Source organism: Dechloromonas sp. ZY10 (assembly GCF_041378895.1).
Lineage (GTDB): Bacteria > Pseudomonadota > Gammaproteobacteria > Burkholderiales > Rhodocyclaceae > Azonexus > Azonexus aquae.
The window spans coordinates 3438654-3494287 of the sequence record NZ_CP144212.1; the positions used below are offsets into that span (position 1 = coordinate 3438654).

Here is a 55634-nt window from a genome sequence, read left to right on the forward strand (position 1 = left end):
ATGTGCGGCCGCGCCTACAGCCCGCGCTTCCTGTGGATGTGGCCGAACTCCCGGATCTCGGTGATGGGTGGTGAACAAGCCGCCGGCGTGCTGGCCACGGTCAAGCGCGACGGGCTGGAAGCCGCCGGCAAGACCTGGAGCGCCGACGAAGAAGCCGCCTTCAAGGCGCCGATCCGGGAACAATACGAACAACAGGGCCACCCCTACTACGCCAGCGCCCGCCTCTGGGACGATGGCATCATCGACCCCGCCGACACCCGGCGGGTACTCGGTCTGGGGCTGTCGGCGGCGATGAATGCGCCGGCGGAAGAAACCAAGTTCGGCGTGTTCCGGATGTAATGGTGCGCTACTTGCCTGCTGCCTTGCCGGCAGCCTCCGCTGTGCCTGAGACTGGTTTTGCTGCCTTGATGGTGGCAGAACCGGTGGGGCTGGCTTTGCCGATGGCAGATCGGGCCGAGTTCGGGTTTATCGCGGCGGGTCGATCAGGTTTCGCTTTGGCGGTGGCTGACCGGCCTGTTTCCACCTTGACGGCGGTTGCTCGGCCGGATTTCGCCTTGACGGCAGCTGGTCGGGCAAGTTTCGCCTTGACGGCGCCTCACTTTCTTTTGCTTCGCCAAAAGAAAGTGAGCAAAGAAAAGGCGACCCCAGGCTACGCGGTCGGCTGCGCCGACTGCCCTGCGCTGCTCGGCAGTCCGGGCGGCTGGCTAAACTCGCCCCTGCGGGGCTCAAACACCGCCAGCCGAAATCCCCCGGCCCGCCTGCGCTGCTCGGCGCTCCACATGGGGCCGAAAGGCGTCGCGGCGGAAAAGTTGGAGCAAAAACCGACGCCGACTGATTTTTACGGTCGACCGGCAAAAACGTCATTTTCTACAGTCGACCGTGAATTCGAGACGTTTTTCCCCCTGCCCTCTGCGGCGTCGAGCAGCGCAGGACGGGCGGGGGATTTCGGTTCGCATTGTTTGAGCCGTAGGCGAGTTCATGCGAACCGCCCGCTCGTCCGAGCAGCGCAGAGCACCCGGCGTAGCCGGGCGCCGCAGCGGGCGCGCCTTTTCTTTGGCTACTTTCTTTTGGCAAGACAAAAGAAAGTATGCCCGCGCGTCAGGCGCGGAAACCAGCCCCTGCAAGGAAAAACAACCCGCCAGCAGGCAAAACCCACCCCCGAAACCCAGAATTTTCACGGTCGACCGTGAAAACCAAGATTTCCCCAAAAACACAACAGCAAGAATTACGGAGACACCATGACCACTACGTACCAAACACTGGAAATCGAAACCGCGAATCAGGTCGCGACGATCTGGATGAATCGTCCCGACGTGCATAACGCGTTCGACGAGGCCTTGATCGGCGAGCTGACTGCCGCCTGCCTCGAACTCGACAAGGATGCGAGCGTTCGCGTTGTCGTCCTCGCCGGGCGCGGCAAGAGCTTTTCCGCTGGCGCCGACCTCAACTGGATGAAGCGCGCCGCGAATAACGGCGTCGATGAAAACCTCAACGACGCCCGCGCGCTGGCACGCATGCTGCGCGTGCTGGCCGAGATGAAGAAGCCGACCATTGCCCGCGTGCAAGGCGCGGCCCTCGGCGGCGGCACCGGCCTGACCGCCGCCTGCGACATCGCGGTGGCGTCGACCAAGGCGGTGTTCGCGACCTCCGAGGTCAAGTTCGGGATCATCCCGTCGGCGATTTCGCCCTACGTCGTGCGCGCCATCGGCGCCCGTCAGGCTTACCGTTACTTCCAGTCGGCCGAGCGCATCGACGCCGCCCGCGCCCGTGAAATCGGGCTGGTGCACGAAGCGGTCGAGCCCGAACAGCTCGACGCCAAGGTCCAGGAAATCGTCGCCGCGCTGCTGCAGGGCGGCCCCTGCGCCCAAGCAGCGGCCAAGGATCTGATCCGCGCCGTCGATAACCAGCCGATCAACGACAACGTGGTTGAAGACACCGCCCACCGCATCGCCCACCTGCGCGCCACGCCGGAAGCCAGGGATGGCATCTCGGCCTTCCTCGACAAACGCAATCCGGGCTGGATCGCCTGAGCAGGAGAGAAAAAATGTTCACCAAGATTCTGATTGCCAACCGTGGCGAGATTGCTTGCCGCGTGATCAAGACGGCCCGCCGCATGGGCATCCGCACCGTCGCCGTTTATTCCGAAGCCGACGCCAACGCCCGCCACGTGCGCCTGGCCGATGAGGCGGTGCTGCTCGGGCCGGCTGCCGCGCGCGAGTCCTATCTGGTCGCCGACAAGATCATCGACGCCTGCAAGCGCACCGGCGCCCAGGCGGTGCATCCGGGCTACGGCTTCCTCTCCGAAAATGAGGAATTTGCCGAAGCGCTCGCCGCCAATGGCATCACCTTCATCGGCCCGCCGGCTTCGGCAATCCGCGCCATGGGCTCGAAGTCCGAAGCCAAGAAACTGATGGGCGCCGCCAGCGTGCCGCTGACTCCGGGCTACCACGGCGACGACCAGACCCCGACCTTGCTGCACCGGGAAGCCGACCAGATCGGCTACCCGGTGCTGATCAAGGCCGCTGCCGGCGGCGGCGGCAAGGGCATGCGCCTGGTTGAAAAATCCGAAGACTTCCTCGACGCGCTGGCTTCGTGCAAACGCGAGGCAATTTCCAGCTTCGGCGACGACCACGTGCTGATCGAGAAGTACATCACCAAGCCGCGCCACATCGAAATCCAGGTCTTTGCCGACACCCTCGGTAACTGTGTTTACCTGTTCGAGCGCGACTGCTCGGTGCAGCGCCGCCATCAGAAGGTGCTGGAAGAAGCCCCGGCCCCCGGCATGCCGGAAGAGCGCCGTCGCCAGATGGGCGAAGCCGCCGTTGCGGCGGCCAAGGCGGTCGGCTACGTCGGCGCCGGCACGGTCGAGTTCATCGCCATGCAGGACGGCACCTTCTACTTCATGGAGATGAACACCCGCCTGCAGGTCGAGCACCCGGTCACCGAAATGATCACCGGGCAGGATCTGGTCGAATGGCAATTGCGCGTCGCCTCCGGCCAGCCGCTGCCGCTCAAGCAGGAACAGCTGGAAATCCGTGGTCACGCGCTGGAAGCGCGGATTTACGCCGAAGACGCCAACAAGGGCTTCCTGCCCGCCACCGGCCGCCTGATCCGCCTGGCGCCGCCGGCCGAATCGCTGAACGTGCGGGTCGATACCGGGGTCGAGGAAGGCGACGAAATCACCCCCTTCTACGACCCGATGATCGCCAAGCTGATTGTCTGGGACGAAACCCGCGACGGTGCCTTGGCGCGCATGCGCAAGGCGCTGGCCGATTACCAGGTGGCCGGCCTGACCACCAATATCGACTTCCTGTCGCGGCTGGTCGCCTGCCCGGCTTTTGCCGGCGCCGACCTCGACACCGGCCTGATCGAACGCCAGAAGGACTTCCTGTTCCCGGAAATCCAGCCGGTGCCGCGCGATGCGCTGCTGGTCGCCACCGTCGGCGAACTGCTGTGGGAACAGCACGCCGCCAAGGCCGCCGCCAAGCAGAGCGGCGACCCGCACTCCCCCTGGCACGCCCGCGACGGCTGGCGGATGAACCTGTCGGCCGCGCGCACCATCAGCTTCAAGGACGGCGAGACGCTGGTTGAAGCGCAGGTCGGCTATCGCCGTGACAGCTGGAAAATTACCCTCAACGGCGAGTCGACCGTGGCGCGCGGCAAAAAGCTCGAAGGCGACCGTTTTGCCGTCGAACTCGACGACCGCCGGCTGATCGCCTCGGTGGTCGCGGTCGACGACAAGCGCAACGTCTTCCTGCACGGCGCCACCTGGACCCTGCTGCGCGACGATCCGCTGCACCGCGTCGATGCCGGCGACAGCCACGGCGGCGGCCTGACCGCGCCGATGCCGGGCAAGATCGTCACCCTGCTCGCACAGCCCGGCCAGAAGGTCGACAAGGGCACGCCGCTGCTGATTCTCGAAGCGATGAAGATGGAGCACACCATCACCGCCCCCGCCGCCGGCACCGTCAAGGCCTTCTGCTACGCCGCCGGCGAGCAGGTCAGCGACGGCGCACCGCTGGTCGAGTTCGAAGCGACTGCCTGAAACTGAACCCGGCGCCCGGCCGATCCGGGCGCCGATCACTACCGACTTCTGCTGCACCACACCACCCCGGAAGAGGGTGTGAGGAGACAAACCCATGCAAGCACAGTACAGCTACGTCCACGGGGCGAGCCAACAGCCGCTCATCGGCGCCACCATCGGCGACCATTTCGACGCCATCTGCCAGCAATACGCCAGCCGCGAGGCTCTGGTCGTCCGCCACCAGCAGGCCCGGCTGAGCTACGCCCAGCTCAAGGAAGCCGTTGATAACCTGGCCTGCGGCCTGCGCCGCCTCGGCCTGCAGCCTGGCGACCGGATCGGCATCTGGTCGCAGAACAACCTCGAATGGGTGCTGACCCAGTTCGCCACCGCCAAGGCCGGCCTGGTCCAGGTCAATATCAACCCGGCCTACCGCCGCGCCGAACTCGAATACGCGCTGAACAAGGTCGGCTGCCGGGCACTGATCCTGGCCCCCAGCTTCAAGAGCAGCAATTACCTGGAAATGCTGCAGGATCTGGCCCCGGAACTGGCCTCTGCCGCCCCCGGCGCGGCGCGTTGCGCCCGCCTGCCGCAGCTCGAATGGGCAATCCGCCTGGGCAGCGAAAAGACCCCCGGCCTGCTCAATTTCGACGAACTGCGCCGCCCGGCCAGCCGCGCCGAACTCAACGACCTTGCCGAACTGGCGCTGCAACTGCAGTTCGACGACGCGATCAACATCCAGTTCACCTCCGGTACCACCGGCTCGCCCAAGGGCGCGACGCTGACCCACCACAACGTGCTCAACAACGGTTTCTTCGTCGGCGAGGCGATGCGCCTGACGCCGCAGGACCGCCTGTGCATCCCGGTGCCTTTCTACCACTGCTTCGGCATGGTCCTCGGCAACCTCGCCGCACTCACCCACGGCGCAGCGATGGTGATTCCGGCCGAAGGCTTCGACCCGCTGTCCACGCTGCAAACTGTCGCCGAAGAGAAGTGCACGGCACTGCACGGGGTGCCGACCATGTTCATCGCCATGCTCGACCACCCGGAATTCAAATCCTTCGCGCTCGACACGCTGCGCACCGGAATCATGGCCGGCAGCCCCTGCCCGATCGAGGTGATGAAGCGGGTGATTGGCGAAATGAACATGCATGAAGTAACCATCGCCTACGGCATGACCGAAACCTCACCGGTCTCGTTCCAGAGCTCGACCAGCGACCCGGTCGAGCGCCGGGTCTCGACGGTTGGCCGCGTCCAGCCGCACATTGAAGTCAAAATCGTCGATACCGACGGCCGCATCGTGCCGCGCGGCCAGCCCGGGGAACTGCTGACCCGGGGCTATTCGGTGATGCTCGGTTACTGGGGCGACGAAGCCAAGACCGCCGAAGCCATCGACCAGAACGGCTGGATGCACACCGGCGACCTGGCGACCATCGACGACGAGGGCTATTGCAACATCGTCGGCCGGCTCAAGGACATGGTGATTCGTGGCGGCGAGAACATCTACCCGCGCGAGATCGAGGAATTCCTCTACCGCCACCCGAAAATCCAGGACGTGCAGGTGGTCGGCATTCCCGACCACAAGTACGGCGAGGAACTCTGCGCCTGGATCATCCTGAAACCCGGCCAGAACTGCAGCGAACAGGACATCCGCGACTTCTGCCAGGGCCAGATCGCGCATTACAAGGTGCCGCGCCACCTGCGTTTCGTCGATAATTTCCCGATGACCATCACCGGCAAGATCCAGAAGTTCATGATCCGCCAGCAGATGAAATCCGAACTCAAACTTGAGGAAGAGGCCCACGCATGAGCTATCCGCAACGCGTCAAGATCGTCGAAGTCGGCCCACGCGACGGCCTGCAGAATGAAAAACAGGTAGTCCCGACCGAGATCAAGATCGAGCTGATCAACCGCCTCGCCGCCGCCGGCGTGCCGGTGATCGAGGCCACCTCCTTCGTCTCGCCGAAATGGGTGCCGCAGATGGGCGACAACATCGCCGTGCTCGCTGGCATCCGCCGCCAGCCAGGCGTCACCTACACCGCGCTGACCCCCAACCTGCAGGGCTTCGACGGCGCGGTCGTGGCCAAGGCCGACGAGGTGGCGATCTTCGGCGCCGCCTCCGAGGCCTTTTCGCAGAAGAACATCAATTGCTCGATTGCCGAAAGCCTCAAGCGCTTCGAACCGGTGGTGTCCGCCGCCTCGGCGCTGGAAATCCCGGTGCGCGGCTATGTTTCCTGTGTCGTCGGCTGCCCGTACGAAGGCGCGGTGGCGCCGGAAAAGGTCGCGCAGGTGGCCAAGACACTGTACGAAATGGGCTGCTACGAGGTTTCGCTCGGCGATACCGTCGGCGTCGGCAATCCCGACTCGATCCGCCGCATGCTCGACGCCTGCGCCCGCGTGGTGCCGCTGGAGAAACTCGCCGGCCACTACCACGACACCTACGGGATGGCGATAGCCAACGTCCATGCCTCGCTGGAAATGGGACTGGCGGTATTCGACGCCTCGGTCGCCGGGCTGGGTGGCTGCCCCTACGCCAAGGGTGCCTCCGGCAACGTCGCCACCGAGGACGTGGTGTACCTGCTGCACGGGCTGGGCATTGCAACCGGCATCGATCTGGCTAAACTGGCAGCAGTCGGCGACTGGATTTCCAGCGCCATCAACCGCCCCAACGGCGCCAAGGCCGGTCGGGCGATTTGCCTGAATAGCGCCTGACCCGAGCCGAGCCCGCACCCGCGTGAGTTTCTTTTCCGCCGTTTCCGAGTTGCTGCACCCGGCACCGCCGCCTTCGCCGCCGGTGCAGCAAGTGCTCGACCGGGTTGCCGAAGTGGTGGCGCCGATCCTCAAGGCCGACCCGGCCTTCGAGCGCCATCTCGCGGCGCCGGTCGAATACGCCCTCGGTTATTGCGACGGCTTGATCGCCGGCCTGCCCGGGCCGGTCGAGATCAGCCACCACGCCTTTGCCGCCGATCCGCTGGTGCATGCGCTGTTCGCCACCGCCGACGACATTTCGCAAATGCTCGGGCGCAGCCAGGCGGTGCGCGACTACCTCGCCGATCCGGCCTGCTACGCCAGTGACCACTTCTACGCGCTATTCGCCGCCCGCCGCCACGAAAAACGGCAACTGGGGATGAGCGTCCAGGGCGATCTGGTGCAAACCGAAGTCCCGCAACGGGTCCTCTACTTCGCCGACCAGACCCTGGTCGAACCCAGTTGCTCGTTGGAGCAGACCCTGCGCAAACTGCACCTGCGGGCCATCGACAGCCTGTTGCTGAGTTTTCACGACCACGTCGAAGCCTTACGTTCCGAACGCGAGGGACTGCGCTCCGATCTCTCGGTCGAACGCGCCCACCTGACCGTGCTCAAGGGCGCAACTGCCGGTCCGGCATACACGGTGCATACCCGCCATATCGACGAAATCGACACGCAACTACGCCGCGCCGCCGCCGCGCTGCAGCCGGAAAACCTGGTCAATGCGCTGGCCGAGTTCCTGCACACGCCGGAAGCCTCGCTCAACCTGACCCCGGTCAGTATCAGCATCGACCGGATGGGCGTGGTCAGCGATACCGGCAACGGCAGCGATGTGCACACGATCAATTTCCCGGAACTCAACGCCCGCGACCGGCGTCATTATCTGGTGATGCTCGCCCGTGTCGACCGCGAGGAAGCCCGTGCCGCCGTCGAACGGGTCCGCGACCAGCAGCATCGCTTCATGCTGATCTGAAGCACGGTTTTCACGGTCAACCCGGTTTTTTTGCCTTTTTCCCCCAATGAGTTCTCCCTTGAGTTCTGCCTCCATTCCCTCCCCCTGCATCAACGTCTGCCGGATGGACCCGCTCAGTCAGTTGTGCAGCGGCTGTTTCCGCAGCCTTGAAGAAATCGCCGGCTGGGCCGCCGCCAGCAACCCCGAGCGGGTCGCCATCCTCGCTCGCGTCACCAGCCGCCGTCTGGCCAGCGACCAGAACGAGGTGCCGCATGGCTGACGGACAGGACGATTACCTCTGCGTCGGTGTCTGCATGGCCGACCCCGACTCCGGCTACTGCCTCGGCTGCGGCCGGCCGCCGCTGGGCGAACCGGAAATCGTGGCCGAAGCCGTCGCCCGCCCGGTCGATCCGTTGCCGCCGGGCGGCGACCCCGACACGCCGCCATGAATCCACCACTGCCCGCCGACCTGATCGTCCTCGAACGCGGCTGGCTGTCGGCCAACAACGTCGTCTGCCTGGAAGGCGACACGGCCAGCGTGATTGACAGTGGTTATGTCAGCCACGCCGAACAGACGGTTGCCCTGGTCGGCCATGCGCTCGCCGGCCGCCGCCTGCGGCAAGTGGTCAATACCCACATCCATTCCGACCACATCGGTGGCAACGCGGCGCTGCAGGCCGTCTTTGATTGCGCGCTGGTGGTCCCGGACGGGGCGGCAGCGGCGGTTGCCGAATGGAACGAGGAAGCCCTGCTGCTCAGCCCTTTACGCCAGCAGGGGGCACGCTTCCAGCCCTCGGCGACGCTGGCCGCCGGCAGCACGCTGACGCTCGGCGAACGCGAGTGGCAGGTACTGGGCGTTCCTGGCCACGATAATGATGCGCTGGCTTTTTTCGACCCGGTAGGCGGGATCCTGATCGCCGGCGATGCGCTTTGGGAAAACGGCTTCGGCCTGATTTTCCCGACCCTGCTCGGCAGCGAAGATGGCCTCACCGCGACCCGTGAAACGCTGGAAATGCTCGGCCGGCTGCCGCTGCGTCTGGTCATTCCCGGCCACGGCCGGCCCTTTGCCGATGCCACCGGCGCGATTGAACGCGGCCTGCAGCGCCTGACGCGGATCGAGAACGACGGCGAAGGCCTGGCCTGGCACGGCATCCGCACCATCGCCTCGTTTGCGCTGCTGGAAAAACAGCGCTTGCCGGCAGACGAGTTTCACGCCCTGATCGCGACCCTGCCCTTCACCACGACGGTCAATCAGCGCTTTCTGCAACGGACTCCGGACGAAATCGCCCGCCGCTGCGTGGACGACCTGCTGCGCAGCGGCGCGATCCGCCTGACTCACGGCTGGATCGAGGCCGCCCACTGAGCGCGGGCGGCACAGCCGGTTTCGCAATTGGCCGCACGATGGACCCAACACGGGCCGCACGACCAATTGGCGCAGGCCGACTCAGCGCCCAGCCTGCGGCAAGGCCTTCTGTACCAGGCGTACCCAGTAGGCAACGCCGAGGCCGAGAATGTCGTCGTTGAAGTCGTAATGCGGGTTGTGCAGGGTGCAGCCACCGGTGCCCGGCCCGTTGCCGAGCCAGACGTAGCAGCCGGGTTTTTCGCGCAGCATGTAGGCGAAATCCTCGGCGCCCATCGACGGCAGCACGTCGGTCAGCACCTTGTCGCCACCAAACACCTCGGCCGCGACCTCGCGGCAGAAATTCGCCTCATTGAGGCTGTTGACCGTGGCGGGGTAACGGTGGTCGAAATGCACCGAAATCTGCGCCCCGTTGGCCGCCGCGATGCCGCTGCACAGGCGCTCGATGGCGCGTTCGACGGTTTCCTGCACTTCGCTCTTGAAGCTGCGGATGGTGCCGCGCAGCACCACTTCCTCGGGAATCACGTTCCAGGCCTCGCCGGCGTGGAACTGGGTGACGCTGACCACCGCCGACTCACAGGGATGCAGGTTGCGGCTGACCACGGTCTGCAATGCCTGCACCAGTTGGGCGCCGGCGACGATGGCATCGACGCCCTGGTGCGGCATCGCCGCGTGGCAGCCGTGGCCACGGACGACGATCTCGAAGCCGCAGGTACCAGCCATCACCGGCCCCGGCATCACCGCCATTTCTCCAACCGGGATGCCCGGCCAGTTGTGCAGGCCATAGACCGACTCGACCGGGAAGCGCTCGAACAAGCCGTCCTCGATCATCACCGCCGCCCCACCTTCCGACTCCTCGGCGGGCTGGAAGATGAATACTGCGACCCCATCGAAATCCGGGTGCGCGGCCAGATGACGGGCGGCACCGAGCAGCATCGCGGTATGCCCGTCGTGGCCGCAGCCGTGCATTTTTCCGGGGTGTTTCGAACGGTGCGGAAATTCGTTGAGTTCGGGCAGCGGCAAGGCATCCATGTCGGCGCGCAAGCCGATCATCCGCCCCGAGCTGCCGGCACGCAGCACGCCGACGACACCGGTGCGGGCGATGCCGCGATGCACCTCCAGACCATAACTCTCCAGTTCGCTGGCAACCAGGTCGGCGGTACGGTGTTCGTCAAAAGCCAGTTCCGGGTGCGCATGAATATCGCGGCGCAACGCAGTCAACTCGGCGAGAAAGGGAAAAATCGGGGCGTGGGGCATGAATCATCGTCTCCTGTGGCGTGGCCGTCGCGATCGGCAGAGCGCGGGCTGGTCGTTGCAGAGCATCTGCGGATTATGCCGCAGCTTGCCGCCTGCTGCCGCCTTGATTATCCTGCCGGGCATGGAACTCGTTCTCATTAGCGGCCTCTCCGGCTCCGGCAAGTCGGTTGCCCTGCACCTGCTCGAAGACGCCGGCTATTACTGCGTCGACAACTTGCCGGTGGTGCTCTTGCCGACCCTGGTGCGAATGCTGCGCAACGAAGGCGTAGTGCGGGTCGCAGTTGCCATCGACTCGCGCTCCGGCGGCCTCGGCATCGAACAGGTGCCGGAAAAGCTGCAACTGCTGGCCGACGAAGGCACCCGGCCGACTTTCCTCTTCCTTTATGCCGGCGACGAGATCCTGCTCAAACGCTATTCCGAGTCGCGGCGGCGCCACCCGCTCAGCGGCGAGGGCATCTCGCTGCTCGAAGCGATCCAGCAGGAACGCCGGCTGCTCGAACCGATTGCCAGCCTCGGCCATCGCATCGACACCAGCAACCTCAAGGCCAACGCACTGCGCGAGTGGGTCCGCCAGTTCATCGAATCCGAGCCCGGTCAAGGACTGACGCTGATGTTCGAATCCTTCGGCTTCAAGCACGGCCTGCCGCTCGACGCCGATCTGGTCTTCGACGTGCGCTGCCTGCCCAATCCGCATTACGAAGCCAGCCTGCGCCCGCTGACCGGCCGCGACCAGCCGGTGATCGACTTTCTCGAAGGCCAGAGCGAAGTCTGCCGGATGCGCGGCGACATCCGCCGTTTCGTCGCCGACTGGCTGCCTGCCTACGTCCGCGACAACCGCAACTACCTGACCGTGGCCATCGGCTGCACCGGCGGCCAGCATCGCTCGGTTTTCATCGCCGAATGGCTGGCCCGCGAATTTGCCGGCCAGGCCCGCGTGCTGGTCCGCCACCGTTCGCTGGCCGGGCACTAGGCCAGTGCGCTGGTCTGCCCTGTTTCGTCCCGGCGACTGGCTGGTGCTGCTTGCCACTGCCGCCGCCGTCGCCGTCAGCCTGCCGCGCTTGTGGCAGAGCGGGATCGGCGAGCACGCAGTAATCCGCCAGGAAGGCCGGATCTTTGCCACCCTTGACCTCGGCCAGCCCCGCCAGATTGAAGTCGGCGGGCCGCTCGGCAACACGCTGATCGCGGTCGAGCCCGGCCGCGCCCGCGTCGTGGCCGACCCGGGGCCGCGCCAGTATTGCGTGCGCCAGGGCTGGCTCAGCCGGCCGGGCGAAATCGCGATCTGCGCCCCCAACCGCGTCAGCCTGCAAATCACCGGCCGCACCCGCGTCTATGACTCGCTCAGTTATTGAACTCCGGGTCAGCGACGAGGACCGGCGGATCGCCGGTCTGGCCAGCGCGGCGGTCCTGCTGTCGCTGGTCGATGCCGCCGTGCCCTCACCCTTGCCCGGCATCAAGCCGGGCCTGGCCAATATCGTCACCCTGGTGGTGCTGCTGCGCCACGGCTGGGGTACGGCGATCTGGGTCAGTCTGCTGCGCGTGCTCGCCGCCAGCCTGCTGCTCGGCTACTTTCTCGCCCCCGGTTTTTTCCTGTCGCTGAGCGGCACCGTGTGCAGCCTGCTGACGCTCGGACTGGCCCGACATCTGCCGTCCCGCTGGTTCGGGCCGGTCAGCCTGTCGATCTTCGCCGCCCTCGCCCACATTGGGGGCCAACTGCTGCTGGCCCGGCTGTGGCTGATCCCGCACGACGGGGTTTTCCTGCTCGCGCCGCTGTTCGCCGCCGCCGCGCTGTTCTTTGGTACGCTCAACGGCCTGGTCGCCGCCCGCCTGCTGGCGGAACCGGCGCCTACCTCGCCTGTCCACGACTGACCATGATGCTCCCAAGCCAAGCCACCTCACCGACCATTTGCCTGGCCCTGACCGGCGCCTCCGGCATGCCCTACGGCCTGCGCCTGCTCGAATGCCTGCTCGCCGCCGGCTGCCGGGTGCAATTGCTGTATTCGCAGGCGGCGCAGATCGTCGCCCGCCAGGAACTCGCTTTCGAGCTGCCGTCGCGCCCGGCCGACGCAAAGGCCTGCCTGCTCGAACGCTTTCCCACGGTCGACGGCGAAAAACTACAGGTTTTCGGCCGCGAGGAATGGTTTGCTCCGGTTGCTTCCGGCTCCAACCCGCCCGACGCGATGGTCGTCTGCCCGTGCAGCATGGGAACGCTGGCGGCGATTGCCCAGGGCCTGTCCGACAACCTGATCGAACGCGCCGCCGATGTCGTACTTAAGGAAGGCCGCAAGCTGGTCCTGGTCCCGCGCGAGACCCCATTTTCGGTCATCCACCTGGAAAACATGCTGCGCCTGGCCCGCGCCGGCGCCGTGATCCTGCCGCCCAGCCCGGGCTTTTACCAGCACCCGCAAAGCATCGGCGAAATCGTTGATTTCGTCGTCGCCCGCATCCTCGACCAATTGCGCATCCCGCATGCGCTGCAACAGCGCTGGGGCGACTGACCGGAGTTTCCCCGGCCAAGCCACCGCTATTCGTGGCGATGCTCAAGCCAGCGCAGCAGGGTCGCATACAGCGCCTGCGGATCGACCGGCTTGCTGACAAAATCGTTCATCCCGGCATCGAGGCAGCGCGCCCGGTCTTCGGCAAAGGCATTCGCGGTCATCGCGATCACCGGCAGGGAGTCGAGCGCCGGCTGCTGGCGAATCCGGCGGCTGGCTTCAAGACCATCCATGTTCGGCATCTGCATATCCATCAGGACCAGATCGTAGGCAACCTCGTCAATCCGTTGCAACGCCTCGCCACCATCGACGGCGAGATCGACGCGGAGGCCGACATCTTCGAGCAGCATCTGGCCGACTTCACGATTGATCGGTTCATCCTCGACCAGCAGCACCCGGCGACCGACGTGGCGCTGCCGCAACTGGGCTTCGGGATGTTCCGCGTCCGCCGGACAATTCCGGATGGCTGCCGAATCGGCCTTGCTCAAGATCGCCGAGAACCAGAACAGGCTGCCTTCGCCGAGGCGGCTTTCAACCCCAACCTCGCCGCCCATCATCGCCGCCAGCTTGCGGGTGATGATCAGCCCGAGTCCGGTGCCGCCAAAGCGGCGGGTCGTGGAGTTGTCGCCTTGTTCGAAGGGAGCAAACAGGCGCGGCAGATGTTCTGCGGCAATGCCCACACCGCTGTCGCGGACCTCGAAGCGGATCGTCACCGTTGTTTCGGTTTCCTGCAGCAACACGGTACGCAAGCAGACTTCGCCCTGATCGGTGAATTTAAGTGCATTCCCGGCATAGTTGAGCAAGGCCTGCTGCAAGCGCAGCGGGTCACCGAGCAGCGGCAAGGCATAGGCAGCAGGCTCGACCCGCAAGCCCAGCCGCTTGTTGCGCGCAGTATCGCGCAACATCGATGCGACATTGCCGAGCACTGCTGCCAGGTGTAGCGGCAAAGACTCCAGACGGAATTTTCCGGCCTCGATTTTCGAAAAGTCGAGAATGTCGTTGATCACCCCGAGCAGATGGCGGGCCGCCATATCGATGCTGTCGAGCCGCTCGGCCTGCCGCTGCGAAACTCCCTCGCGCCGCATCACCCCGGCCATGCCGATGATCGCGTTCATCGGCGTACGGATTTCGTGGCTCATGTTGGCCAGGAACACACTCTTGGCCCGGCTGGCGGCTTCGGCCAGCTGGCGAGCCTGCTCGGCCTCGGCGGTCCGCTCGGCCACCCGCTCTTCCAGTGTTTCGTTAAGTTCGCGCAACGCGAATTCGACCTGCTTCAATTCCGATATGTCGGACTGGTGGGCGATCCACACCTCACCCAGCTCCGGATGCTGGAAAGCACCGATATTCACCGCGCACCAGAAACTGCTGCCGTCCCGGCGCCGGTTGAGCACCTCGCCACTCCAGTAGCCAGCAGCACGCAGGCTGGCGACGATCTGCGGGTCGCTACGCTCGGGCAACCCCGGCGGTGGCAGGGTTGGCTCCGGATCGCCGAAAATTTCCCGGAAGCGGCGATTACAGTAAAGCAACTGCCCATCGGCGGCACGCACCAGACTGACAGCCTCAGCCGCCTGTGCAGTGATTTCGCTTTGCAGGCGCAAGCTGGCCTCGGCATGCTTGCGTGCGCTGATGTCGCGGACAAACACATAAAACGAGCCCCCCTCGCGGGTGCTGTACACCACGCTGATCTCGACATCCCAAAGGCTGCCGTCCTTCTTCCGGTGACGGGTTTCGAACAGATCGCTGCCACAGGCCAGAACCCGCTCGATATGCGCAGTCACGGCACCGGCATCCTCATTGGCCTCAAGCAAAGCCAGCGGTGCGCCGAGCAGTTCGCCGACCGGATAGCCGGAAGCGTCGGCATAGGCACTATTCACTTCACGGATGCGGCCACTGCGGTCGATCCGCAGAAAACCGTCGAGCGAAGCGCGCAGGATGTCGTGCAGGGTTTCGTGGTTTTCCTGCAATTCACGATAGGGCGCATGGACGCCAGCTACATACAAGGCCCGATAGATCAGCAGGTAGGAGAGCGCCTTGTAGACGTGACCAAGCAGATTGAACAGGTCGGTCACGTCCTGATACAAGGTAAAGAACATTTCCGCCAGCCCCAGCCCCCAGGCCGCCGCCGCCAGCCAGCCGAGATTGCTGCGCCGCTCGCCATATTCGCGCCGGCCCCGCCGCCACAGCAGCCATGCCGCGAGCAGGTAGATCGCGGTCAGGGCATATTCGCTGCCGATCTTGAGGGCAGTCAGCCCTTGCCCGGGAATGAAGGTGCGCGGCAGCAAGTCGGCATGGAACAAGCCCACCCACCAGACCAGCAGCGCCAGCGACAATGCCGCCAGCAATCCGCCCCAGGCCCCCGCCGCCGGCCAGCGCCGATTGGCAAGCAAGGCGACCGCAAGCAGGGCCAGCGCCCCGATCAGACGCCCGGCCAGCCAGAAATTGATCGCTTTCTCGGGTCCGCTGGGAGTTACCAGCGCCGGCATCCCGGTATAGGACAAGGTGTGCGCCAGATCGATCAGTCCGATGCACAGGAAGGCACAGCCAAGCAGCAGAGCATGGCTGCTGGCCGGTTGCCGGCGCAGGTTCCAGGCCAGGGCGAAAACCATCGCCGAAACAGCCATGGCGATGAACTCAAGCGCAGTATGCAGGGGCAGATAGTGCGCCGGCGTCGAGAAAAAACGGCTGGCCGGCAGCCACTGGCCAAATAGCAGCACCAGAGTCAGCGCCGCCATCCAGACCCGCGGATCACTCCATGCCGAGAAACTATTTTCCTTGCCGATCTCCACACGCCTCCCAGCGAGTTATTTTTCCCACTTTGTCTGTGCGTGATGATACCCTGCCTGCCGGCCCAACTGTCCGTTTTGCATATCCGATGTCTGCCGTCCTTGCTGCCGTCGATTTAACCCCGTTCAACACGCTGGCCCTGCCGGGCCGTGCTGCCGCCTATCTGAAAATCACCGATCCGGGGCAGTTGACCGTGGAAGCGCTGCAGGACACCCGTCGCTTCGTTCTCGGCGGCGGCTCCAACCTCGTCCTGCGCGGCGACTTCGACGGCCTCTTGCTGCATATGGCAATTGGCGGCCGCCGCCTGCTGCGTGAAGATGCCGAGGCCTGGTACATCGAAGCCGGCGCCGGCGAAAACTGGCACGGCTTCGTGCAATGGACCCTGGAGCAAGGCTGGCCCGGCCTGGAAAACCTGGCCCTGATCCCTGGCAGCGTCGGTGCTGCGCCGATCCAGAACATCGGTGCTTACGGCCTCGAAGTCGGCGAGCGCATCCACTCGCTGCAGGTCTGGGATTTCAAGAAAAAGGCACTGATCACGGTCGACCGCAAAGGCTGCCATTTCGGCTACCGGGACAGTGTTTTCAAGCAACACGGATGGCATACCGACGGCCGGATGGTGATCGTCAGCGTCGTATTCCGCCTGCCCAAGGCCTGGCAAGCCAACTGCCGCTATCACGACGTGGCCGAGGAATTGGCGGCCCGCGGGATTGCTGACCCCGCCCCCCGGGACATCGCCGAGGCCATTGTTGCCATTCGCCAGCGCAAGCTGCCCGATCCAGCAAAGTTGCCGAATGTCGGCAGTTTTTTCCAGAACCCGGTAGTCTCGCGCGACAAGTGTGCGGCACTGCTGGCGATTCACCCGGACATGCCGCGCTACCCGCAAAACGACGGCCGCACCAAGCTGGCCGCCGGCTGGCTGATCGAGCAGGCGGGCTGGAAGGGACGCGACCTCGGACCGGTCGGGATGTACGAAGAGCAGGCACTGGTCCTGGTCAATCGCGGCGGCGCCACCGGCAGCGATGTCGAACGGACGATGCAGGCGGTACAAGAGGCCGTGCGCGACGGTTTCGGCGTCGAACTTATTCCCGAACCGGTGTTTCTGTAAGCAGGCAACCGGCCAGCGCCCGCGCCAGCGCCGCAGCCATCCGCTGCTGCCGAGCGGGATCGCGAAGTTCCAGTTCTTCCTCGCGGTGCTTGATCACGCCGGCCTCGAACAACAGCGCCGGCAAGCGGGTCCGGTAAAGCACGACCAGATTGTCGTAATACCAGACGCCATTTTCGGCATCGGCAGCACGATGCTTGCGCCCGTGCCAAGGCGTCGGAACAAAGCCGGCCTCGCGCAGGGCCCGGCCGGCCGCAACGGCACAGCGCAAACTGATGGCCGGCTCGGGGTTGGCGGCCGAGATGAAAATCCCGTAACCGCGCTTGTGCTCGGTATAACTTGCCGCCTCGCCATCCCAGTCCCATTCCTGCAGATACTCCTCGCTGATCGAATCATGATGGATGGAAATGAACAGATCGCTGTTGCCGGCCTGGCGCGGCCGTTCGACCAGACTGCCGATCTCGCCGGCAAAATTGACCGGCCGCACGGCCACTCCGTAGGCGGGCAGCGCGGTGGCCAGGACCTCGGCAAAATCGCGGTTGAAGGCGAATTCGCTGCGTCCGCGGGCGCTGGCTGCACCGCCATCGCGAATCCCATGGCCAACATCGACCGCTACCAGCGGAGGGGGCCGGCTACCTGCGGCCAAAGCCACGGTCGACAGGAAAAAAAGGCAAAAAACGACTAGGGGTCGGATTATCATCGCAGGCACTCCGGCAGGCGCCGCAGACTAGCACGCCACTGCCCCGACCGCAGCCCCGCAACCCTTTGTATTCCACCCACCACTGCTTTCCCGCCATGCCCGCACTGACCGTTTTCTCCCAGGCCCAGCCGACCCCGACCTTCGACCATCCCCGCCCCGACCGCCTGCTTGCCGGCAATCCCCTGCGCACCACCCGGCAGTACTTCGCCAGCGATGATGGCACGCGTACTGCAGGTATCTGGCACTGCGAGCCGGGGGCCTGGCAAATTGCCTTCGCTGCCGGCAAGGATGAATTTTTCTGCATCATCGAAGGCCGGATCCGGATCACCGACCACAACGGCATTGCCGCTGAATTCGGTCCCGGCGAGGCCGGAGTGATTCCGTCCGGGTTCACCGGCAGCTTCGAGGTGCTGGCACCGGTCCGTAAATATTATGTGGTGATGGAGCCCGTTGCCTGAATCAGTTATAGTTGCCCGGATACTTTCACGGTCATGCCCAATGAATGAAAACACCAGTCCGCCGATGCGTGGCACCTCGGCCCACATGCCTGACCTGAACTGGAGCCAGGTCCGCGAAACCGTGCTCCTGCTCGAACTGGCCGCACTGCAGATCGAGGCTGCAATGAAAGACAGCCACTCCTCGGTCGAGGTGTTGACCCAGTCGTTCACCACCATGGCCGGCTACATGCAGCAGATCGGCTCGACCCTGCATGCCTTGCCCGACGAAGGCGAGGCGGGACAGGCCAAAAGCGAATTGCTTGCCGTCAGCAGCAATGTTTCCGGCATGGTGCATCAGGCGATCATCGCCTTCCAGTTCTACGACAAGCTGGTCCAGCGCCTGGCCCACGTCGGCCACAGCCTGGGCGACCTCAGCGACCTGGTCGGCGATGGCCGCCGCCTGTTCAACCCCGGCGAATGGGTAGACCTGCAAAGTCGCATCCGCGCCAAGTACACCACCGTCGAAGAAGTGGCGATGTTCGATGCAGTCATGCACGGCGTCCCGGTCGAGGAAGCCGTTGAACGCTTCATGGCCGAGATGAAGGAAAAAGACGACGACATCGAACTGTTCTGACCCCGCTGAATGCAGAAGAGGCAGGAGTAAGCCCATGACCACCCCCGATTTTCCGCAGCTTCCCGGCATCAATACCGAAGATGGCCTGGCCCGGATGATGCACAAGCCCAGTCTGTACGAAAAAGTGCTGCGCGACTTTCACGCCCGCTTCATCGACGAACTGCCGCAATTGCAGGTTCTGCTGGCCGGAGCCGACTATGCAGCGGCGGCCCACCGGGTGCACAGCGCCAAAGGCCTGGCCGGAACCATCGGTGCCATCGCCCTGCAGGATCTCGCCCGCCAGCTAGAAGCCCCTCTGCGCGAAGGACAGGCGCCAGCCGGTGAGCAGCTCGCCGCCTTCGCTGCCGAACTGGAACGGGTGCTGCAAGGTATCCGCAGCGCCTTTCCCGGCTGAACCACGGTCAACCGCGGCCAGGCTCAAAAATCGCTGGCCGCTTCCCAGATGATGTTGGCTTCAGGCCCCGCTTTGGCCGTTCGCTCCAAGGCATCGAGCAGCGGCCAGGCGCGCTGACCGAAGCTCACCGGTAGCGGCTTTTTCTCGCGCCGGCATTCCGCTTCCTCAGCCTCGTCTGGTGCCGGCGGCGCCGCTCTCATCGCCTCGCGCAAGGCGGCAGCTGCCGCCAGCATCTCCGGCTGCAAGAACACTCCGCGCGCGGTGCATTCCTTGCCCATGGCCTGCAGCAAGGCCCTTGCCGTTTCGGCATACATCAGGATTTCTCCGGTTTCGGAGGATTCAAATCTGACCAGCAATCCATTTCTCCTCATGGTCTTGCCCCTGGCCGGCCAAGCTCTGGCATCGAACAAGAAGCAGCGACACGGTTGTAATCCTCCCGTCGCATCATGCAGAATGCAGGCAGAGTCGGAGGAATGCGATGAATATTAACGCCGTTCATCTCGAAACAGGTGCGGACGAACTGGAACGCTTGGCGCTCGAAGAATGTTTCAAGCGCATGCGTCACGATCATACGGTCAGCGTTTTTGTCACACCGGCAGGACGCTGCGAGTTGGCCGCCAAATTTGCCCGCATGGGTGCCCTGGTTGATGTTGCCGACCACGCCGAGTGCCGCCAGGATATCGAAGGCCGCATCCTGGCCGCCGGTTGCGGCGCGGAGATCCGCTTTCTCGGTGCTGCGCTGCCGGAAGCCGCAGGGCAGGCCGTTACCGAACCCTACGACATCATTTTCGTCCGTCGCGGGCTGTGCTCGGTGCCTTACCCGGAAGCCAAGCGCATCGTCCGCCAGTTGCTGCAAAAGCTCAAAATCGGCGGCCGCATCTATCTATCCATCCTCGGCCTGCACTCTGAACTGGGTGATGGCTACAGCGCCCTCGACCTGCCGGTCGGCAAACGCTTCGGCCCGCTGGCCCCGGCGATCGCCCAGAAATACGGCATCAGCAGCGATATCTGCCTGTACACCGAACGCGACCTGTTCATGCTGCTGCTTGAATCCGGCGCCAGCGTCCTGCGCACGATGACCACTTCCTACGGCAGCGTCAAGGCGGTGGGTGGCCGTACCTGAAATTCCCATGCGCGAGGCTGGCGACGACGAACTGGAAGTCCTGTTTGCGCGTGGTCTGGGGCGGCTACAGGGCGGCGACCCGACAGGTGCCGTGCAGGCATTCGCCGTTGCCCGCGAGATCGCTCCCGGCATTCCCGAAATTCACGCCAATCTCGCCCTCGCCCACGAAGCCTGCGGAAACATTGGCGCCGCCCAAGCCGCTTATCGCGAAGCCCTGTGGCTGGCCCCTGACGATGTCCAGATCCTGCTCAATTACGGCGCCCTGCTGACCCGCCAGCAGCAATTTGGTGAAGCCGAACTCAGCTACCGGCAAGCCCTGGAACTGCAGCCCGACCATCCCGCCATCTGGTCCAACCTGGGCGTGCTCTACGCCTGCCTGCAGCGCGAAATCCTGGCGGAGGACTGCTACCGGCAGGCGCTCGAACTCGACCCGGCGCATCGCAACAGCCAGTTCAACCTGGCTTATCTGCTGCTCCGCCAAGGTCGCCTCAACGAAGGCTGGCAACGCCTCGAAGCCCGTGACAGCCGCCACCACCTGTTGCAGACCCTAGCGCTACCGGAATGGCAGGGGCAGGACCTGCGGGGACGACGGATCGTGATTGCAGCCGAGGGCGGCCACGGCGACATGCTGCATTTTGGCCGCTACGGCGCCTGCCTCAAGGCCGCCGGTGCGGCCAGCGTCGGCATTGTCGCCTATCCCGGATTGCGCAGCCTGTTTTTGGCCCTGAGCGGCGTGGACCGGGTACTGGCGCACGACACACCGCTGACGGCCGCCGAATGGGACTACTGGGTCGCCCCGTTGAGCCTGCCCGGGCAACTGGGCGGTGACGCCGGAGAAGTGCCTGCGCAACTCCCCTACCTGCGCGTCGATACCACCAAATACGAGTACTGGCACAACCGCCTGCCACGCTCCGGCCAGCGGCGGATCGGACTGGTATGGCAGGGAAACCCGCAGTTCGCCAACGACCGCCAGCGTTCCTTGCCCACCCCGGAGTTGCTGGCGCCATTGCTCGCGCTGCCTGACTGCGAATTTTTCTCCTTGCACCGCGACGGTGCCGCTCCGCTCGCCGGCGTCTGCGAACTGGGCGCCGAACTGGCCGATTTCTCCGACAGCGCCGCCGCCTTGCAGCAACTCGACCTGCTGATCAGTGTCGACACCGCGCTGGTTCATCTTGCCGGTGCCCTCGCCCGCCCTTGCTGGATGATGTTGCCGGCCTATCAGACCGACTGGCGCTGGGGCAAGCAAGGTACCGAGAGCCTCTGGTACCCACAGGTGCTGCGCCTCTACCGCCAGCCTGCACCGGGTGACTGGCGCACGGTGATTGACCGGATCGCCGAGGACCTGCGGCAATTCACCGGAACCGCAAGATGAACCCACCGCTGCGACTCGGCGTAGACCTTGGCGGCAGCAAGATCGAAATCCTCGCTCTCGCTGCCGACGGGCAGGAACGGCTGCGCCGCCGGATCGCAACGCCGCAAGGCGACTATCAGGCGACCGTGATGGCCATCGCCGGGCTGGTCGAAGCCGTCGAAAACGAATTGCACCAGCGCGGCAGCGTCGGGATCGGAATTCCTGGCGCCGAATCGCTGAGCAGCGGCCTGATCAAGAATGCCAACTCGACCTGCCTGATCGGCAAACCACTGCGCCGCGACCTGCAAGCGCTGCTGCAACGCGAAGTGAGGCTGGCCAACGACGCCAACTGCTTCGCCTTGTCCGAAGCCCGCGACGGCAGCGGCTACGGTGCCGCCAGCGTCTTCGGGGTGATCCTCGGTACTGGCGTTGGCGGCGGCATCGTCATCGACGGCCACATTCTTGCCGGCCACAACGCGATCGCCGGTGAATGGGGGCACAACCCGCTACCACCCGGCAGCCCCGAGGAATGGCCGGGCCCCGCCTGCTACTGCGGCCGTCGCGGCTGCATCGAAAGCTGGCTCTCCGGGCCGGCGCTGGCAGCCGACCACCTGCGCCACAGCGGCGAAGCGCTCAGCGCCGAGCAGATCGGCGAGCGCGCTGCCGCCGGCGATGCCGCCTGCGCGGCCAGCCTGAGCCGTTACGAAAGCCGGCTGGGGCGAGCGCTGGCGACGGTGATCAACCTGCTCGACCCGGAGGTGATCGTGCTCGGCGGCGGGCTGTCGAAAATCTCGCAGTTCTACCGGAATCTGCCGGCCAGCTGCGCGCCGCACGTCTTTTCCGATACCTTCAGCACCCGCATCGTTGCCCCCCGGCATGGCGACTCGTCCGGAGTGCGCGGTGCGGCCTGGCTGTGGCCGGCGCCGGGTTAGCCAGCACACTGCTCGATGCACTGCGCAGCAGCGGACATCATGGCAGCTTTGATGGCACAATCAGACGATGCATCCCACCCAGCTATTCATCGGCGAACTCCGCCCCCTACCGCAATCCGGTCGCCCCAGCGGCATTTTCAAAACCCCGGTCTGCGCACCGGTGAGCATCGCCGAGACCGGCTTCGCCGGCGACCAGCAGGCTGACCTGCGCGTACACGGCGGTCCGGAAAAGGCTGTACACCTCTACCCGGCAGATCACTATCCACGCCTGGCAGCGGCCTTTCCCGAAGTTGCTGCGCAACTGGTTCCGGGCAGTCTCGGCGAGAATATCTCGGTGGCCGGGCTCGACGAGCACGCGGTCCGGATTGGCGAAACCTTTGCCCTCGGCAGTGCAGTCCTGCAGCTTTGCCAACCGCGCAATCCGTGCTGGAAAATCGACGAGCGCTTCGGCGTGGACGGCATGGCCGCGCTGATTGCCCGAGAGCAGCTGACCGGCTGGTATTTCCGCGTCTGTCAGCCGGGGCTGGCTGACAATGGGACGCCCTTGCGCTCGCTGGGTGCGCCGCCGCAAGCCCCGACGCTGTATGCGGCGATGCACAGCTGGCAAGCGCATCGCCCCGACCCGGCACAACTCGAACAATTGGCTGCAACGCCGGGCATTGCCCGGCACTGGCAAGCCAAGATCGAACAGCGGCTGGCCTGGCTGCGTGCGTACCCTGCCGCCCTCCCCACTCCGGTCGCCAGCTTCCACCCCCGACCGGCAACCGACTGATCCCCGCCCCTAGTTTCCCGGCAGTGACCCCATGACTCAAGCTTCCACCATCGATACCCGCCTCTATCTCCGCCTGCTGCTGCCCTTCGCCGCCGGCTACTTCCTGTCCTACCTGTTCCGTACCGCCAACGCGGTGATCGGGCCGGTACTGGGCAACGAACTGGCGCTCCCCGACAACGCCCTCGGCCTGCTCACCAGCACCTATTTCCTCGCTTTCGGAGCCGCCCAGTTGCCGCTCGGCATCCTCCTCGACCGCTTCGGGCCACGCCAGGTCGAAGCCCTGCTGCTGCTGGTGGCGGCTGGCGGTGCGGTGGCTTTTGCGCTGGCCGACAGCCTCTCCGGCCTGGCCACCGGCCGGGCGTTGATTGGCCTCGGCGTCGCCGCCTGCCTGATGGCCTCGCTGAAAGCCTTCTCCCAATGGTTTCCGCCTGAGCGCCACGCCTCGCTGACCGGCTGGATCATGGCTTCGGGCGGTCTCGGCGCACTTGCCGCCGCCAAACCGCTGGAGTTAGCCCTCGGCTATTCGAGCTGGCGCAGCATCATGCTCGGGCTGGCCGTCGCCACCGTCGCCGTCGCCCTGATCCTGTGGCTGTTCGTTCCCGACAAAAAAGAGGCCCAGCACCAGGGCAGCGGCCTGCACGCGCAGCTCTCCGGCGTGGTTCAAGTCTTTTCGCATCCGCACTTCTGGCGCTACGTGCCGATGGGCTTTTTCTTCACCGGCGGCTTCATGGCCGTGCAGGGCCTGTGGGCCTCGCGCTGGATGATGGTGCTCGAACATCTCGACGCGGCCCAGGTCGCCGCCCGGCTCACCTGGATGAGCGCGGCGATGCTCGGCGGCTTCCTGTTCATGGGCTTCTTCGCGACTACACTGGTGCGGCGCGGGCTGAGCATGGAACGGCTGTATCTCTACGCAATGAGCCTGTCCACCCTGGTCCTGGCCCTGCTCTGCGCCAGCCCGGAACTCGCCGGCTGGCTGCTGTGGCCTATCCTCGGCGCCTGCTTCTCGCTCTCCAACCTGTCTTACTCGCTGGTTGCGCAAGCTTTCCCGCCAACCCTGTCGGGACGGGCAACGACTGCCCTCAACCTGCTCATCTTTGCCGGTGCCTTCGGCTTGCAATGGGGTACCGGCGTCCTCGTTGACGCCTTGCGGGCGGGCGGCTGGGAGGCCGGCGGCGCGTTTCGCGCCGCCTTCCTGACCCTGTTAGGCGGTCAACTGCTGGCGCTCGCCTGGCTGGTGCTCAGTGGCCGACGCGCTCGCTGACGCTTCCTCGATGGCCAGGTCGACCTGCATCAGCTGGCCGGCCTGGCCGGCCTCGCTGAGATAGACGCCGGCAGCGCGGATTTCGCCGAGCAAGGCGTTGTCGGCCGTCTTCAGCGAAAACGGTGCCGTCACCCGCGCCGTGGCCAGCGCCCCGATCCCGGCTTCGGCCAGGGTTTTGCTGCCGTCCACGGTCCACAGCCGCAAACGCGAAAAATCGGGGTCGCCTTCATCGACCCAGCCGTTGCCGTCGCGGTCGAGTTGCGCCAGGTCGGCAAAGCCATCGCCGCTGGTCACCCCGAACAACTCCTTGCCGTTATCGGCCTTGCCATTGCCGTTGCGGTCGAAGACCAGAAAGCCGCAACCGCGATTGAGGCCGGGAATGCGTTCGGCCTGACCGTCGGCATCGAGGTCGAAATCAATCCGCTGCTCGCTCAGTTCGGCCGCGCAGCCGGGATAGCTGAGGATCAGCGGATCGCGCAACTGGGTCACGCCTTCACTCGATTCCAGCGAGGTTTTTTCGAATTCACGGGCGCGGGCGAATGAGAAATTGAAATCGAGGCTGCGCCCGTCGGCGCAAACCACCTTGCCCTGGCCGCAGACCTCGCTGCGCTCGCTCTCATACAGGTATTCAAAGCGCGTCGAACGCCAGGCGATTTCGCCACTCACCGCCGGTGTCGCTGCCAGCTCTCCCGGCTCTTGCGGCTTGCCGCGTGCCTCGCCTGGCGTGCAGCCCTCCGGCAAGGCCGGCGATTTTTCGCATTTTTTGCCGTCGACCGCGGCAATGATGGCATCAATCAGGGACTGCAACATTTTCTGCACCCGCTTTTTCGCTGCCTCGGCATTTTCTCCTTCCGCCGCCTTCAAGTCCGAAAAAACCCGGCGAAACTCGCGCTGCATGGTGACTTCGACCTTGTGCGTCCGCTTGGCTTCGTGGCTGGCCTGCAACTGCAGGCTGGATTCCTGGATTTTCATGATCCCTCCTCGACGTGACTGGGAGAAAGATCACGCAAGCAGCATGCCTGCCGCCGGATCAGAAGTCGAAGGGATCGACTTCCAGATGCCAGCGCAGCTTGCCCGGCGCCCGCAGTTGCTCGATGGCCTCGCGCCAGCGCGGCAGGAAGGCCTGCAACAGCGGCCGCGAATGCGATTCGACCAGCAGCTGGCCGCGCTCCAGGCTGGCCAGCCGCGCCATGCGCATCGGCACCGGATCGTAGACCAGCACGTCGGGAAATTCGGCGACCGGCGGCAGGCCGCTGGCCGCCTTGAGGAAGGCGATGGCGTCAGCCATTTCCGGCGCCTCGGCCCGCAGCACGGCCTGGAAGGAATACGGCGGGAAGCCGGCCTGCTCGCGTTCGCGCAACTGGCCGGCGGCAAAGCCGGGGTAATCGTGGGCAACCAGCGCGGCAAACAGCGGGTGATCCGGGTACTGGGTCTGGACGATCACCTCGCCTTTCAACTCGGCACGGCCGGCTCGCCCGGCGACCTGCATCAGCTGCGCAAAGAGCCGCTCCGGCGCCCGCCAGTCGGCGGCGAACAGCGCCGAATCGGCGCCGAGCACGCCGACCAGGGTCAGCTTGGGAAAGTCGTGGCCCTTGGCCAGCATCTGGGTGCCGACCAGGATGTCGGCCTCGCCGCCGTGGATGCGTTCGAGCACTGCCTCCCACTGTTTTCGGCTTTTGACCGAATCGCGGTCGACGCGCAGCACGCGGGCGCCGGGAAAGGTCTCGGCGAGCCAGGCTTCGAGCCGCTGGGTGCCGCGCCCATAGGGATGGATGTCCTGGTTGCCGCAGGTCGGGCAGGCCGGCGGCACGCGATGCTCGAAACCGCAGTGGTGGCAGCGCAAGCGGCGGTCGGCCAGGTGCAGCACCAGGTTGGCGGCGCAACGTTTGCAACGTGAGACCCAGCCACAGGCCGGGCAAGCCAGCACCGGCGCGTAGCCACGGCGGTTGAGAAAGACCAGACTCTGCTCACCGCGCTCCAGCCGCTCGCGGATCGCGCTCAGCAGGCCGTCACTAACGCCTTCGCGCAAGGGCATGCGCCGGGTGTCGTAGAGCCGCACCTGCGGCAGCACCGCCGCCGGATTGGCGCGCTTGGCCAGCGTCTGCAGCCGGTAGCGGCCGTGCCCGGCATTGGCCCAGGACTCCAGCGACGGCGTCGCCGAACCGAGCAGGATCGGCACATCGTGCTGGCGGGCGCGCACCACCGCCAGATCACGCGCCGAGTAGCGCATTCCGTCCTGCTGCTTGAACGAGGGATCGTGCTCCTCGTCGACGATGATCAGCCCGAGGCGCGGCAGCGGCGCAAACACCGCCAGGCGGGTCCCAAGGACGATCCCGGCACTGCCGGAAAAAGCCGCCCGCCAGTGGCGCTCGCGCGCGGCATCGGCGAGTTCGCTGTGCAGCGCGACCACCTCGACCTCGGCAAAGCGCCCGCGCACCCGCTCTTCGAGCTGCGGCGTCAGGTTGATTTCGGGCACCAGCAGCAGGACCTGGCGGCCTTGCGCCAGCGCCTTGGCGATCAACTGCAAGTAAACCTCGGTCTTGCCGCTGCCGGTGACCCCGTGCAGCAAGGTCACGGCAAAGCCGCCGCCCGGCTCGACGGCGGCGACGGCGGCGATCTGCTCGTCGGTCAGCGGCGGCGACGGCAGCGGCTTGGCGGCCTTGGCTTTACGTCCGGCCTGGCGCTTGGGCGGATTGAGTTTTTTCAGCCCGGCCGGCAGCGCCTGGAGCAGGGCCTCGCCCGGCGGCGCCTGGTAATAGGTCGCGGCAAAGGCACAGAGATCGAGAAAGTCGGGCGGCAGCGGCGGCAGGTCGCCGAGGATTTCGAGCGCGTCCTTCAGCTGCTCGCGCGGCCACTCGCTCTCGGCGAGGACGGCGACGATGACGCCGATTTTTTCGCCCCGGATGAAGGGGACCCGCACCCGGCGGCCAATATCCACGGTCGACGCCGATTCCGACCAATAATCGAACAGTCGGTACAGGGGAACATCGAGTGCAACGCGGAGAACGGGCATGCCGCCAGGGGAGCAGCGGGCAGCGACCGGCGCGGCCGAAACGGGCAGCTAGCCCGCCCCGGCCCGGTCGCCGGCGACTTACTTGCGCAGCGTGCGGCTGTGCGAGTGCACCGCCTCGACCAGCGCGGTAACGCTCTCGGGCGGCGTGAATTGCGAAATGCCGTGGCCGAGGTTGAAGACGTGGCCGGTATTGCCGGCGCCGAAGCTGTCGAGCACCTTCTTCGCTTCGGCTGCGACGACTTCCGGCGGTGCAAACAGCACGTTCGGGTCGAGGTTGCCTTGCAGCGCCACCTGGTCGCCAACGCGGCGGCGGGCTTCGCCAATGTCGATGGTCCAGTCCAGGCCGACGGCATCGCAGCCGATGGCGGCGATCTTTTCCAGCCACAGGCCGCCGTTCTTGGTGAACACGATGCTGGGAATGCGCTGGCCGTCCTTTTCCTTCTTCAGTCCAGCGACGATGCGCTGCATGTAGGCCAGCGAGAATTCCTGGTAGGCCGCGTTCGACAGCGAACCGCCCCAGGTGTCGAAGATCATCACCGCCTGGGCACCGCAGTCGATCTGGGCGTTCAGGTAGGCCGTCACGGCATCGGCAGTCACCGACAGGATCTTGTGCAGCAGATCCGGGCGGCTGTACATCATCCCCTTGATGTGACGGAAATCGCTGGAGCCCTGGCCTTCGATCATGTAGCAGGCGAGCGTGTAGGGGCTACCGGAGAAGCCGATCAGCGGCACCGAGTTATCCAGCGCGCGGCGGATTTCGGAAACCGCATCCATCACGTAGCCGAGGTGTTCGTAGGGGTCCGGCGCGGTCAGGTTGTTGATCGCCCATTCCTCGCGCAGCGGCCGCTCGAAACGCGGGCCCTCGCCTTCGGCGAAGTAGAGGCCGAGGCCCATCGCATCGGGCACGGTGAGGATGTCGGAAAACAGGATCGCGGCGTCGAGGTCGTAGCGCGCCAGCGGCTGCAGCGTGACTTCGCAAGCCATGCTCGGCGACTTGCACAGGTTGAGGAAGTTACCGGCGCGCTTGCGGGTTTCGCAATACTCGGGCAGGTAGCGGCCGGCCTGGCGCATCAGCCACAGCGGCGTGTATTCGGTCGGCTCCTTGAGGAGGGCGCGCAGGAAGGTATCGTTGCGGGGTCGGCTCACAATGGGCTCCGCTCTAGGGAAAAGTCGAAAGGCGGAATTATCCGCCTTTCCGGGCCGCAGGTCACTTCCGCCAGAAGGCGGGGGTGAGCACGACGAGCAGGGTGAAGATTTCCAGGCGCCCGAGCAGCATCGCAAAAATGCAGACCCAGGTCTGGAAATCCTCAAGGACTTCGTAAGTGGTCGACGGACCGACCACCCCCAGGCCGGGGCCGGTGTTGTTGACGCTGGCAACCACGGCGGTGAAGGCGGAAACGATGTCGAGACCGGTGAAGGCCAGGATCAGCGTCAGCGAGACGATGCTGACCATGTACATGAAACCAAAGGCGAGCACCGCGAAGAGGATGGGCTGCGGCGCCACCTGACCGCCGATGCGCACGTTGTACACCGCGTTCGGATGCATCGCCCGCAGCAGTTCGCGATAGACCTGCTTGTAAAGCAGCAGCGCCCGCATCATCTTGATCCCGCCGCCGGTCGAGCCGGCGCTGGTGACGAAACTCGACAGGAAGAGCATCCACAGCGGCGCAAAAATCGGCCACAGCGCGTAATCCTGGCTGGCAAAACCGGTGGTGGTGGCAATCGAGACCAGATTGAAGGCCACGTGCCGCAGCGCGGTCTCGAACTCGGCGTAGGTACCATCTTTCCAGATGTAGATCGCCACCACCAGGATGCTGAGCAAGGTCACGCCGAGAAACCAGACCGCCTCGGGGTCGTCCCGGTAAGGCCGCAAGGAGCGACCGCTGACGGCCAGGAACAGTGTCCCGAAGTTCATCCCGGCGATCAGCATGAAGACGATAGCGACCCCTTCGATGGCCGGCGAATCGAAATGCCCGAAACTGGCGTCGTGGGTCGAAAAGCCGCCCAGCCCCATGGTCGAGAAGGTATGGCAGACCGCATCGAACCAGTCCATGCCGGCCCAGCGATAGCTGAAGGCGCAGGCCACGGTCACCCCGAGATAGACCAGCCACAGTCCCTTGGCGGTTTCGGCAATGCGCGGCGTCATCTTGCTGTCCTTCATCGGCCCCGGGGTTTCCGCCTTGAACATCTGCCGGCCGCCGATCCCGAGCAGCGGCAGGATCGCGATTGCGAGCACGATCAAACCCATGCCGCCGACCCAGACCAGCTGATGCCGCCACAGGTTGATCGACATCGGCAGCTGGTCGATGTTGCTGAGAATGGTTGAACCGGTCGTGGTCAGCCCGGAGACGGTTTCAAAATAGGCATCGGTATGGCTGATCCCGAGTTGCAGCATCAGCGGAATCGCGGCGAAGGCCGGCAGCACGGTCCACACCAGCACCACCATCAGGAAACCGTCGCGGATGTTCAGTTCGCGCTTGCAGCGGCGGTAGCGGTACCACAGCCAGGCGCCGCAGAGCATGGTCAGGGCAAAGGCTTCATCGTAGGCGGTCTGGGCGCCGTCATTGACAACGTAAGAGAGGATCAGCGGCGCCAGCATGGTCAGCCCGAAGAGCATCACGATCATGCCCAGAGCCCGGAAAACCGGCGCGAAGCGGTTGGCGGCAGGCATCGACACGAAATTCACGGTCGACTCCTAAAAAAAGTGAAAACCGACCGCGAACAGCTTCTCGACCTTCTTGACCAGTTTCTTGCTGGTACAGAAGACGATCACATGGTCGCCGGCCTCGATCACCGTGTCGTGATGCGCGATCACCACCTCGCCATGCCGGGTGATCGCGGTCCAGTCGTCGGTCTGGCCAACGATCACCGCCTTGTCGAAATTGCGCACCAGCGCCGCTACGGTCGCCCCGGCCGGCCATTCGATCTGGTCGATCCGCTTGCCGACAATCTTGGAATTGGCCGGATCGCCGTGGGCGACGATTTCCAGCGCTTCGGCCGCGCCCCGGCGCAGCGAATGCACCTCGGCGACATCGCCATGGCGGACGTGCGCGAGCAAGGTACCGATCGAGACCTGGGCCGGCGAAATCCCGATGTCGATCGGTCCGCCCTCGATCATTTCGGCGTAGGCGCGGCGATTGACCAGCGCCACCACCCGTTTGCAACCGAGCCGCTTGGCCAGGCTGCCGGCCATGATGTTGTCTTCATCGTCGTTGGTAACAGCAAGAAAGAGATCCATCTCGCGGATGTTTTCCTGCTCCAGCAACTCCTCGTCGGTCGCATCGCCGAGCAGGACCAGCGTGTCGTCGAGTTCGTTGGCGAGGAATTCGGCACGTTCGCGGCGACCTTCGATGACCTTGACCTCGTAGCGTTTCTCCAGCGCGCGGGCGAGGCGGATGCCGATATTGCCGCCACCGGCAATCATGATCCGCTGCACCGGATTCATCATCCGCCGCAATTGCCGCAAGACCGGGCGGATGGTTTCAGCGGCGGCCAGCAGGAAGACCTCGTCGCCGTCTTCGATCACCGTATCGCCGTTCGGCGCCAGCGGCTGGTCACGGCGGAAGATCGCAGCAATCCGCGCCTCCATGCCCCAGGGCAAATGCTCGCGCATTTCACGAATCGGCCGCCCCACCAGCAAGCCACCTTCGTAGGCGCGTACCGCCACCAGACTGACCCGGCCCTTGGCAAACTGCAGCACTTGCAGGGCTTCGGGAAACTCGATCAGGCGGCCGATATAGTCGGTGATCACCTGCTCAGGGCAGAGTGCAAAGTCGACCGCAAAATTGTCGGTCGAGAGCAGGCTTTCGTCGGACAGGAAATCGTGCGAGCGCAGCCGGGCAATCCGCGTCGGAATATTGAATACGCTGTGCGCGATCTTGCAGGCGACCAGATTCGACTGATCGCTCTGGGTCACCGCAATCACCATGTCGGCATCGTCGGCACCGGCATTGCGCAGTACCGATGGCGTCGCGGCATTGCCGACCACGGTGCGCAGATCGAGCCGATCCTGCAACTGTGCCAGCCGTGCGGCGTCCTGATCGACGATGGTGATGTCGTTTTCTTCCGAGACCAGGCCCTCGGCCACGCTGGCGCCGACCTGACCGGCGCCGAGAATGATGACTTTCATCTCCCCTCCCCCTTGCTGCCTTTAACCCCCGGTCGCCCCCGCGACCGGGTCCAGCGGCTTATTCCTCGCCGCGCTTGCCGAGTGCCACGCCCAGTTGCTTGAGCTTGCGGTACAAATGCGTGCGCTCCAGACCGGAACGCTCGGCCAGACGGGTCATGTTACCCCCCTCGCGACGCAGGTGATGCTCGAAATAGAGTTTTTCGAAGGCGTCCCGGGCTTCGCGCAAGGGCTGATCGAACAACGGCTGCAACAGCACCTCGCCCGCATCGCCGTCATCCTGCGCCGGCATCACCCGGGCCACGTCGTCGGCACCGATTTCCTCGTCGAGGGAAGTCAGTGCAAGATTGCGCACCAAAGCGTACAACTCGCTCCAGCCGGCCTCCGGCAGCTTGTGCCAGGGCAAGGTGCGCAAGGCATTCAAGGCGCCGGTCGAGAAGCGGCGCGGGGATACTTCGCCACGCTCGACAAAGTTGCTGAGCAACAGGCTGGCAATCTCGGGCAGGTCGTCGACATGCCCGGCCAGCGCCGGCAGCGCCACCCAGACCTCGCCCAGGCGGGCCAGCAACTTGCCGTCCCAGCCGGCTTCGCCGAGAGCGCTGAGAGGCACCGTGGTTGCGGCGACCAGTAGCAGATTCTGCCGCTCCAGCCGGTCGAGCGCAAAGGCCAGATTCATCTGCTGCATTTTGCCCAGCACCGCCAGGTCGGGGACAAAAATCACCCCGCCGGCGAGCTTTTCCAGGGTTTCCTGGGTCAAGGCACTGCTCAGCGTGGTCAGGTCCAGCCAAGGCGCGCGCGGTGCCTGCAAGGTCCGCGCACAGATTTCGGCCATCCCGCCGACCGCCCCCTTGAGCAGCAGGGAGGGCGTCCGCGCCGCCGCCTGCTCAAGCCGGCGGCGGAACTCCTTGACGAAAGCCGCGCGCGAAAAGGCCTCCAGGGTCAGCGGCGGGCGCTGCACCGGCTTGTCGTGTTTCAAGGCTTTTTGCACGGTCGACAGCAGTTTTTGCAGCGCAATCGGCTTTTCCAGGAAGTCGCAGGCGCCAAAGCGGGTCGCCTCGACTGCGGTGTCGATGGTGCCATGCCCCGACATCATCACTACCGGCATGGTCAGGTGCCCGGCTACGTGCCATTCCTTGAGCAGCGAAATCCCGTCCATATCCGGCATCCAGATATCGAGCAACACCAGATCCGGACGCAACTCGTTACGCAGACGGCGAGCCGCACCGGCATTTTCCGCAAGACGCACGTCGTAGCCCTCGTCAATCAGGATCTCCGACAACAGTTCGCGAATTCCGACTTCGTCATCAACGACCAGTATGATGGCCATGCTTGCCTTCCTCCTCCTTGAGCAGCGGCAGACGGATGTCGATCCGACCGCCGCCGTTGGGCGCATTTCCGATTTCGATTGTGCCCAGGTGTTCTTCGACGATTTTCTTGACGATGGGCAGGCCCAGCCCGGTCCCTCTCGCCTTGGTCGTCACATACGGTTCAAAAATGCGCGGCAGCAACTCGACCGGAAAACCCGGCCCGTTGTCCGCAATCAGCAGCCGGGCATGCCGCCCGCTGCGTTCGGTGATGATTTCTATGCACGGCTCGGCACGCCCCTCCAGGGCATCCTCGGCATTGCGCAGCAGGTTGTGGATGACCTGGCGCATCTGGGTCGGGTCGCCGAGCAGCAAGGGCAGATCGGCCGCCAGTTGCGGCACGATCCGTGCCGACGAGCTTTCATAGAGCCCCAGCACCTCGCCGATCAGCGCATTGAGATCGAGCGGCGCCAGTTCCGGTGCCGGCAGGCGGGCATAGTCGCGGAAATCGTCGACCATCCGCTTCATTGCCTGCACCTGATTGATGATCGTCTGGGTGCCGCGCGCCAGCATTTCGGCATCGCCGTTGGCCAGCTTGTCGGCCAGTTTGAACTGCAGACGCTCGGCCGACAACTGGATCGGGGTCAGCGGGTTCTTGATCTCGTGCGCCAGGCGCCGCGCCACCTCGCCCCAGGCCGCGCTGCGCTGGGCCGCGATCAGCCGGGTCACGTCGTCGAAGACGACAATGTCGCCGCCGCTCGCTTCCGGCAGACGCGAACCGCGCAACAAGAGTACCTGCGGCATCCCGTTCGGGCGCTCCAGTTCAAGCTGGTCCTGCCACTCCGGCTCCTGCGCAGTGGCAAAATGCTGCCGGATGAATTCGCCGAGGGCATGCTGATGCGGCCATTCGTCGACCGCAACATTGATCAGCGCCGAAAAATCGTCATTAAGAATGGTCAGCGCCCCCTCGTTGACCGTGCGCAGTACGAAGCGGCGGTCAAAAACCAGCACGCCGGTCGACAGATTGGCGAGGATAGACTCCAGATAGCCGCGCGCAGCCTCCAGATCGGCACGGTTGCGCTCAGTTTCGCGGCGGGCATCGTCGAGCTGCCGGGTCATCCGGTTGAAGGACTGGGTCAGCACCCCGAGTTCATCGCCGCTGTAGATTGCCTGGCGCGGCGAGAAATCGCCCTGGGCCACCGCCTGCGTCCCTTCGGCCAGGATGTACAGCGGTGCCGACAGCGAACGGGCCATCAGGTAGGCCAACGCAAAGGCCCCGAACAGTGCGACCAGTACGGTCAGAGTCAGGGTCAACGCGTAAATCCTGGTCAGCCCTTCGCGCGCCAGCTGCAATTCCTGGTAGTCGCGGTACACCGTCTCGACCGCTTCGGCATCACTGGCCAGCGATGCCGGAACCGGCTGGATCAGTTGCAGGATGCGCGGCTCCTCAAACACATCGCGTGCCGAGACCGGGACCAGCACCCGCAGGTGCAGCTTCTCTCCCTCACCCTCAATGCTTGCCTGCACCCGCGTCCGCGCCTGTTTCAACTGGGTCTGCGAGGGCAATTCCGGCAACAGGCTGCCAAGGTCGGCGCTGGCACTGGTCAGCAGTTGCCCGCCCACCGAGAACAACGCCGCCGACTGCACCCCACGCTCCTCGCGCAGACGCAGCAAGGCCGAGCGACGCGGCGCCTCGCGCAGGTCGGAGAGTTCGACGGCCATCGTCCGCCCTTTTTCGCTGAGGTCGGCCAGCATCGATTCGAGCGCCGAGCGGCCAAGGTGCAAGCCCGATTCGAGCGCTTTCTCGACCCGCACGTCAAACCAGCTTTCAATCGAGCGGGTAACGAACTGGACCGAAACGCCATACACCAGCGCCCCCGGCAACACCGCGATCACTCCGAACATCAGCATCAGCCGCAGCTTCAGCCGGGCCCCGAAAACCTGGGCCTGGTAGTCGCGCCACAGGGAACGCAACTGCCAGCCAACCAGTGCCAGCATGCCAAGGGCAAGGATGACGTTGAGCCCGATCAGCAGCGGATAATTACGCGAGAAAATCACCGTGTCGGCACCGGTCGACACCAGCATCAGGAACCACAGGATCCCGGCAATCGCAGCCACCAGTGCGCTGCCGGCGGCAAAAATCCGGCGCAGCGTCATCGGCCATCGCTCCAGGCCGCGGGCGCCGGCGGCAGGTTCAACTGCCACAAGCGCCAATCGGAGGCCAGGTTCCAGTCGCGATTACCCAGGGCGCTGATCTGAAAGGGACGCGGCAATTGGGTGATATCCAGCCGCAAGCGCAGCGCGGCCAGATAGGTTTCTCCCGGCCGCAGGCTGCCACCGGCGACCAGCGATTTATCCACAACCTGCCAGTTGCGCAGCCGGGAAAGCATCTGCAGGCCTTCGCTCAAGGTGGCAAACGACTGGTGCAGCCCCCCGCCGTTGGCCAGGCGATACTGCCGGGTCAGGATGTTGTACGACAGACGCCAGGTCTGGCTGCGGCTCACCAGCTTTTCATCGAGCCAGTACCAGCGTGGCCGGGTCAGTTCGAAATCGGCAACGAAATGCAGCGAAACCCCCTTGGTCACTGCTTCCTCGAGACGCGGCCCGAGCTCGAAGGCAAAATCGGCCGACAGCACGTAACCGTCTTCCGCCGCACTCAATTGCGGATTGGCGATTTCGATTTCTGCTGCCCTGCCTGCCAGCGGCCAGCACAGCAGCAGGCAGCAGCAGAGTCGCCAGACGACCTGCAGGTCAGCGAGCTTTTTCAAGCAGACAGTAGAAGAAACCATCACTGGCATCCGTTGGTAGCAACTGTTCCTGACGCAGGCAGCGGGCATCGCTGTGGCGCTGCCGGAAACTTTCCATCTGCTCGCCATTTTCGGCGGCAAACAGCGAGCAGGTGGCGTAGAGCATACGCCCTCCGGGGCGCAGCAGCGGCCACAAGGCATCGATGATGCGCGCCTGGGTCGCGGCAAAACTGGCCACATCCTCCGGTCGGCGCAGCCACTTGGCGTCGGGATTGCGTCGTACGACACCGCTGGCGGTGCAGGGCACGTCGGCCAGGATCGCATCGAAGGGGCGACCATCCCACCATTTTTCGGGCTGCGCGCAGTTGGCCACCCGGACCTCGGCCGTCAGCCCGAGGCGCCCCAGGTTTTCCTCGATCCGCCGGCAGCGGCTAGGCTTGAGATCCAGCGCCAGCAAGTCGAGCTCAAGCTGCTCAAGCAGATGCGCAGTTTTCCCCCCCGGCGCCGCACAGGCATCGAGCACGCGCATGCCGGCCTGCGGCGCCAGCCAGTTCGCGGCCTGCTGCGCGCCCGGGTCCTGGACCGACACCCCACCACTGGCGAAATGCGGCAGGCGCTCGACCGGCAGGGGCCGCGCCAGATGAATCGCCTCGTCCTCCCCCCAGGGCGCAGCCTCGATCCCGGCGCTGACCAGCTCGGCGAGGTACTGCTCGCGACTGAAACGCCGGCGATTGACGCGCAGACCCATCGGCGGCGGCGTATTGGCGGCAGCGACGATCGCCGGCCAGGCTGCGGGATAAGCCCGCTGCAGTTCGGCCAGCCACCAGTCCGGCAACTGGGCTGCCACCACCGGATCGGCGGCAGCGACGGCCGTCAGTTCCGCCTGCTGCCTGAGAAACTGGCGCAATACCGCATTCACCAGCCCCCGGCAACGGCCGGCGGCCAGTTCGCCGGCCGCGAGCACTGCCTGGTCGACCACGGTATGCACCGAATCCGGCCGGGTTTCCAGCCGATACAGGGCGACCAGCAACAGGGCACGCACGGCCTCATCGGACAAGGGCCGGTCGAGCAGACGGGCAAGAAAGAAGTCGCCCCGGCCATAGCTGCGCAGGCTGCCATAAACCAGATCCTGGACTGCCGGCCGGGCCACCGCCGGGACTTCCGCCAGTTGCCCCTCGGCCAGGCTCTGGCCGGCCAGTACGCCGGCGCAGATGTGCGCGGCCTGCCGCAAGGCGAAGGCCAGCGAATCGAGCGGCAAGGACGGAGCGGCGGTGCGGCGCGACGAAGTCGCAAGCGGGGGCGAAGAAGAATCGGGACGATGGTTTTTGCGCATAGCCCACCATTATCGCACGGTGCATAATCTGCGCCATGTTCGCCCGCCTCCTTCGTTACGCACTGTATGCCACCCTTGGTTTGGCCTGGCCGGCCGCAGCCTGGAACGCCAACGGACACCGGCTGATTGCCGGCATGGCCTGGCACCAGCTGACCCCGCCGGCTCGCCAGCATTGCCTGCAACTATTGGAACAGCACCCGGATTACCCGCGCTGGGCGGAAAAAACACGGTCAACCACGCCATCGGCGATTTTTGCCGAAGCGGCCACTTGGGCTGATGACATCCGCGACGACCCTCGCTATTACGATGCCGACCGCGAACCACCCGTCCCGCCGCCAGCCGGGCTGAGTGACAACCGCCGGCACCGGCACTGGCACTACGCCGACCGCGACCGTCAGGCGCAGCGTGGCCAGGGCGAACTCGATCTGCGCAGCGAGCAGTTGCTGCGCACCTTGCGCGAGGATGCGCATGGCGCAACGGCGGTCTGGGCACTGCCCTGGCTGCTGCATCTGATTGGCGACCTGCACCAACCGCTCCACGTCGGCCACGCCGAAGACCAGGGTGGAAACCGCTTCGCAGTGGAAAACCTGCTCACCCCGAGGCAGCCGTTCACCAACCTGCATGCTTACTGGGATGGTCTGCCGGGCCGCCAGTCGCTGCGCGGCGAACGGCTGGAACGGCAGGTCCGGCACCTGTTGCAGCACTACCCGGCGCCATCACGTGGCGACCCCCGGCGCTGGTACGCGGAAAGCCGCGCCGCCCTGGCCGGCGCCTACCCGCCGGAAGACGGCTCGCTCTTGCCGGTGATCGATGCCGAGTTCGACCGGCGCGCCCGGGATCTCGCCGCACGTCGCCTGGTCGCCGCCGGCTATCGCCTGGGCTGGGCACTGGAAGAAATTTGCGGAACCGCAGTTGCACGGCAAACCCCGCGTTAAAATCGACAAATTAGCGATTAATGAAAAACCCGTCCCCATGTCCGGTCGTTCCCGCTTTTTCAACCAGCGTCATTCGCTGCTCCTGCTACTGAGCCTGCTGCTCGGGGCCGGCTTCATCGCCACGGCACTGTTCAGCTACTACAGCTCGCGCACGGCGATCCGCAACACCCTGATCGGCCAGGACCTGCCGCTGACCTCCAGCAACATTTACTCGGAAATCCAGAAGGACCTGATCCGCCCGATCCTGATTTCCTCGACCATGGCCAGCGATACCTTCCTGCGCGACTGGGTCCTGGGGGGCGAAAGGGATGTTCGGGCCATCAGCCGTTATCTTGGCGAAATCCGCAACCGCTACGGTGCCTTCAGCAGCTATTTCATCTCCGAAAAAAGCCGCAACTACTACACCGCCGACGGCATCCTGCGCCAGGTCGAGCCGCAGGAACAACGCGACGCCTGGTACGCCCGCGTCCGCGTGATGCAGCCCGACTACGAAATCAATGTCGACCTCGACTATGCCAACAAGAACGCGCTGACCATTTTCATCAATTACCGGGTCTACGACTACGACGGCCACTACCTCGGCATCACCGGCATCGGGCTGACGGTCGAGGCAGTCCGCTCGCTGATCAGCGATTATGAAAAGCGTTTCCAGCGGAGCATCTACTTCGTCGATAGCCAGGGCGAAATCACGCTCGGCAGCGGCCAGCGCGACAACGGCATGCAACTGCGAGAAATCCCTGGGCTGCGCGAACTGGCGGCAACCATCCTTGGCGAGAACAGCGGTTCCTATCAATATCAGGCCAACGGCAGCCAGTACATCCTGCACGTCAATTACCTGCCCGAACTGAAATGGCGCCTCTTCGTCGAGTTAAACGAGGACGTCGCTCTGGCCGATATCCGCCAGACCCTGCGCTTCAATCTGCTGATCAGTCTGGCGGTCACCCTGCTGATCGTCAGCCTCAGCCATCTGACCCTGGCCCGCTACCATCGGCACATCGAACAAGCAGCAACCACCGACAAACTGACCGGCCTGCTCAACCGCCACGCCGCCAGCGCCCTGGTGGACCAGTTGCTGGCCAGTCAGCGGCGCAGCGGGCAGGCCTTCAGCATCCTCCTCGCCGACCTCGACCACTTCAAGCAGATCAACGACCGCTACGGCCACGGTACCGGCGACGAAGTCCTGCGCAATGCCGCCAAAATCTTCCGCAACGCGCTGCGCGGCAGCGATTTTGCGGTGCGCTGGGGCGGCGAAGAGTTTCTGATCGTGCTGCAGGACTGCCCCGAGGCGGAAGCCCTGCAAGTTGCCGAAAAGATCCGTGGGGCGCTCGCTGCCGCCCGTCTTGCCGACGATAGCGACGACTTGCAGGTCACCGTCAGCATCGGGGTCAGCGAATATCGCCCCGGAGAACGCCCCGAACAAACGGTCGGCCGCGCCGACCGGGGGCTCTATCAGGCCAAGCACGGCGGCCGCAACCGGGTTCGAGCAGGAACCGACGAAGCGCCTGCGGCCTGAACCGGAAAATCCGGGTTTTGGGTAATTGCCACGGTCGACCGTGGCAATTACCCATTTTTCCGCAGCCGGCAGTTACTCTGCCGGCACCTCGAAAGCGTCTCCCGCCTTGAGCGGATGCCCGGCCAGGAATTCGCGCACCGGCAGGCGCTTGCCCCCGGCCTTCTGCAATTCGCTGACCGCCAGCGCACCCTCGCCACAGGCGATCACTACCTGCTCGCGATCGACCGCCAGCACCGTACCCGGCGCCCCATCACCGGCCACCGGCCGCGCCCGCCAGAGTTTGACCGTCTGCCCGGCAAAACGGGCCTGCGCGCCAGGGAACGGGTTGAAGGCGCGGACGTGGCGATCAAGCGCAAGCGCCGGACGCCGCCAGTCGACCAGAGCTTCGGCCTTGTCGATCTTGTGCGCGTAGGTCACGCCAGCCTCGGGCTGAGCCGTGGCCGGCAAAGGCAAGGCCGCCAGTGCCTCGACACAGAGGCGGGCGCCGAGTTCGGCCAGCTTGTCGTGCAGGCTGGCGGCGTTATCCTCGGCCGCAATCGGCAAAGCCCCGGCCAGCAGCACCGGGCCGGTATCAAGCCCGGCCTCCATCTGCATGATGCAGACCCCGGTCTCGGCATCGCCAGCCTCCAGTGCCCGCTGAATCGGTGCCGCCCCCCGCCAGCGCGGCAACAGCGAGGCATGGATGTTGATGCAGCCGAAGCGCGGCAGATCAAGCACCGCCTGCGGCAGGATCAAGCCGTAGGCTGCCACCACCATCACTGCGGCACCGTCGGCCACCGCTGCCGCCACCCGGGCCTGAGCCTCGGCGGCTTTCAGGCTCAAGGGCTGGAAAACCTCGATTCCGGCCGCCAGAGCGCGTTGCTTGGCCGGCGACGGCTGCAGGCTCATGCCGCGTCCAGCCGGCCGGTCGGGCTGGGTGAGCACCAGCGTGACCTGGTGCCCGGCGGCAATGATGGCGTCCAGTGCCTGGGCGGCAAACTCCGGCGTCCCGGCAAAGATCAGCTTCATGCAGTCACCCGCGCCTGCTTGGCCAGCTTGTTCTTGATCCGGCCCTGCTTGAGTTGCGACAGGTGGTCGACAAAGACCTTGCCGTTGAGGTGGTCGAGCTCGTGCTGGACGCACACCGCCAGCAAACCGTCGGCGGTAAACGAACGGTTCTTGCCGTCGAGGTCCTGATAGTGCACGGTCACTTGCTCGGCGCGTTCGACCTTCTCGTAGATGCCGGGCACCGACAGACAGCCTTCTTCACCGACATGGCAGCCCTGCAGGCGCTCGATGCGCGGATTGATCAGCACGCGCAGGTCGCTCTTGTCCTCGCTGATGTCGATCACCACCAGCTGCAGGTGGACGTCGACCTGGGTCGCGGCCAGCCCGATGCCGGGCGCCTCGTACATCGTTTCGGCCATGTCAGCCGCCAGCTTGCGGATGGTGTCGTCAATTTTTTCAACCGGCTGGGCAACTTTTTTCAGACGGGGATCGGGGTAACGGAGAATGGGTAGCAGGGCCATGATAAAAACGCAGAATGCTTGCTCGGATAACGGTTTGTGGCAGAATCGGCGAAGACTCCGAGGGCTGGACAAAGAGATGGTAGAACTGTCCGGTCTCGCTTCGGACAGCCGCAACGGCGCCGCGTTCCGGCGGCACACGAGGTTAATCACTATGCTCCGCATTATATCCGCGCTGCTTCTGGCCGCGACGACCGCCACTGCCACCGCCGACGACGGCCCGCCGCTGGTCAGCAATCCCCCCGAGCGCCACATCGTCGTCCCCGGCGACACGCTGTGGGGAATCTCCGGGAAATTCCTGCAGCAGCCCTGGCGCTGGCCGGAAATCTGGCGCCTCAACAAGGAGCAGGTGGCCAACCCGCACCGGATTTACCCCGGCGACGTGGTCGTCCTCGACCTCTCGCAGGGCAGCCCGCAGCTCAAGCTGGCCAAGCCGCTGACCCCGGCCCGGCTGCAGCCGCAGGTCTATAGCGAGCCGGTGCGCAGCAGCATCCCGAGCATTCCGACCAACGTCATCGAACCCTTCATCTCGCGCCCGCTGATCGTCGAAGCCGGCGATCTCGACAAGGCACCGCGCATCCTGGCGGCCGAGGAAAGCCGGGTCCTGATCGGCGCCGGCGACCTCGCCTTCGTCAAGGGCATGCAGCACGACGACATCGAGAAATGGCAGATTTTCCGCCCGGGCAAGCCGCTGAAAGACCCCGAAAACGGCCAGGTGATCGCTCACGAGGCCTTCTTTCTCGGCGATGCGCGCCTGATCCAGGGCGGTGACCCGGCCGTAGTCAAGGTGGTCCGGGCCAAGGAGGAAATCACCCGTGGCGACCGCCTGGTGCCAACCCCGCCGCAAACCATCATCACTTATGCCCCGCACCGCCCGGACAGCGAAATCGCCGCCCGGGTGATGTCGATCTACGGCGGCCTCAACGAAGCCGCCGCCGGCTCGGTGGTTTCGCTCAACCGGGGCAGCCGCGACGGCCTCGAAATCGGCCACGTGCTGGCACTCTTCCGCAAGCGCAATGCTGCCGACCACGATCAGGATGGCCGGCGCACCAGTACTGCGTTACCGGAACAGCGCTATGCGCTGGTTTTTGTCTTCCGCGTCTTTGAACGCGTGGCCTACGCGCTGGTGATGGAATCGTCGCGCCCGGTCATCGTCGGCGACGCCGCCCGTAACCCCTGAACGGCAACGGGGCAGGCATGTCGGACCAGCACAGTCTCGCTGCCTGGCTACGCCTGACCCAGACCCCGGAGATCGGCGGCGAAACCCAGCGCAAGCTACTGACCGCCTTCGGTCTGCCCGAAGCGATCTACGCCGCCGGGCGCGAAGCGGTGCGACAAGTGATCGGTCCCCGCGCCGACCTGCTCTTCGATTTTTGCCCGCAAGCTGCCGTCGACCGTGCGCTGGCCTGGTCCGAAGTCCCCGGCCAACACATCGTCACCCTTGCCGATGCCGCCTATCCGCCGGCGCTCCTGCAAATTGCCGACCCGCCCTGCGTGCTCTACGTACGCGGCCAACCGGAGTTGCTGCAAACCCCGACGCTTGGCGTCGTCGGCAGCCGCAATGCCACCACCCAGGGCCTGCGCAACGCCGAGGACTTTGCCCGCACCCTGGCCGATGCCGGCCTCAGCATCGCCAGCGGCCTCGCCCTGGGGATCGACGCTGCCGCCCATCGCGGTGCGCTGGCTGCCAACGGCGTTACCGTCGCGGTGATCGGCACCGGCGCCGATCGGATGTACCCGGCCCGCAACAAGGAACTGGCGCTGGCGATTGCCGAACACGGCGCAATCGTTTCCGAATTCCCGCTTGGTACGCCGGTGATGGCGCACAATTTCCCCCGCCGCAACCGGATCATTGCCGGCCTTTCGCTGGGCGTACTGGTGGTTGAGGCAGCGCTCGAATCGGGTTCGCTGATCACCGCCCGCCTGGCCGGCGAACAAGGCCGGGAAGTCTTCGCCATTCCCGGTTCGATTCACTCGCCCCTGGCGCGCGGCTGCCATCGGCTACTCAAACAGGGCGCCAAGCTGGTCGAAAGCGCTGCCGACATTCTCGACGAACTGGCAACCCAACTGCCCCCCCAGACGATCCCCCGCCGTCCCGCCGAGTCGCCGCCCCAATCGCATGCCGCCGCACCCGATACCTCGCTCGGCGAAGACGCGGCAAACCTGCTGACCGCGCTGGGTCACGACCCTTGCTCCTTCGACGAACTGGCAGCCCGCTCCGGCCTTGCCAGCGCCCTCCTGGCCAATACCCTGCTCGAGCTCGAACTGGCCGGGAAAATCACCCCCCTGCCCGGCAACCGCTACCAGCGTCTGGGCCCCTGAGGCAGCCCCGGCCGGGACGACAACTTGCCAAGGCGCCGACCGGACACTAACATGCCCCGGCAAAACTACAGGCAGGAACCATGAGCAAGAAGCTGATCATCGCCGAAAAACCCTCCGTCGCCAGCGACATCGCCAAGGCGCTGGGCGGGTTTACCAAGCACGACGACTATTTCGAGAGCGAGCAATTCGTCCTTTCGTCGGCGGTCGGCCACCTGCTCGAACTGGCCTGCCCGGAAGAATTCGAGGTCAAGCGCGGCAAATGGTCATTTGCCCACCTGCCGGTGATCCCGCCGCATTTCGCGCTGTCGCCGATTGAAAAAAGCGCCGCCCGGCTCAAGGTGCTGACCAAGCTGATCAAGCGCAAGGACGTCGAAGGCCTGGTGAACGCCTGTGACGCGGGCCGCGAAGGTGAATTGATCTTCAACTACATCGCCCAGCACGTCGGCAGCAAGAAGCCGGTGCAGCGCCTCTGGCTGCAGTCGATGACGCCGCAGGCGATCCGCGACGGCTTCGCCCGCCTGCGTCCGGGCAGCGAACTGCAAGGGCTGGCCGACGCCGCCGTCTGCCGTTCCGAATCCGACTGGCTGGTCGGGATCAACGGCACCCGCGCGATGACTGCCTTCAACTCGAAGACCGGCGGTTTCCACCTGACCACCGTCGGCCGCGTACAGACGCCGACGCTGGCGATCGTGGTCGAGCGCGAAAAGAAGATTCGTGAATTCAAGCCGCGCAACTATTGGGAAGTCGAAGCCGAATTCGCTGCCGCCGCCGGCAATTACACCGGCAAGTGGTTCGACGAAGGCTTCAAGGGCAAGCAGGATGACGAACACGCGCGCGCCGACCGCCTCTGGGAGCAGGCCCGTGCCGAAGCGATCCGCGCCGCAACCAGCGGCCAGCCGGGCGAAGTCAGCGAAGAATCGAAGCCGGAAACCCGTCTCTCGCCGCTGCTCTTCGACCTCACCAGCCTGCAGCGCGAAGCCAACTCACGCTTCGGCTTTTCGGCCAAGACCACGCTGTCGCTGGCGCAGGCACTCTACGAAAAGCACAAGGTCCTGACCTATCCACGGACCGACTCGCGCTATCTGCCGGAAGATTATCTGGCGACGGTCAAGGCGACACTTTCGGTACTCACCGGCGAAGGCGCCGGCAAGGGCCACGACGAGGTCCTGCTCTCGCGTTATTCGCCGTTCGCGCATCAGGTGCTGGCGCGTAACTGGGTCATTCCGAACAAGCGCATCTTCAACAACGCCAAGGTCAGCGATCACTTTGCGATCATCCCGACGCCGCAAGCACCGAAGAACCTGAACGAAGCCGAACAGAAGCTCTACGACTTCGTCGTCAAGCGCTTCCTCGCTGTCTTCTTCCCAGCCGCCGAATATCTGGTCACCACCCGCATCACCCGCGTCGCCAGCCATCCGTTCAAGACCGAAGGCAAGGTGCTGGTGCAGCCCGGCTGGCTTGCCGTCTACGGCAAAGACAGCCAGGAAGACGGCGAAGGCACGCTGGTTGCGGTCAACCCCAAGGAAAAGGTCAAAACCGAGGAAGTCACAGTCAAGGCCAACGCCACCAAGCCACCGCCGCGCTATTCCGAAGCCACCCTGCTCTCCGCGATGGAAGGCGCCGGCAAGATGGTCGACGACGAGGAGCTCAAGGCAGCGATGGCCGGACGCGGCCTCGGTACGCCAGCCACCCGCGCCCAGATCATCGAAAACCTGATCGGCGAGCAATACATGCTGCGCGAAGGCCGCGAACTGATCCCGATGGCCAAGGCCTTCTCGCTGATGACCCTGTTGAACGGCCTCGGGGTTAACGAACTGACCCAGCCGGAACTGACCGGCGAATGGGAAGCCAAGCTGTCGCGGATCGAAAAGGGCGAATTCACCCGCGCCGAATTCATGCGCGAAATCGCCGAAATGACCCGCCACGTCGTCGAACGCGCCAAGAGCTACGAAGCCGACACCATTCCCGGCGACTTCGGGGTTCTGACCGTGCCCTGCCCCAAGTGCAGCGGCCAGATCCGCGAGACCTACAAGAAGTTCCAGTGCGGCGGCTGCGACTATGCGCTGTGGAAGATCGTCGCCGGCCGCCAGTTCGAGCCGGAAGAAATCGAAACCCTGCTCACCGAAGGCCAAGTCGGCCCGCTGACCGGTTTCCGCAACAAGATGGGCCGCAGCTTTGCCGCCGCGATCAAGCTCAACGCCGACAAGATGCCGGAATTCGATTTCGGACAGGACAAGGACGACGACGAGAACGCCGAACCGGTCGATTTCTCCGGCCAGACCGCACTCGGCAAATGTCCGAAATGCAGCGGCAACGTCTACGACAACAGCAGCAACTACGTCTGTGAAAAAGCCGTCGGCAGCGGCAAGAGTTGCGATTTCCGTTCCGGCAAGGTGATCCTGCAGCAACCGATCGAAGCCGCACAGATGCAGAAGCTGCTCGGCGAAGGCAAGACCGACCTACTCAAGGAATTCGTCTCCAACCGCACCCGCCGCAAATTCTCGGCCTTCCTGGTCCTGGGCAAGGACGGCAAGGTCGGCTTCGAGTTCGAAGCGCGCAAACCAGCCGCGAAGAAAGCCCCGGCCAAGAAAAAGGCCGAAGCCGCAGAAGAAGCCTGAGTATCCACTGGCGGCTCGCCGCCAGTGTCGGGCAGAAGGCGTAGAATGCATCAGGGGACATAAGCGGCGGAGGCTGCATGGCACGCATGCACTACGACGAAGAATTCCGCATCTCACTGCGCAAGGCCATCCTTGACCAGGCTCCGGACGGAATTCTCGTCGTTGATCAGAACAAGCGGATTGTTTCGGTCAACGAGCAGTTTTTCCGGATTTGGCAAATTGACTGGGCGCACGCCCATTCTGCCGAAGGCGAACTGCTGTCCGACCTTGAACTCCTGCCCCAGGCGCTGGCCAAGCTGGTCGACCCGGCCGCCTTCATCAGCCGGGTACAAGATCTTTACGCGCATCCCGAACAGGACGACGACTGCCAGTTGCAATTCCGTGACGGTCGCACCATTCACCGCCACTCCAAGGTATTGCTCGCCAGCGATGGCGGCTATCTTGGTCGGGTCTGGTATTTCCGCGACATTACCGAGATCGTCCATTCGCGAAACGCGCTGGCCTTGAGCGAGGCGCGTTACCGGATCGCCTTCGAGACCTCCCACGATGCGATGGCGATTACCCGCAGCAGCGACGGGCTCTACCTCGACATCAACGATGCCTTCGTGAACATGTCGGGCTTTGCGCGCGAGGAAATCGTCGGCCATACCTCGATCGAATTGGGCATCTGGGTCGATCCGGAAGATCGCCAACGGATTCGCCAGCTGCTGGCCACTCCGGAACAGGCGAAGGCGCTGCTGGAAGCCCGTTTCCGGCGCAAGAACGGGGAATTGTTCTGGGGGTTGTTCTCGGTCTCGCCGATGGAAATCGACGGCGTCCCTTGCCTGCTGTCGCTGACCCGCGACATTACCCGGGCCAAGGAGACCGAAGCCGAACTGGCACGCTATCGCCAGCAGCTCGAAGCCGAGGTTGCCGAGCAGACCCGCGAACTGCGCCTCGCCAAGGAAGCCGCCGAGGCTGCCAGCGTTGCCAAGAGCGCCTTTCTGGCCAACATCAGCCACGAGATCCGGACCCCGCTCAACGCGATCACCGGGATGGCCCATCTGGTTCGCCACGGCGGCCTGAACGCCAAGCAAGGCGCGCAGGTGGACAAGCTGCTGCACGCAGCCGAACATCTGCTACAAATCATCAACACCGTGCTGGAGCTTTCGAAAATCGAGGCCGGCAAGCGGCCGACCAGCGAAGTGCCGGTGGTGCTGGACGAAATTTTTACCAATGTGCGGGCGATGCTGGCCGATAAAGCCGGCGAAAAAGGCCTCGTTTTCACGGTCGACCGTGATTTTCCCGATATTCCACTGGTTGGCGACGCCACGGCGGTACAGCAGGCGCTGCTCAACTACGCGGCAAACGCCGTCAAATTCACTGAACGCGGCGAGATCCGGTTTGGCGTCAGCGTGCAAGCCGAGGATTTCGACAGCCTGCTGCTGCGTTTCACCGTCAGCGACAGCGGCATTGGCATCCCCGCAGCAACGCTGGCCCGACTGTTCGCCCCCTTCGAGCAGGCCGACAACTCCAGCACCCGGCAATACAGCGGCACCGGCCTCGGCCTGGCGATCACCCGCCGTCTCGCCGAAAGCATGGGCGGTGCCGCCGGCGCCGAAAGCCAGCCGGGCCAGGGGAGTTGTTTCTGGTTCACCGCGCGCCTGCGCAAAGCCGCCCACTCGCTACTCCCCGGCGGTAACGACGACCTCGACCTGAGCCTTGGGCAACTGCGCCAACGACAGCACGGACGGCAGGTGCTGGTGGTGGACGATGAACCACTGAACCGCGAAATCGCCGGCGAACTGCTTGCCGAAGCAGGCATCAAGGCGATCCATGCCAGCGACGGGCAGCAGGCGCTGGAATTGTTGCAGACCTCGGTGACCTGCGATCTGGTGCTGATGGATATGCAGATGCCGCGGCTTGACGGTCTGGCGGCGACCCGGCAAATCCGGGCGCTGGCAGCACGGAAAAGAGTGCCGATCATTGCCATGACCGCCAATGCCTTCAACGAAGACCGGCAGCGCTGCCTGGCTGTCGGGATGGATGACTTTCTCGCCAAGCCGATTCAACCGGCCCGCTTTTACGCCACCCTGTTGCGCTGGCTTGAGGCCCGCAGTTCCACGTGAAACCGGCGCCCGGCGCCGCGCCTAGCGAACCGCCAGCGCGCCCGGCAACTGGCAGGAAAGCACCGCAGCGCGCAAGGCATCGATGGCCTGCGGACGCGGAAAGCTGACCCGCCAGACCAGCCCCACGGTCCGCTGCGGCGGCTCGGCGGCGGCAAACGGCAGCACCTTGACCAAGGATTCGCGGCCCTCCAGCGGATCGGCGGCCGTACTCGGCATCACCGCCACCCCGGCGCCACTGGCGACCATGTGACGGATGGTTTCCAACGAACTGCCTTCGATCGCGTGTTGCAGTGCATTTTCGCCGGAAAGACGGGGGCAGGATTCGAGCACCTGATCGCGGAAGCAGTTGCCCTGACCGAGCAGCAACAGGTTCTCGCCGTCCAGTTCGCGGCTGTCGACCATTTCGCGCACGGCCCAGGAATGGCTGCTCGGAACCACCACCCGGAAGGGCTCGCGATACACCGGCTGGGCCACCAGTCCCGGCTCGGCAAAGGGCAAGGCGATCACGATCACATCGAGATCGCCGGCCTTGAGCGCCGGAATCAGGTTGCCGGTGAAATCTTCCTTGAGGAAGAGCGGCATTTTCGGCGCCTCGCGGTGCAGTGCCGGAATCAATTGCGGCAGCAGATACGGGGCAATGGTGTAAATCACCCCGACGCGCAGCGGCCCGGTCAGCGGATCGCCAACGCTGCTGGCGATTTCTTCCAGACGCACGGCTTCGTCGAGCACCCGCCGGGCCTGGGCGACGATCCGTTCGCCCAGCGGCGTGATCCGCACCTCGCTGGCCGCGCGTTCGAACAGGGGCGCGCCGAGTTGCCCCTCGACCTTTTTCAGCGCCACCGACAAGGTCGGCTGGCTGACATGACAGGCCTCGGCGGCCCGTCCGAAATGGCGCTCGCGGGCGAGCGCCACGACATAGCGCATTTCGGTCAGGGTCATCGTGAATATCCGAGTTTTTCCAGGTCGACCGTGGATAACCAGCGCCACTCGCCGGGCTTGAGGTCGGCCGGCAGGGTCAGCTCGCCGATCCGCTCGCGGTGCAGGGCCTCGACCCGGTTACCGACCGCCGCGACCATCCGCTTGACCTGGTGGTACTTGCCCTCGGTAATCGTCAGCCGCAGCAACTGCGGCTCGACGATCTCGGCCCCCGCAGCCGCCACCGGCTCGGGATCGTCGTGCAACTCGACGCCCGCCAGCAGTTGTTCGATCTGGGCGGCGTCGAGCGGATGCTTGGTGGTCGCCAGATAAACCTTGGGCACCTTGCGCTTGGCCGAAGTCAGCACATGATTGAGCTGACCGTCATCGGTGATCAGCAACAGTCCGGTGGTGTCCTCGTCGAGCCGGCCGACCGGCTGCACGCCGCGTTCGCGCAAGGGCAAGGGCAGCAGTTCGAGCACCGAAGGATGGTGCTGCGGCTTGCGCGAGCATTCGTAACCGCCCGGCTTGTGCAGCAGCAGCGAGGCATGCTCGCAAAATGGCCATTCGACGCCGTCGACCGTGAAGATCAGGCCGTCGGTATCGACATCGGCAAAGGGATCGTCGCAGATCGCCCCATTGACGCCGACGCGTTCCTGGCAGATTAAAGAGCGGCAGCCTTTGCGGGTGCCGAAGCCGTGTTTTTGCAGGAGTCGTTCGAGTTGCATGGGCAGGATGCTACCATTCCGGGATGAACTTCGAGCACCTTATCCAGATCAACGATCTGAACAACCCACTGACCGAAACCCTGACCCGCGCCCAAATCTGGGCCGGATTGCTGCACCGCGTCGAAGACGCCACCCCCTTCCTCCCCGGATTGGAACGCTGCACCGTGATTGAGCGCCACGCCGATTACCTGCTGCGCGACCTCGACTTCGGCGCCGCGATCATCCGCGACCGGGTGACGATGGCTCATGAGCAGTGGGTCCGCTTCGAGATCGAAGCCAACGCCCAGCACGCCGGCGGCAGCCTGACCATCAGCATCGAGGAACCGGAAGCCGGCGCGCTGTTCCTGCGCTTTGCCTACGCCACCGGTTTCGCCGCCAACCCGAATTCGGAAGACCGGGCCTACATCGACTACGTGAAATCGGCGTATCAGCAGTCCGACCTCGATTGCGTCAGCATCATCCGGACGCTGGCGGCGCAGGGCAGCCTGCAGTAAGCGCGGCCCCGCCGCTGCCCTCGCTGCCGGGCGCCAGGCCCGGCCTGAACCAGCTTAGAAATTGACGCCGAGCTTGACCGCCAGCGTCCAGTTTTCCAGCCCCACCGCCTCGCGCCGGTCGGTGTTCAGGTAGCGCAGGTCGATCCCCGAAAAATAATGGCCGCTGCGATATGCAACGCCAGCAGCGGCGCCGTAGCCGAACAAATCCTTGTCGCCGCGCTCGGCATCGGCCTTGACCCAGGCCAGCGCCGGACCCGCGCCGAAGGAGAAGCCCCCGCCCAGCGGCACGGTATAGCGCGGCGACAACTCCAGCGCGGTCGCCTTGAGCCCGGACTGATCGACACGGTTGAGCGCCAGATGGGTGCGAATCCGGTTGTCGGCGGTCTGCACCAGGCCGCAATTCATGCTCAACTCCAGGCCATAAACCGCCATCGACTGATCGCGGCCGGCACTGGCCTGCATCACCCCGGCGCTGACGGCCAGGGTCGGCTCGGCCTTGTAGCCGGACTCTAGGATGGGCAGGAACTTGAGCCCCTCGGCCAGAACCGGCGTGGCAACAACAGACAGGCCCGCCAGCAGCGCAGCGGCAAAAAGTTTCTTCGACATGCTTGCCTCACAAAGAAAATCAGAAAACGCTGATTTTCCCCTTTACCCCATCTGCCGTCTGTAACCCAGGTTACCCAGCGGGACTGAAAAACACAGAATTTCACCGCGAAAAATCAGTATTTTCCGAAGCGCGTTTCCACTCCACAAAGAGCAGCCGGCGGCGTAGGATTGCCCTGTTCGTTTTGTCCTACGTTCCAACCTGAAGGAGGCTTGCTAATGAAGTCGACGATGTTGATCGAGCGCGGCGCAAACTATCTTTGCGTCAAACTGGGTGAAGTGGTCACCGCCATGCAACAGGTAGCCATGCTCAAGGGCCAACCGATGTGGGAGGTCGAACGAACGCAGGGCGGGCAAACCAAGCGCTACATCGTTCCGGCGCGCAGCCTGAGCCCCTTGGCCGCCGGCTGATCGCCGCCGCCAAGCACCAAGCCGAAGGCCTCTGCCTTCGGCTTTTTTATTGCCCAGGTGGGTCGACCGCGTCGGCCACCAGCGTCGGCAAGCAGGCGAGCAAACGCTGCGCCAGCGGCCCCGCTTGCAGCGGCACCGCCACCGCCCACTCGGCCTGGGCATCGGCGTCGAGCAGCGGCCGGCAGGTCGTTCCCGGCCCCGCCTGTGCGGCCAGTCCGGCAGGAACCACGGCGATGCCGAAGCCGGCCGCCACCAGATCGAGCATCGCCGTCTTGCGCGACAGGACCGGCGCCAACAGCGGGACAAAGCCGCGTTCCAGGCACAGATCGGCCACACGGCGAGCCAGCCCCCCGCGTTCGCGGTGCACCGCCGAAACAAAGGGATAAGGCGCCAGCTCGGCCAGATGCAAAGCGGTCCGCTCAGCCAGCGGATGCCCTGCCGGCAGCAGCACCTGCAATGGCTCGGGCGGCAGCGGCAGCAGCCGCACCGCCGGGTCGCGACGCAGCAGCGGCAGGCGCACCAGGCCGAGGTCGGCCTTGCCAGCCGCGATCTCGGCGATTTGCAACTCCGACGACAAGCGGTCGAGATCGACCCGCAACCGCGGCACTTGCGCCAGCAACTGCCGCAGCCAGGGCAGGAAGACCGGCACCGGCGTCGAGCTCGAATGCAGCAGGCGCAGCACACCGCCCTGCCCGTGCGCCAGATCGCGCCCCTCTTCGGCCGCCTCGTCAAGCTCGCGCAGACAGTTCTGCATCCGCACGCGATAACGTTCGCCGGCCGGCGTCAGGCGCACGCCGCGCGGTAGCCGCTCGAACAGCGGAAAACCGAGTTCCTCCTCCAGCAAGGCAATCTGGCGGCTGAGCGCCGGCTGCGCGACAAACAGGGCCGCCGCCGCTGCGGTAAAGCTGCCGAACTCGGCAACGGTCAGGAAATAGCGAATCTGGCGCAAGCTAGACATAACTTTAAAGAATACCAACAAGCATTATTTGATATTTTATTGATGGATAGCCTGGCGACACAATCGGCGCACCTGATCGGCACAACGCCCTACCGGAGCCCGCCATGTCCCTTCTCCCCGTCTTCCCCAGCTTTACCTCGCTCGCAGAACTGGCGCCCCTGCCGCCACTGCCGCTCGCCCTCGACCTGCCGACGCTGGCTTGGGCCGGTCTGGCCCTGACCCTGGCCTACACGCTGTTTGCGCTGCTCGGCTTTGGCACCGCACTGATTGCCAGCCCGCCTCTGGCCAGCGTGCTGCCAGTTGCGCAGGTCATTCCCTTGCTTGCCCTGCTCGATTTTGCCGGCGCCGCCAGCCGGGCTTGGCGCGCCCGCCGGAACATCGCCACCGCCGAATTGCGGCGCCTGCTGCCGGGGATGCTCGCCGGGCAGACGCTCGGCATCATGCTGCTGGTGCAGCTGCCGGCGCCGCTGATGGCCGGCTTGCTGGGCAGTTTTGTCGTCGTTCAGGGCTGGCGCGGGCTGCTCGCCGCCCAGCCCGAAGCCACTGCCCCCGGCGCAGCACCGGCTCAACGGGCGATCTGGCCGGCGCTCTGCGGCGGCCTGCTGGGCGGACTGTTCGGCAGCGGCGGCTTCATGTACGCCAGCTATCTGGAACGCCAGCTTGCCGACCGGCAGGCCTTTCGTGCCACCCAGGCGGTGCTGATCGCGCTCTCGACGGCCTGGCGCATCGCGCTCTGCGTCGTCGCCGGCAGTCTCGACCGGGCCTTGCTGCTGACCGCGCTGCTGCTCTCGCCCAGCCTGCTGCTCGGGCACTGGCTGGCCGCCCGCATCGACGCCGGGCTCAATCGCCAACGCCTGCGCCAGTTGCTCAATCTGCTCCTGCTGCTCGCCGGCAGCCTGCTGATCTGGCGCCATCTGCCGCTCTAGCCCCACCAGCCAGAGCGTTCCCCCGGCGGACGGGAACTGCTATCGTCGCGCCCCCGCTCCCCGGCTTCCGCTCATGCTGCTCTTCGCCAAATCCCTGCTCGGCGCAGTCGCCGTGCTGATCATCGCGCTGCTGGCCAAAAGCCGCAGCTTCTACATCGCCGGTCTGGTGCCGCTGTTCCCGACCTTCGCGCTGATCGCCCACGCCCTCGTCGCGCAGGAACAAGGCCAAGCCGCGCTGCGCAGCACCGCGCTGTTCGGCCTGTTTGCGCTACTCCCCTACGCCGCCTACCTGGGCACCGTGGTCTGGCTGGCCGAACGCTGCCGCCTGCTGCACACCCTGCTCGCCGCCACCGCCGTCTGGCTGCTCGCCGCCGCCCTCCTGCTCTGGGCCTGGAGCCGCTTGCAAGCGGCCTGAGCCGACGGCCAGCGCCGCTTACCTGGCGGTCGGCGCAGGCACCGCTGCCGACGGATCGTGCTCGCCCGGCTCGATCCCCCAGTCGCCCCATTGATACCAATCGTCGCCCAGCATCTCGGCCGGATGCTGGGTCCGCCCCGACCCATTGCCGCACATCAACGCATCCTTGGCGCAATAACGGTCGCAACCCCAGCAAATGCGCTCGGGGTGCTTCGGGTGGAGGGGAAATTTCTTGGCCATGTGCGGCAGCTTAACCGGGCCGGATTAAGTTGGCCTTGACCTTACGCAAGCGGGCTGAAGTAGGCTGAAACGAGATCAGTCTGGACGGTGGGAAGCGCCCTGAACGGTCTGTGACCGTGATCAAAAGCTGATGCTCGACGTGATGGGCTGTCGACGGAATTGTTAGCCGCGCGCCAATGAACTATTTGTGTAGTTACCACGCTCCCTCCAAGACCAGTTTCGACAATCCAACCTGCTTGATTCTCCCAGCCTGATCTCCGATGCCCACGAAGGGGGCCATCTTCTTTGGGGGCGGTACATACCACTGTGTGCAAATACTTACGAGGTCTGCGTGCGCCTTTTTTTGACCAAAATTTGCCATAAGTGAGACTGTAAGTTCAGGATTGGGAACGTGGATGAAAGCACCTGCATTATTCAGACCATCGGGATGGATGGCTCGTGCCTCAGCCGGCTTCTGAAACATCAGACGAGGGACTATTTTTCCCGCGCGTTCAAAAGTAACCATTTCATTAACAGGATGCTCAAAAACCCTGACTAACCGATGCTGATGAGATAATTGGCGGGTTGTCAGGACGAGATTGAAGCAGATGAGGACGGCGGATACGACACAGCATGCGATGTTTAGCTATCGGAGTCTGGAGGAGCGGATCCCGGCAGGGCATCCGTTGCGCAAACTGCGCGTGCTAGTCGATGGCATTCTCGCTTCGATGAATGGCACGTTTGCCAAGTTGTACTCGCACACGGGACGCCCGGGCATTCCGGCGGAACGACTGCTGCGTGCGAGCTTGATTCAGGTGTTGTTCTCCATCCGCTCGGAACGGCAACTGGTCCAGCACATTGAGTACAACCTGTTGTACCGGTGGTTTGTTGGCCTGTCGATGGATGAAGGCATCTGGGCGGCGACCACCTTTACCGAGAACCGGGATCGGCTCTTTACCGAGGACATCATGCGTGAGTTCTTTGGCAAGGTCGTTGCCCTGGCACAGTGGAAGCGACTGACCTCGCATGAGCATTTCACCGTGGATGGGACGCTGATTGAAGCCTGGGCCTCGATGAAGAGCTTTGTGTCCAAGGATGGTTCGGGGAAGCCACCCGAAGGTGGTGGCAAGAACCCGACGGTGGACTTCAAGGGCGAGAAGCGTAGCAATGAGACGCACGCCTCCACCACCGATGATCAGGCTCGACTCTTCAAGAAGAGTGCGGGCGACAAATCTCGCCTGTGCTACATGGGGCACGCCCTGATGGAGAACCGTAACGGTCTGGTGGTGGATGTTGAAGCGACCCAAGCGACCGGCAAGGCAGAACGCGAAGCAGCGCTGAGGATGACGGCCCGGACGATGAAGGCGGGCAGTACGCTGGGGGCGGACAAAGGCTACGACACCGCCGACTTCGTGCAATCACTGCGCGAGATGAAGGTGACCCCGCATGTGGCGGCAAAGCAATCTGGCTCGGCGATTGATGGCCGCACAACCCGGCATGCGGGCTATGCGGTCAGCCTGAAGAAGCGGAAGTTGGTGGAAGAGATTTTTGGGTGGAGCAAGACCATCGGAGGTCTGCGCAAAACCCGTTTGATTGGCTTGGCGAAAGTGAAGGCTCAAACCGTCTTCACTTTCGCTTGTTACAACCTGACCCGGATGGCAACGCTGTTCGGCTGGCGATTGTCTGCGACATAGGGCGAAGTCTGCCTGCTGATCGCCGAAAGGCGGGCAGCAAACCCCAAAGAGGCAAAGAAACCGCCTGAAACCCGGTTTCGACGTGCCACAAAGGGAATGTCGGAGAAGTTTGAACATCGTCAGCAACGAATAGCCGAAGGCATCGCGGCGTTTTTGAGCATCCTGTTAAAGAGAGGTGCTGTGAGGTCAACAATCCAACCGTCAATCTCAATCCAACAGTGGAAGTGATCCTCGTCAGAAATACACACACTTTTTTCGATGCCTCCCAAAAAAACTGAAAGATTTGTTGGAGTACATAGGTTGTAACCCGCGAAACCAACAATAGGGCGAGCAGATTTCAAACGATGATGGTGGCTTAAGAGATAGGCTCCAGCAATACCGAAGAATAGGCAGGCCTTGGAAGGGTCTCCTTCTTCGTTTGCCACAA

Annotated in this window: 56 protein-coding genes (2 of these 56 cut by a window edge); 34 read left to right on the plus strand and 22 right to left on the minus strand. The window is 64.6% G+C overall.

What is annotated here, in order from left to right; all coding sequences use genetic code 11:
- The 10 genes from VX159_RS15745 to VX159_RS15790 all read left to right on the plus strand — a co-directional run.
- Positions 1–339: the 3' portion of a carboxyl transferase domain-containing protein gene (locus VX159_RS15745; protein WP_371323819.1), read on the plus strand. 1269 nt of this gene lie to the left of the window's left edge; 339 of the gene's 1608 nt are visible here — the last part of the coding sequence; its start codon lies beyond the left edge, outside the window; it ends in the stop codon at positions 337–339.
- A complete protein-coding gene (locus VX159_RS15750; protein WP_371323820.1) occupies positions 339–1190 on the plus strand; it encodes a hypothetical protein in 852 nt (283 codons plus the stop codon). Before VX159_RS15745 ends, VX159_RS15750 begins: the two co-directional genes overlap by 1 nt.
- A gap of 48 nt (positions 1191–1238) precedes the next feature.
- A complete protein-coding gene (locus VX159_RS15755) occupies positions 1239–2030 on the plus strand; it encodes an enoyl-CoA hydratase/isomerase family protein (protein WP_371323821.1) in 792 nt (263 codons plus the stop codon).
- 14 nt (positions 2031–2044) lie between these two features.
- Positions 2045–4045: an acetyl-CoA carboxylase biotin carboxylase subunit gene (locus VX159_RS15760; RefSeq protein ID WP_371323822.1), complete on the plus strand. Its 2001-nt coding sequence runs from the start codon at positions 2045–2047 to the stop codon at positions 4043–4045.
- 94 nt (positions 4046–4139) lie between these two features.
- Positions 4140–5831, plus strand: a complete 1692-nt coding sequence (locus VX159_RS15765) for an AMP-binding protein (RefSeq protein WP_371323823.1) — start codon at positions 4140–4142, stop codon at positions 5829–5831.
- Positions 5828–6733: a hydroxymethylglutaryl-CoA lyase gene (locus tag VX159_RS15770; protein ID WP_371323824.1), complete on the plus strand. Its 906-nt coding sequence runs from the start codon at positions 5828–5830 to the stop codon at positions 6731–6733. Before VX159_RS15765 ends, VX159_RS15770 begins: the two co-directional genes overlap by 4 nt.
- Before the next feature lie 22 nt (positions 6734–6755).
- Positions 6756–7742 carry a hypothetical protein gene (locus VX159_RS15775; protein WP_371323825.1) on the plus strand — a complete coding sequence of 329 codons (987 nt, stop codon included), beginning with the start codon at positions 6756–6758 and terminating at the stop codon, positions 7740–7742.
- Positions 7743–7800: 58 nt separating this feature from the next.
- On the plus strand, positions 7801–8001 hold the full coding sequence (locus VX159_RS15780) for a DUF1289 domain-containing protein (protein WP_371323826.1): 201 nt from the start codon (positions 7801–7803) through the stop codon (positions 7999–8001).
- Positions 7994–8170 (plus strand): DUF1289 domain-containing protein, encoded by a 177-nt coding sequence (locus tag VX159_RS15785; protein WP_371323827.1) that lies wholly within the window; start codon positions 7994–7996, stop codon positions 8168–8170. Before VX159_RS15780 ends, VX159_RS15785 begins: the two co-directional genes overlap by 8 nt.
- A complete protein-coding gene (locus VX159_RS15790; protein ID WP_371323828.1) occupies positions 8167–9084 on the plus strand; it encodes an MBL fold metallo-hydrolase in 918 nt (305 codons plus the stop codon). Before VX159_RS15785 ends, VX159_RS15790 begins: the two co-directional genes overlap by 4 nt.
- An 81-nt stretch (positions 9085–9165) precedes the next feature.
- Here the strand turns inward: VX159_RS15790 and VX159_RS15795 are convergent, their stop codons facing one another.
- Complete coding sequence (locus tag VX159_RS15795; RefSeq protein WP_371323829.1) at positions 9166–10338, minus strand: M20 aminoacylase family protein; 1173 nt, start codon at positions 10336–10338, stop codon at positions 9166–9168.
- A gap of 121 nt (positions 10339–10459) precedes the next feature.
- Between VX159_RS15795 and rapZ the strand changes: the two genes are divergently transcribed.
- The 4 genes from rapZ to VX159_RS15815 are packed head-to-tail and all read left to right on the plus strand — an operon-like array spanning position 10460 to position 12833.
- On the plus strand, positions 10460–11308 hold the full coding sequence (gene rapZ / locus VX159_RS15800; protein ID WP_371325543.1) for an RNase adapter RapZ: 849 nt from the start codon (positions 10460–10462) through the stop codon (positions 11306–11308).
- 4 nt (positions 11309–11312) lie between these two features.
- Entirely contained in the window at positions 11313–11687 is a 375-nt protein-coding gene (locus VX159_RS15805) for a NusG domain II-containing protein (protein ID WP_371323830.1), read from the plus strand.
- Positions 11668–12204, plus strand: coding sequence for a Gx transporter family protein (locus VX159_RS15810; protein ID WP_371323831.1), 537 nt, complete (start codon positions 11668–11670; stop codon positions 12202–12204). Before VX159_RS15805 ends, VX159_RS15810 begins: the two co-directional genes overlap by 20 nt.
- A 2-nt stretch (positions 12205–12206) precedes the next feature.
- Positions 12207–12833, plus strand: a complete 627-nt coding sequence (locus tag VX159_RS15815; protein WP_371323832.1) for a flavin prenyltransferase UbiX — start codon at positions 12207–12209, stop codon at positions 12831–12833.
- A gap of 26 nt (positions 12834–12859) precedes the next feature.
- Here the strand turns inward: VX159_RS15815 and VX159_RS15820 are convergent, their stop codons facing one another.
- Positions 12860–15616 (minus strand): MASE3 domain-containing protein, encoded by a 2757-nt coding sequence (locus VX159_RS15820; protein ID WP_371323833.1) that lies wholly within the window; start codon positions 15614–15616, stop codon positions 12860–12862.
- A gap of 86 nt (positions 15617–15702) precedes the next feature.
- Between VX159_RS15820 and murB the strand changes: the two genes are divergently transcribed.
- Positions 15703–16719, plus strand: a complete 1017-nt coding sequence (murB, locus tag VX159_RS15825; protein WP_371323834.1) for a UDP-N-acetylmuramate dehydrogenase — start codon at positions 15703–15705, stop codon at positions 16717–16719.
- Here the strand turns inward: murB and VX159_RS15830 are convergent.
- Positions 16694–17416, minus strand: coding sequence for an N-acetylmuramoyl-L-alanine amidase (locus tag VX159_RS15830; RefSeq protein ID WP_371323835.1), 723 nt, complete (start codon positions 17414–17416; stop codon positions 16694–16696). The genes murB and VX159_RS15830 overlap by 26 nt on opposite strands.
- 95 nt (positions 17417–17511) lie before the next feature.
- Between VX159_RS15830 and VX159_RS15835 the strand changes: the two genes are divergently transcribed.
- The 3 genes from VX159_RS15835 to VX159_RS15845 are packed head-to-tail and all read left to right on the plus strand — an operon-like array spanning position 17512 to position 18881.
- Positions 17512–17874, plus strand: coding sequence for a cupin domain-containing protein (locus VX159_RS15835; protein ID WP_371323836.1), 363 nt, complete (start codon positions 17512–17514; stop codon positions 17872–17874).
- A 40-nt stretch (positions 17875–17914) separates the two neighbouring features.
- A complete protein-coding gene (locus tag VX159_RS15840) occupies positions 17915–18487 on the plus strand; it encodes a hypothetical protein (protein WP_371323837.1) in 573 nt (190 codons plus the stop codon).
- Between the two features lie 34 nt (positions 18488–18521).
- The gene (locus VX159_RS15845) at positions 18522–18881 is read left to right on the plus strand and encodes an Hpt domain-containing protein (RefSeq protein WP_371323838.1); all 360 of its coding nucleotides are present in this window, start codon (positions 18522–18524) and stop codon (positions 18879–18881) included.
- Positions 18882–18904: 23 nt separating this feature from the next.
- Here the strand turns inward: VX159_RS15845 and VX159_RS15850 are convergent, their stop codons facing one another.
- On the minus strand, positions 18905–19237 hold the full coding sequence (locus VX159_RS15850) for a DUF1840 family protein (RefSeq protein ID WP_371323839.1): 333 nt from the start codon (positions 19235–19237) through the stop codon (positions 18905–18907).
- Positions 19238–19359: 122 nt separating this feature from the next.
- On the opposite strand from VX159_RS15850, the gene VX159_RS15855 reads away from it, so the two are divergent.
- The 5 genes from VX159_RS15855 (at position 19360) to VX159_RS15875 (ending at position 24320) form a co-directional block, all read left to right on the plus strand.
- Positions 19360–20004 (plus strand): hypothetical protein, encoded by a 645-nt coding sequence (locus tag VX159_RS15855; protein ID WP_371323840.1) that lies wholly within the window; start codon positions 19360–19362, stop codon positions 20002–20004.
- A 7-nt stretch (positions 20005–20011) separates the two neighbouring features.
- Positions 20012–21376, plus strand: coding sequence for a tetratricopeptide repeat protein (locus tag VX159_RS15860; protein WP_371323841.1), 1365 nt, complete (start codon positions 20012–20014; stop codon positions 21374–21376).
- Positions 21373–22287: an ROK family protein gene (locus VX159_RS15865; RefSeq protein WP_371323842.1), complete on the plus strand. Its 915-nt coding sequence runs from the start codon at positions 21373–21375 to the stop codon at positions 22285–22287. Before VX159_RS15860 ends, VX159_RS15865 begins: the two co-directional genes overlap by 4 nt.
- Before the next feature lie 67 nt (positions 22288–22354).
- Entirely contained in the window at positions 22355–23059 is a 705-nt protein-coding gene (locus VX159_RS15870; RefSeq protein ID WP_371323843.1) for an MOSC domain-containing protein, read from the plus strand.
- Positions 23060–23090: 31 nt separating this feature from the next.
- Positions 23091–24320 (plus strand): nitrate/nitrite transporter, encoded by a 1230-nt coding sequence (locus VX159_RS15875; RefSeq protein WP_371323844.1) that lies wholly within the window; start codon positions 23091–23093, stop codon positions 24318–24320.
- On the opposite strand, the gene VX159_RS15880 is transcribed toward VX159_RS15875, so the two are convergent.
- From VX159_RS15880 to rsmB, 9 genes are all read right to left on the minus strand, one after another.
- Positions 24261–25292: a hypothetical protein gene (locus VX159_RS15880; protein ID WP_371323845.1), complete on the minus strand. Its 1032-nt coding sequence runs from the start codon at positions 25290–25292 to the stop codon at positions 24261–24263. The genes VX159_RS15875 and VX159_RS15880 overlap by 60 nt on opposite strands.
- A gap of 58 nt (positions 25293–25350) precedes the next feature.
- A complete protein-coding gene (locus tag VX159_RS15885) occupies positions 25351–27333 on the minus strand; it encodes a primosomal protein N' (RefSeq protein ID WP_371323846.1) in 1983 nt (660 codons plus the stop codon).
- Between the two features lie 78 nt (positions 27334–27411).
- Complete coding sequence (gene hemE, locus VX159_RS15890) at positions 27412–28479, minus strand: uroporphyrinogen decarboxylase (protein ID WP_371323847.1); 1068 nt, start codon at positions 28477–28479, stop codon at positions 27412–27414.
- A gap of 61 nt (positions 28480–28540) precedes the next feature.
- Complete coding sequence (locus tag VX159_RS15895) at positions 28541–30004, minus strand: TrkH family potassium uptake protein (protein ID WP_371325544.1); 1464 nt, start codon at positions 30002–30004, stop codon at positions 28541–28543.
- Between the two features lie 24 nt (positions 30005–30028).
- Positions 30029–31462, minus strand: a complete 1434-nt coding sequence (gene trkA, locus VX159_RS15900; RefSeq protein WP_371323848.1) for a Trk system potassium transporter TrkA — start codon at positions 31460–31462, stop codon at positions 30029–30031.
- Positions 31463–31520: 58 nt separating this feature from the next.
- Complete coding sequence (locus tag VX159_RS15905; protein WP_371323849.1) at positions 31521–32786, minus strand: sigma-54-dependent transcriptional regulator; 1266 nt, start codon at positions 32784–32786, stop codon at positions 31521–31523.
- Entirely contained in the window at positions 32764–34920 is a 2157-nt protein-coding gene (locus tag VX159_RS15910) for an ATP-binding protein (protein WP_371323850.1), read from the minus strand. The genes VX159_RS15905 and VX159_RS15910 overlap by 23 nt, the downstream gene beginning before the upstream one ends.
- Positions 34917–35552 (minus strand): DUF4390 domain-containing protein, encoded by a 636-nt coding sequence (locus tag VX159_RS15915; protein WP_371323851.1) that lies wholly within the window; start codon positions 35550–35552, stop codon positions 34917–34919. Before VX159_RS15915 ends, VX159_RS15910 begins: the two co-directional genes overlap by 4 nt.
- Complete coding sequence (gene rsmB / locus VX159_RS15920; RefSeq protein WP_371323852.1) at positions 35515–36843, minus strand: 16S rRNA (cytosine(967)-C(5))-methyltransferase RsmB; 1329 nt, start codon at positions 36841–36843, stop codon at positions 35515–35517. The genes VX159_RS15915 and rsmB overlap by 38 nt, the downstream gene beginning before the upstream one ends.
- A 35-nt stretch (positions 36844–36878) precedes the next feature.
- On the opposite strand from rsmB, the gene VX159_RS15925 reads away from it, so the two are divergent.
- Together VX159_RS15925 and VX159_RS15930 are read left to right on the plus strand one after the other, a co-directional pair.
- Positions 36879–37778 carry a S1/P1 nuclease gene (locus tag VX159_RS15925; RefSeq protein WP_371323853.1) on the plus strand — a complete coding sequence of 300 codons (900 nt, stop codon included), beginning with the start codon at positions 36879–36881 and terminating at the stop codon, positions 37776–37778.
- A gap of 37 nt (positions 37779–37815) precedes the next feature.
- Complete coding sequence (locus VX159_RS15930; protein WP_371323854.1) at positions 37816–39291, plus strand: diguanylate cyclase; 1476 nt, start codon at positions 37816–37818, stop codon at positions 39289–39291.
- Positions 39292–39363: 72 nt separating this feature from the next.
- Here the strand turns inward: VX159_RS15930 and fmt are convergent, their stop codons facing one another.
- Complete coding sequence (gene fmt, locus VX159_RS15935; protein ID WP_371323855.1) at positions 39364–40299, minus strand: methionyl-tRNA formyltransferase; 936 nt, start codon at positions 40297–40299, stop codon at positions 39364–39366.
- Positions 40296–40799 carry a peptide deformylase gene (gene def, locus VX159_RS15940; protein ID WP_371323856.1) on the minus strand — a complete coding sequence of 168 codons (504 nt, stop codon included), beginning with the start codon at positions 40797–40799 and terminating at the stop codon, positions 40296–40298. The genes fmt and def overlap by 4 nt, the downstream gene beginning before the upstream one ends.
- 151 nt (positions 40800–40950) lie before the next feature.
- Between def and VX159_RS15945 the strand changes: the two genes are divergently transcribed.
- From VX159_RS15945 to VX159_RS15960, 4 genes are all read left to right on the plus strand, one after another.
- A complete protein-coding gene (locus VX159_RS15945) occupies positions 40951–41976 on the plus strand; it encodes a LysM peptidoglycan-binding domain-containing protein (protein WP_371323857.1) in 1026 nt (341 codons plus the stop codon).
- A gap of 17 nt (positions 41977–41993) precedes the next feature.
- Entirely contained in the window at positions 41994–43118 is a 1125-nt protein-coding gene (gene dprA, locus VX159_RS15950) for a DNA-processing protein DprA (protein ID WP_371323858.1), read from the plus strand.
- Positions 43119–43198: 80 nt separating this feature from the next.
- Positions 43199–45736 carry a DNA topoisomerase III gene (locus tag VX159_RS15955; protein WP_371323859.1) on the plus strand — a complete coding sequence of 846 codons (2538 nt, stop codon included), beginning with the start codon at positions 43199–43201 and terminating at the stop codon, positions 45734–45736.
- A gap of 77 nt (positions 45737–45813) precedes the next feature.
- Positions 45814–47844 (plus strand): response regulator, encoded by a 2031-nt coding sequence (locus VX159_RS15960; protein ID WP_371323860.1) that lies wholly within the window; start codon positions 45814–45816, stop codon positions 47842–47844.
- Positions 47845–47865: 21 nt separating this feature from the next.
- On the opposite strand, the gene VX159_RS15965 is transcribed toward VX159_RS15960, so the two are convergent.
- Both VX159_RS15965 and VX159_RS15970 read right to left on the minus strand, forming a co-directional pair.
- A complete protein-coding gene (locus VX159_RS15965; RefSeq protein WP_371323861.1) occupies positions 47866–48783 on the minus strand; it encodes a LysR substrate-binding domain-containing protein in 918 nt (305 codons plus the stop codon).
- Positions 48780–49487 (minus strand): 16S rRNA pseudouridine(516) synthase, encoded by a 708-nt coding sequence (locus tag VX159_RS15970; RefSeq protein WP_371323862.1) that lies wholly within the window; start codon positions 49485–49487, stop codon positions 48780–48782. Before VX159_RS15970 ends, VX159_RS15965 begins: the two co-directional genes overlap by 4 nt.
- A 23-nt stretch (positions 49488–49510) precedes the next feature.
- On the opposite strand from VX159_RS15970, the gene VX159_RS15975 reads away from it, so the two are divergent.
- Complete coding sequence (locus VX159_RS15975; protein WP_371323863.1) at positions 49511–49981, plus strand: SRPBCC family protein; 471 nt, start codon at positions 49511–49513, stop codon at positions 49979–49981.
- Positions 49982–50035: 54 nt separating this feature from the next.
- On the opposite strand, the gene VX159_RS15980 is transcribed toward VX159_RS15975, so the two are convergent.
- Positions 50036–50587, minus strand: coding sequence for a hypothetical protein (locus VX159_RS15980; RefSeq protein ID WP_371323864.1), 552 nt, complete (start codon positions 50585–50587; stop codon positions 50036–50038).
- A 216-nt stretch (positions 50588–50803) separates the two neighbouring features.
- Between VX159_RS15980 and VX159_RS15985 the strand changes: the two genes are divergently transcribed.
- Positions 50804–50995, plus strand: coding sequence for a hypothetical protein (locus VX159_RS15985; RefSeq protein ID WP_371323865.1), 192 nt, complete (start codon positions 50804–50806; stop codon positions 50993–50995).
- A gap of 46 nt (positions 50996–51041) precedes the next feature.
- Here VX159_RS15985 and VX159_RS15990 read toward each other — a convergent pair whose 3' ends face one another.
- A complete protein-coding gene (locus VX159_RS15990; protein WP_371323866.1) occupies positions 51042–51953 on the minus strand; it encodes a LysR family transcriptional regulator in 912 nt (303 codons plus the stop codon).
- A gap of 104 nt (positions 51954–52057) precedes the next feature.
- Here VX159_RS15990 and VX159_RS15995 point away from each other — a divergent pair, with 104 nt between their 5' ends.
- Together VX159_RS15995 and VX159_RS16000 are read left to right on the plus strand one after the other, a co-directional pair.
- On the plus strand, positions 52058–52879 hold the full coding sequence (locus VX159_RS15995; protein ID WP_371323867.1) for a TSUP family transporter: 822 nt from the start codon (positions 52058–52060) through the stop codon (positions 52877–52879).
- A gap of 73 nt (positions 52880–52952) precedes the next feature.
- A complete protein-coding gene (locus tag VX159_RS16000) occupies positions 52953–53294 on the plus strand; it encodes a GlpM family protein (RefSeq protein ID WP_371323868.1) in 342 nt (113 codons plus the stop codon).
- Positions 53295–53312: 18 nt separating this feature from the next.
- On the opposite strand, the gene VX159_RS16005 is transcribed toward VX159_RS16000, so the two are convergent.
- The gene (locus VX159_RS16005) at positions 53313–53534 is read right to left on the minus strand and encodes a DUF3079 domain-containing protein (protein WP_371323869.1); all 222 of its coding nucleotides are present in this window, start codon (positions 53532–53534) and stop codon (positions 53313–53315) included.
- Positions 53535–53727: 193 nt separating this feature from the next.
- Positions 53728–54039 carry a DUF2026 family protein gene (locus VX159_RS16010; RefSeq protein WP_371323870.1) on the minus strand — a complete coding sequence of 104 codons (312 nt, stop codon included), beginning with the start codon at positions 54037–54039 and terminating at the stop codon, positions 53728–53730.
- An 82-nt stretch (positions 54040–54121) separates the two neighbouring features.
- Between VX159_RS16010 and VX159_RS16015 the strand changes: the two genes are divergently transcribed.
- Entirely contained in the window at positions 54122–55207 is a 1086-nt protein-coding gene (locus VX159_RS16015; RefSeq protein WP_371323871.1) for an IS5 family transposase, read from the plus strand.
- Between the two features lie 119 nt (positions 55208–55326).
- On the opposite strand, the gene VX159_RS16020 is transcribed toward VX159_RS16015, so the two are convergent.
- Positions 55327–55634, minus strand: the 3' portion of a protein-coding gene (locus VX159_RS16020; RefSeq protein ID WP_371323872.1) for a DUF2026 family protein. It continues 79 nt past the right edge of the window; 308 of the gene's 387 nt are visible here — the last part of the coding sequence; the start codon falls outside the window, past its right edge; its stop codon occupies positions 55327–55329.

Bases quoted from the DNA above. Each gene is read 5' to 3' on its own strand.
- VX159_RS15840 (WP_371323837.1), top strand. From the start codon at position 17,915: ATGAATGAAAACACCAGTCCGCCGATGCGTGGCACCTCGGCCCACATG.
- VX159_RS15975 (WP_371323863.1), top strand. From the start codon at position 49,511: ATGAACTTCGAGCACCTTATCCAGATCAACGATCTGAACAACCCACTG.
- VX159_RS15960 (WP_371323860.1), top strand. From the start codon at position 45,814: ATGGCACGCATGCACTACGACGAAGAATTCCGCATCTCACTGCGCAAG.
- rapZ (WP_371325543.1), top strand. From the start codon at position 10,460: ATGGAACTCGTTCTCATTAGCGGCCTCTCCGGCTCCGGCAAGTCGGTT.
- VX159_RS15870 (WP_371323843.1), top strand. From the start codon at position 22,355: ATGCATCCCACCCAGCTATTCATCGGCGAACTCCGCCCCCTACCGCAA.
- VX159_RS15760 (WP_371323822.1), top strand. From the start codon at position 2,045: ATGTTCACCAAGATTCTGATTGCCAACCGTGGCGAGATTGCTTGCCGC.
- dprA (WP_371323858.1), top strand. From the start codon at position 41,994: ATGTCGGACCAGCACAGTCTCGCTGCCTGGCTACGCCTGACCCAGACC.
- VX159_RS15815 (WP_371323832.1), top strand. From the start codon at position 12,207: ATGATGCTCCCAAGCCAAGCCACCTCACCGACCATTTGCCTGGCCCTG.
- fmt (WP_371323855.1), bottom strand. From the start codon at position 40,299: ATGAAGCTGATCTTTGCCGGGACGCCGGAGTTTGCCGCCCAGGCACTG.
- VX159_RS15855 (WP_371323840.1), top strand. From the start codon at position 19,360: ATGAATATTAACGCCGTTCATCTCGAAACAGGTGCGGACGAACTGGAA.
- VX159_RS15755 (WP_371323821.1), top strand. From the start codon at position 1,239: ATGACCACTACGTACCAAACACTGGAAATCGAAACCGCGAATCAGGTC.
- trkA (WP_371323848.1), bottom strand. From the start codon at position 31,462: ATGAAAGTCATCATTCTCGGCGCCGGTCAGGTCGGCGCCAGCGTGGCC.
- VX159_RS15750 (WP_371323820.1), top strand. From the start codon at position 339: ATGGTGCGCTACTTGCCTGCTGCCTTGCCGGCAGCCTCCGCTGTGCCT.
- VX159_RS15845 (WP_371323838.1), top strand. From the start codon at position 18,522: ATGACCACCCCCGATTTTCCGCAGCTTCCCGGCATCAATACCGAAGAT.
- def (WP_371323856.1), bottom strand. From the start codon at position 40,799: ATGGCCCTGCTACCCATTCTCCGTTACCCCGATCCCCGTCTGAAAAAA.
- VX159_RS15770 (WP_371323824.1), top strand. From the start codon at position 5,828: ATGAGCTATCCGCAACGCGTCAAGATCGTCGAAGTCGGCCCACGCGAC.
- VX159_RS15970 (WP_371323862.1), bottom strand. From the start codon at position 49,487: ATGCAACTCGAACGACTCCTGCAAAAACACGGCTTCGGCACCCGCAAA.
- VX159_RS16000 (WP_371323868.1), top strand. From the start codon at position 52,953: ATGCTGCTCTTCGCCAAATCCCTGCTCGGCGCAGTCGCCGTGCTGATC.
- VX159_RS15885 (WP_371323846.1), bottom strand. From the start codon at position 27,333: ATGCCCGTTCTCCGCGTTGCACTCGATGTTCCCCTGTACCGACTGTTC.
- VX159_RS15965 (WP_371323861.1), bottom strand. From the start codon at position 48,783: ATGACCCTGACCGAAATGCGCTATGTCGTGGCGCTCGCCCGCGAGCGC.
- VX159_RS16005 (WP_371323869.1), bottom strand. From the start codon at position 53,534: ATGGCCAAGAAATTTCCCCTCCACCCGAAGCACCCCGAGCGCATTTGC.
- VX159_RS15945 (WP_371323857.1), top strand. From the start codon at position 40,951: ATGCTCCGCATTATATCCGCGCTGCTTCTGGCCGCGACGACCGCCACT.
- VX159_RS15860 (WP_371323841.1), top strand. From the start codon at position 20,012: ATGCGCGAGGCTGGCGACGACGAACTGGAAGTCCTGTTTGCGCGTGGT.
- VX159_RS16010 (WP_371323870.1), bottom strand. From the start codon at position 54,039: ATGGTTACTTTTGAACGCGCGGGAAAAATAGTCCCTCGTCTGATGTTT.
- VX159_RS15915 (WP_371323851.1), bottom strand. From the start codon at position 35,552: ATGGTTTCTTCTACTGTCTGCTTGAAAAAGCTCGCTGACCTGCAGGTC.
- VX159_RS15795 (WP_371323829.1), bottom strand. From the start codon at position 10,338: ATGCCCCACGCCCCGATTTTTCCCTTTCTCGCCGAGTTGACTGCGTTG.
- VX159_RS15995 (WP_371323867.1), top strand. From the start codon at position 52,058: ATGTCCCTTCTCCCCGTCTTCCCCAGCTTTACCTCGCTCGCAGAACTG.
- VX159_RS15990 (WP_371323866.1), bottom strand. From the start codon at position 51,953: ATGTCTAGCTTGCGCCAGATTCGCTATTTCCTGACCGTTGCCGAGTTC.
- VX159_RS15880 (WP_371323845.1), bottom strand. From the start codon at position 25,292: ATGAAAATCCAGGAATCCAGCCTGCAGTTGCAGGCCAGCCACGAAGCC.
- VX159_RS15810 (WP_371323831.1), top strand. From the start codon at position 11,668: ATGACTCGCTCAGTTATTGAACTCCGGGTCAGCGACGAGGACCGGCGG.
- VX159_RS15925 (WP_371323853.1), top strand. From the start codon at position 36,879: ATGTTCGCCCGCCTCCTTCGTTACGCACTGTATGCCACCCTTGGTTTG.
- VX159_RS15765 (WP_371323823.1), top strand. From the start codon at position 4,140: ATGCAAGCACAGTACAGCTACGTCCACGGGGCGAGCCAACAGCCGCTC.
- rsmB (WP_371323852.1), bottom strand. From the start codon at position 36,843: ATGCGCAAAAACCATCGTCCCGATTCTTCTTCGCCCCCGCTTGCGACT.
- VX159_RS15895 (WP_371325544.1), bottom strand. From the start codon at position 30,004: ATGCCTGCCGCCAACCGCTTCGCGCCGGTTTTCCGGGCTCTGGGCATG.
- VX159_RS15875 (WP_371323844.1), top strand. From the start codon at position 23,091: ATGACTCAAGCTTCCACCATCGATACCCGCCTCTATCTCCGCCTGCTG.
- VX159_RS15865 (WP_371323842.1), top strand. From the start codon at position 21,373: ATGAACCCACCGCTGCGACTCGGCGTAGACCTTGGCGGCAGCAAGATC.
- VX159_RS15985 (WP_371323865.1), top strand. From the start codon at position 50,804: ATGAAGTCGACGATGTTGATCGAGCGCGGCGCAAACTATCTTTGCGTC.
- VX159_RS15790 (WP_371323828.1), top strand. From the start codon at position 8,167: ATGAATCCACCACTGCCCGCCGACCTGATCGTCCTCGAACGCGGCTGG.
- VX159_RS15930 (WP_371323854.1), top strand. From the start codon at position 37,816: ATGTCCGGTCGTTCCCGCTTTTTCAACCAGCGTCATTCGCTGCTCCTG.
- VX159_RS16015 (WP_371323871.1), top strand. From the start codon at position 54,122: ATGAGGACGGCGGATACGACACAGCATGCGATGTTTAGCTATCGGAGT.
- VX159_RS15835 (WP_371323836.1), top strand. From the start codon at position 17,512: ATGCCCGCACTGACCGTTTTCTCCCAGGCCCAGCCGACCCCGACCTTC.
- VX159_RS15980 (WP_371323864.1), bottom strand. From the start codon at position 50,587: ATGTCGAAGAAACTTTTTGCCGCTGCGCTGCTGGCGGGCCTGTCTGTT.
- VX159_RS15910 (WP_371323850.1), bottom strand. From the start codon at position 34,920: ATGACGCTGCGCCGGATTTTTGCCGCCGGCAGCGCACTGGTGGCTGCG.
- VX159_RS15955 (WP_371323859.1), top strand. From the start codon at position 43,199: ATGAGCAAGAAGCTGATCATCGCCGAAAAACCCTCCGTCGCCAGCGAC.
- murB (WP_371323834.1), top strand. From the start codon at position 15,703: ATGTCTGCCGTCCTTGCTGCCGTCGATTTAACCCCGTTCAACACGCTG.
- VX159_RS15785 (WP_371323827.1), top strand. From the start codon at position 7,994: ATGGCTGACGGACAGGACGATTACCTCTGCGTCGGTGTCTGCATGGCC.
- VX159_RS15830 (WP_371323835.1), bottom strand. From the start codon at position 17,416: ATGATAATCCGACCCCTAGTCGTTTTTTGCCTTTTTTTCCTGTCGACC.
- VX159_RS15905 (WP_371323849.1), bottom strand. From the start codon at position 32,786: ATGGCCATCATACTGGTCGTTGATGACGAAGTCGGAATTCGCGAACTG.